The sequence below is a fragment of the Geothrix fermentans DSM 14018 genome (assembly GCF_000428885.1).
GTDB lineage: Bacteria > Acidobacteriota > Holophagae > Holophagales > Holophagaceae > Geothrix > Geothrix fermentans.
Genome location: NZ_AUAU01000025.1, coordinates 1 through 47,323 on the forward strand (window position 1 = coordinate 1; position 47,323 = coordinate 47,323).

A 47,323-nucleotide genomic window follows, 5' to 3' on the forward strand; every position below is an offset into this window, starting at 1 on the left:
CGCGACCCACATGGTCGGGACCCCTTGGCTGGCCCGGGGGGGCGGTTCATGGCACCCTAAGAGGTTCCCGGGGAGCCGACAGTGGCCAGCATTTTCTCCAGCCAGTTCTGGTCCAACATCTTCAATTCGGACCTCGCCATCGACCTTGGCACGGCCTCGACCCTGATCCATACCAAGCAGGCGGGCCGCATCGTCATCTACGAGCCCTCCATCGTGGCGGTGAACACGGTCACCCATGATGTGGAGGCCGTGGGCGACGAGGCCAAGCAGCTGCTGGGCCGGGCCCCCCAGGGCGTCCGGACCATCCGTCCCATGAAGGACGGCATGATCTTCGAGGTGGATGCCGCCGAGAAGATGCTGGCCCAGTTCATCGCCAAGGCCCGCCCCAACCGGGGCATCGCCCGCACCCGCATCGTGGTGAGCGTGCCGCCCCGGGCCCACCAGGTGGCCCGCCGGGCCGTGAAGCAGGTCTGCTACGACGCCAAGGCCGGCGAGGTCTTCATCGTGGACCAGACCATGGTGGCCGCCATCGGCGCCGGCCTGGCCATCAACGAGAAGCGCGGCTGCATGATCGTCGACATCGGTGGCGGCACCACGGACGTGGCCGTCATCAGCTACAACGGCAAGGTGTTCTCGGATTCCATCCTCATCGCCGGCGACGAGATGGACGAGGCGGTCATCAAGTACATCCGCGAGAAGTACAACGTGCTCATCTCCGAGGCCTCGGCCGAGGAGGTGAAGTGGACGCTGGGTTCCGCCTTCCCCTCGGAGCTGACCCGCACCATGGAGGTGAGCGGCCGGGACCAGTTCGAGGGCCTGCCCAAGACGCTCACGCTCAACGACGCGGAGATCCGCGAGGCCCTGGCCGAGCCCATCAACGCCATCATCGACCTGGTCCGCAAGGCCCTCAACGAGACGCCCCCCCAGCTGGCGGCGGACCTCATCGACCGCGGCATCTGCCTCACGGGCGGCGGCTCCCTCATCCAGGGCCTGGACGAGCGGCTGCGCAAGGAGACCCACCTGCCGGTCTTCCGCGCCGAGGATCCCCAGACCGCCGTGGTGCGGGGCACCGCGCTCCTCCTGGAGAACATTCCGCTCCTGCGCCGCATCCAGATCCTCGACTAGCCTAGCGGGAGGTTCGACAGATGGCCCTCCGCGCAGCCAAGTGGGGATGGAGCCGCGCAGGGTGGCAGCGCCTCCTTCTCGTCCTCCTCTGGCTGGGGCACGGCATCTGGGCCCTGCTCGGCCCGGCCCCGGGACGCCACTGGACGAACGTGGCCGGCACCCTGTCCCGGCCTTCCCAGGGCCTGGCCGCGCGCTGGACCCAGTGGCGGACCCAGCGCCGGGAGGCCGCCCGCAGCTTCGCGGAGACCCGGGCCGAGAACCAGCGGTTGGCGGCGGAGCTCTCCCAGTTCAGGACCCAGGCCGCCCAGGAGGCGCCCCGGCTGGCGGAGGCCGATGAGGCCGTGCGCCTCCTGGGGCTCAAGCGGCAGATCCCCCTGGATCTCAAGGCCGCCCGGGTGATCTTCAGCACGCGGCCCGCGGCCTTCGGTGGCCTGATCCTCGACCGGGGCCGGGACTTGGGCCTGGTGCCGGACCAGGGTGTGCTGGTGCCCGAGGGCATCGTGGGCCGGCTCTGGTCCGTCGGGCCCACCCAGGCCAAGATCCTGCCCGCGGACGCCCCCAACGCCTCCGTGGCCGTCATGCTCATGCGCAGCCGCGCCACGGGCGTGCTCCAGGGGCAGGGCTCCGGGCGGGCCCTCATCCGCTACATCAGTAACCAGGAGGTGGTGCAGGCGGGAGAGGCGGTGCTCACCTCGGGCCTGGACCGCGTGTTCCCCCGGGGCCTCCTGGTGGGCTACGTGGCCGAGGTGGCCCAGGGCGATCTGGAGCTGCGGGTGGTGGTGAACCTGTCGGCGCCCCTGGACCGGATCTCCACCGTGCTCCTGCTGCCGCCCCAGCCGCCGGTGGAGGTCCAGCCGCCCTTCGTGGCCCCGGAGCAGAAGCCGCAGCGCAAGCGGGGGGTGACACCATGAGGATCCCGGCCCCTTCCGCCCTCCGCCAGCACCTCCTCTGTGCCATCGCCCTGGGGCTCGTGTTCCTCTGCGCGCCCTTCCCGCGCCTCCAGGCGGTGGTCCACGTGGCGCTGGTGCTGGCCCTGGCCCCCCGGGCCGGATCACCCCTCGGCAGCGCCCTCTGGGCCGCCGCCGGGGGCTGGGCCCTGGAGGGAACCCTGCGGCTCTACCCCCACCTGGGCGGCACGGCCTGGGCGGACATGACTATGGTCCTGCTGGCGGGCTGGATGGCCGGCCGCTGGCCCCTGGAGGGGTTCAAGGGCTGGCTCTCGCGGCTGGCGGGGCTGGTGGTGGCCCACACCCTCCTGGCGCACCTGGCCGTGCGGCTGGCCGCCGGGCCCCACGCCTGGGGTCCGGGCTGGTTCTGGTCCCTGCTGAGCCTGCCCCTGTGGGGTTGGGCAGCCTGGCGGGCGCTGTACGCCGGGGCCTCCCCGCGGCGGGGCTGATGGATCCCCGGCAGCGCCCCCTCCTCCACCGCCGCCTCGGGGTGTTCAAGGCCCTGGCCTGGAGCCTGGTGGCCGTGTTGATCCTGATCTACGCGTGGCTCCAGCTGGTGCGGCACGGCGAGTTCAAGCAGCTGGCCATGCAGCAGGCCGTGAAGGTGCGCCCCATCGCCGCGCCCCGGGGCCTGGTGCTGGACCGCAACGGCTACCGCCTGGTGGACAACCGCCGGGCCCTGCACCTGGTCATCCAGCGGGAGGACCTGCCCTCCCGGCCCGAGGTGGTGGAGGCCCTGGCACAGGCTCTGGACCTGGATCCGGCCTCCCTCGCGCGGAAGATCCAGAGCTACCGCTTCGCGGGCAAGGGTAGGCCCCTGGTCCTCAAGGAGAACCTGGACGAGTCGGGCATCGCCCTGGCGGAGCGCGTCCGGGCCCGCTTCTCCTTCCTCAGCGTGGATGTGGCTCCGCGCCGCGTCTACCTGGGCGACGAGCTGGCGGGCCATGTGCTCGGCTACGTGGGGGAGGTGGACGACGAGCTGATGAAGGCCAAGCCCGGCGTCTTCCGCCTGGGCGAGACCATCGGCAAGGAGGGCTTCGAGGCCAGCGGCAACGACAAGCTCAAGGGCGTGGACGGCCAGAAGCGCATCCTGGTGGATCAGCTGGGCACCGAAGTGGCCAACTTCGGGCAGACGGATGCGGCGCCGGGCCGCAGCCTCTACCTCACCCTGGACGCGGGTCTCCAGAAGGTGATGCAGGACGCCTACGGCGAGGAGGCCGGGGCCGCGGTCGTGCTGGATCTGCGTGACGGCGGCATCCTGGCCATGTACTCCAGCCCCTCCTACGATCCCAACCTCTTCCTCAACCGCCTCAGCCAGGACATGGTGGACCGCTACCTGAACAACCCCACCCGGCCCATGGTGAACCGGGCCATCCAGGGCATCTACGCGCCGGGCTCCACCTTCAAGCTGCTGGTGGCCCTGGCGGGCCTGGAGAAGGGCGTGATCACGCCGCAGACCGTCATCTACTGCGCGGGGAAGAAGAACTTCTACGGCCGCGACTTCCGTTGCGACAAGCCCACGGGGCACGGGGGCCTGAGCCTGGTGCAGGCCATCGCCCAGAGCTGCGACGTCTACTTCTACGAGGTGGCCTCCCGCCTGGATGTGGACGACATCTACGCCACGGCGGAGAAGTACGGCCTGACGGAGCGCACGGGCATCGACCTGCCCCGGGAGAAGCGGACCCGCATCCCCAGCCGGGCCTGGAAGCGCAAGGCCGTGCCCAAGGATCCCAAGTGGTACGCCGGCGAGACCATCAGCGTGGGCATCGGGCAGGGCGCCGTGGGCGTCACGCCCATCGGCCTGGCCCGCTTCTACGCCACCCTGGCCACCAGGGGGAAGCTGCTCACGCCCCACCTCTTCTACGGGTTCCGCGGCGACCAGACCAATGCCCTGGAGCCCGGGCCAGTTCCGCCCGCCAAGGAGACCCCGCTCGATCCCCGCATGTGGGCGGTCCTGGATGAGGGCCTGCACGAGGTGGTCCAGAGCGGGACGGCCGCGGCCAACCCCTTCATCCGGGAAGTGGCCCGGGAGGCCCCGTTCGTCGGCAAGACCGGCACGGCCCAGGTGGCCACCTTCGTGGACAAGAGCCACTACGCCCGCCAGGCCAAGCACCTGAAGGACCACGCCCTCTTCGCGGGCTACGCGCCCCACGACCGGCCCCAGATCGCCTTCGCGGTGGTGGTGGAGAACGCGGGCTTCGGCTCCACGGCCGCCGCGCCCATCGCGGCCAAGCTCGTGAAGTACTGGTTCGTGGACCGCCTGAAGAATCCCCTGCCGCCGCCCCGCGGCCGCATGGTGGACCCCTTCGCCCCGGCGCCGGAGGTGGCGGAATGAAGGAACGCCTGCGGGCCCTGGATCCGCGTCTGCTGGGGGTCATCCTCGCCCTCATGCTGCTGGGGACGCTGACGCTCTTCTCCGCCGGGCGGAACACGCCCCAGGCCGCCATCTGGCTCAAGCAGACCGTGTGGAACCTCATGGGCCTGGCCCTGATGCTCCTGCTGGCGAACACCCACCCCCGCCGCGTCCTCCGCTACAGCTTCGCCGCCTACCTGCTGGGCCTGGCGGCCCTGCTGGCGGTGCTGGTGGTGGGCAAGAAGATCGGCGGCGCCACCCGCTGGTTCGTGGTGGGGGGCCAGACCTTCCAGCCCTCGGAGCTCATGAAGTGGGTGACGCTCCTCTACGTGTCCCAGCGCCTGGGCTCGCGGCCGGCGGACAGCATCGGCCGCCTGGAGCTGCTGGGCGCCGTGGGCCTGGTGGCCTTCCCCATGCTGCTCGTCCAGCGCCAGCCTGACCTCGGCATGGCCCTCAGCTTCCTGCCCATCCTGCTGATCATCCCCCTCATGAAGGGGCTCCGGATGCGCTGGGTGGTGGCCCTGGTCCTGCTCGTCACCGTGGGCGGCTTCGGCGCCTGGAAGGTCGCCCTCAAGCCCTACCAGAAGCAGCGGGTGATGATCTTCCTGGATCCCTCCAGCGACCTCCAGGGCAAGGGCTACCAGGTGAACCAGAGCCGCATCGCCATCGGCGCCGGGGGCCTCATCGGCAAGGGCTTCACCAGCGGCTCCCAGACCCAGCTGAACTTCCTCCCCGTGAAGACCACGGACTTCGCCTTCAGCGTGTGGGCGGAGGAGCGGGGCTTCCTGGGCGTGCTGCTGGCCCTGGGGCTCTTCGGGCTCCTGCTCAGCCGCATCCTCGACGCAGCCAAGGCCGCCCATACGAATGCCGAGGCCTACTTCTGCGCCGGGGCCGCGGGCATCTTCGCCCTGCACCTCATGGTGAACGTGGGCATGGTGGCCGGCGCCCTGCCGAACAAGGGCATGGTGCTGCCCTTCTTCAGCGCCGGGGGGAGCAGCACCCTCAGCTTCTTCCTCGCGCTGGGCCTCATCATGGGCATCCTGTACCGGTCGAGGGTGAAGTGATGGATCTGCGGGCCCGGATGAAGCAGCTGGCCGAGGCGGTGCGGATGCACCGGCACCGCTACTACGTGCTGGACCAGCCCACGGTCTCGGATGCCGAGTACGACGCCCTGGAGCGGGAGCTGCGCGACCTGGAGGCCGCCCACCCGGATCTGGCCGACCCGAACAGCCCCACCTTGCGCGTGGGCGCGCCGCCCGTGGACGCCTTCGAGAAGCGCCGCCACGCCGTGCCCATGCTGAGCCTGGACAACGCCTACTCCGAGGCCGAGCTGCGGGAGTGGGAGGCCAAGTGGCGCAAGCTGGCACCCGAGGCCGAGCCGCGGTACGCGGCAGAGCTGAAGGTGGACGGACTCTCCCTGTCGCTGCGCTACGAGGGGCGGGAGCTGGTTGAAGCCCTCACCCGCGGCGACGGCGAGACCGGCGAGCTCGTCACGGAGAACGCCCGGACCATCGCCGACATCCCCATGCGGCTGCCCGGCGAGGCGCCGGCCTCGCTCACCGTGCGCGGCGAGGTGTTCCTCTCCCGCAAGCGCTGGGAGGAGCTGAACCGCCAGCGGGATGCGCGGGGCGAGGCCCGCTTCGCCAACCCGCGCAACGCCGCCAGCGGCACCATGAAGCTGCTGGACAGCCGCGAGGTGGCCGCCCGGGGCCTGTCCTTCCTGCCGTGGCAGGTGCTCTGGGGCGAGGGCCAGGAGGAGGACCACGCCCAGTCCATGGCCCACCTGGGCCGGTGGGGCTTCGGGGTCATGCCCGGCCACGCCGCGGGCGATCTGGAGGCGGTGCTGGCCTTCATCGCCACCCAGGCCGAGGCCCGCCTGAAGCTGCCCTTCGACACGGACGGCGTGGTGCTGAAGCTCCTGGATCCCGCGCTCCAAAAGCGCCTGGGCGCCACGGACCGCGTGCCCCGCTGGGCCGTCGCCTTCAAGTACCCGGCCACCCAGGTGACCACCACCGTGCTGGGCATCACCTGGCAGGTGGGCCGCACCGGCAAGCTCACGCCCGTGGCGGAGCTGGAGGCCGTAGAGGTGGCGGGCTCCACCGTGCGCCGGGCCACGCTTCACAATGCCGACGAGCTGGGCCGGCTCGGCCTGAGAATCGGCCACCGCGTCTTCATCGAGAAGGGCGGGGAGGTCATCCCCAAGGTGGTGGCCCTGGTGCCCGGCGAGGAGGCCCGCGACCTGCCGGCGCCGGAGATTCCCGCCGCCTGTCCCGTCTGCGGCGGCGAGGTGGGCAAGGCCGATGATGCCGAGGTGGCCATCCGCTGCCTCAACCCCGAGTGCCCCGCCAAGCTGGTGGCCCGCATGCTCCACTTCGGCGGGCGGTCCGCCCTGGACATCGAGGGACTGGGAGAGGCCCTGGTGGAGCAGCTCGTGGCCTCGGGCCGGTTCCAGCAGCCCTGGGAGATCTTCACGCTCCTGGAGGAGCCCCGGAGTGGCCTGGCCTACCTCGCCAACCTGGAGCGCATGGCCGAGAAGTCGGCCCAGAACCTGATGGACGCCCTGACAGCGGCCCGAACCAAGCCGCTTTGGCGGTGGATCCACGCCCTGGGCATCCCCATGGTGGGCGCCCGCACGGCGGAGCTGCTGGCGGAGGCCCACCCCTCGCTGGAGGCCCTGTGGGCCGAGGAGGAGACGCGCCTGCAGGCCGTGGAGGAAGTGGGTCCCAAGGTGGCCGCGGCCCTCCGGGCCTTCGCGGCGCTGCATCCGGACCTGCCGGCGCGCCTGGCCGCGCTGGGCGTGGCACCCGCACCCCCGGAGGCCCGGAACCTGGGCGGCCTGCCGCTCTCGGGCCAGGTCGCGGTGGTCACCGGCACCCTGCCCACGCTCTCCCGCGAGGAGGCCGAGGCCCTACTCAAGCGCCTCGGCGCGAAAGTCACCGGCAGCGTCAGCGCCAAGACCACACTCCTGGTGGCCGGCGAGAAGGCCGGATCCAAGCTGGCCAAGGCCGAGGCCCTGGGCATCACCGTGCGGGACGAGGCCTGGCTGCGGGGCCTGGGAGACTGATAAAGCCCTGGACGGAACCTTCTGATCGCCACATGATCAGGTCCTTCCGATTGGAAAGTTCCGTGCTCACGCGCCTTGGCAAGTTCGACATCCTCCGGCTGCTGGCCCAGGGAAGCATGGGGGATGTCTATGTGGGCCGCGATCCCATCATCGGCCGCGAGGTGGCCATCAAGGTCATCCAGGCCTCGGCGGCGGCGGGTCAAGAGGCCCGGGAGCGCTTCGCCCGGGAGGCCCGGGCCGCCGGGGCCCTGAACCATCCGAACATCGTCACCGTCCACGAGATGGGCGAGGAGCAGGGCGTGCTCTACCTCGCCATGGAGCTGGTGAAGGGCGAGGACCTGGGCACCCTCATCCGGGCCGGCACCCTGGCGCCCCGGGACATCCTCGAGGTCCTGGCCCAGGTCTGCGACGGCCTGGCCGTGGCCCACCGCCACCAGGTGCTCCACCGGGACATCAAGCCCTCCAACATCCGCGTGGTATGGGACGGGAAGGCCCTCCAGGCCAAGGTGCTGGACTTCGGCGTGGCCAAGATCTTCAACTCGGACACCACGGACGAGGGCAAGGTGTACGGCACCGTCAACTACATGGCGCCGGAGTACCTCCAGAGCGGCCGCGCCGACGCGCGCAGCGACCTCTTCGCGGTGGGTGTGGTCCTCTACGAGGCCCTGTCGGGCATCCCGCCCTTCGACGGGCCCAGCCCCGGCTCCGCCATCTACCGCCTGCTGCACGAGACGCCGCCGCCCCTCCTGCCCACGGCCTTCCAGGGCATCAGCCGCGATGTGCAGGCCCTCGTCTTCTGCGCCCTGGCCAAGGATCCGGTCCGGCGCTTCCAGGTGGCCGAAGATCTGTCCGCCGCGCTGCGGGAGGCCCGGGACCCCGCCTGGCGCTGGGACCCGGAGCGCCACGGCCCGGGGGCCCGGCCCTTCCGGCCGGCCGCGCCTCCTCCGCCGCCGCCTCCCGCCCCCCCGAGGAGCCCCGCGGAAGTGACTCCGATCAAGGTGAGGACGCCGCCGCCCGCGAAGGAGTCCTCCGCTGGGCGATCCGGGCCGCGGGGCTCAGGCCCCATCCAGCTTCCGGATCTGGAGACCCTCCCTCCCCCGGACGCCGAGCCGGCCCCGACCCGGGAAGATCCCGCCAACCTGGCGGAGGTGCGGAGGGATGTCCTGGAGACCACCCGGAAGCAGCTGCTCAAGGCCATCGAGATCGATCCCTTCAATGCCCGGGCCCACGCCCTGCTGCTGGTCACCCTCTACCGCCTGGGCTGGATGGATGCGGTGATGCAGAGCCTGCGCCGGGCCCGGGACGGGGGGATCCCCGCCTCGCACCTGCTGGCCGCGCCCCGCTGCGCCCAGCTCGTGGACGAGGAGGCGCAGACCTGCCGCCTGCCCCTGGACCTGCACCAGGAGTTCATGGCCTACCTGGGGCGCTGAGGCTCAGCGCTCCTGGATCTCCGTGATCCGCCAGTCGCCGCCGGTCTTCCGCCAGCGCAGGCCGAAGGCGCGCCGGGAGGCGTCCCGGGGGAGGAGGCCGCCGCCCCCCGTGAGGAGCAGGTCCACCTCCTGGAAGGCCTCGGCCCCCTGCACGGTGACCTCGTTGCGGAGCACGGTGATGCCCACCTTCTCCCGCCGCAGGAGGCCCGCCAGGAAGAGCCGCGCCCCGGGCTTGTCCAGGCCCTCGGGACCCCGGAAGGCGGCATCCAGGGGGCCAGCGGCCGCCGCCGCGTCGCCGGCCTCCACGGCGGCCACGCATCCCTTGAAGGCCTTGCGCACCTGGTCCTCGGGCTTGTCGGATCGGCAAGCCAGGAGGACCGCCAGCATAGAAACCGACACGATGCTTTTCCTCATGGACGCTCACCTTCACACTGGAGGACCAGGAAGGATGGTCCCATGAATCCCCAAGGCCGCTTCGACACCCTCTGCATCCACGCCGGCCAGACCCCGGATCCCAACAACGGCGCCCTCATGACGCCGGTCTACTTCACCAGCACCTACCTCCAGGACGGCCTGGGCCAGGATCGCGGCTTCGACTACGCCCGCGTGCGCAACCCCACCCGCGACGCGGTGGAGGCCAACCTGGCGGCTCTGGAGGGCGGCCGGCACGGCATGGCCTTCGGCTCCGGCATGGCGGCGGTGCAGGCCATCTTCGAGCAGCTCTCCAGCGGCGACCACGTGGTACTGGGCGACAACGTCTACGGCGGCACCTTCCGCCTGCTGGACAAGGTGATGACCCGCTTCGGCCTCACCTACACCCAGGTGGACACGGGCGACCTGGCGGCCTTCAAGGCCTCACTGCGGCCCAACACCAAGCTCGTGATGCTGGAGACGCCCACCAATCCCATGCTGGGCATCACGGACATCCCCGGCGCGCGGCGCGTGATGACGGAAGCCGGCTGCACGGCCGTGCTGGCCGTGGACAACACCTTCGCCACGCCCTTCAACCAGCGGCCCCTGGAGCTGGGCGCCGACCTGGTCTTCCACTCCACCACCAAGTACCTGAACGGCCACAGCGACTCCATCGGCGGCATCGCCATCACCAACCGTGACGACCTGGCCGAGGCCCTGCGCTTCCACCAGAAGGCCGCCGGCGGCATCCTCTCGCCCATGGAGTCCTGGCTCATCCTGCGGGGCACCAAGACCCTCCACCTGCGCATGGAGCGCCACAACCAGAGCGCGCTGACCATCGCCCGCTGGCTGGAGGCCCGGAAGGACCTGAAGGCCGTCTACTACCCCGGCCTGGAGTCCCACCCCCAGCACGCCCTCGCGAAGCAGCAGATGAAGGGCTTCTCCGGCATCGTGAGCTTCGATACGGGCGACGCGGAGCGCACGCGGCGCATGGCGTCCTCGTTCAAGGTCTTCTCCCTGGCCGAGAGCCTGGGCGGCGTGGAGAGCCTCGTCTGCCACCCCGCCAGCATGACCCACGGCAGCGTCCCCGAGGCCGACCGCCAGCGCCTCGGCATCAACGACAACCTCCTTCGCCTCAGCGTGGGCGTGGAGGACGTGCAGGACCTCATCGAGGACCTGGAGCGGGTGCTGAAGGTCTAAAGACAATAGCGGAACGCAGAGGGCACGGAGATCGCACAGAGGACGCAGAGAAGAACCGGGAAAGCCTTTCTCTGTGTCTTCTGTGGCCCTCTGCGACTTCTGTGTTCCAGCTTTCTGGTTCCTCAGCCCAGCCCGTGCGCCTGGTACAGCTCCGGGTAGCTGCGGGGCTCGGCGCGGTCGGGGGCGAGGCCCAGGCCCTCCATGGCGGCGCGGATGGCCTGAGGATCGCCCTCCAGCTCCAGGTAGCAGCCGAAGGGGGTCTCGTCGAGGCAGGCCTCCAGCTCCGCCCGCTCCCAGACGGCGCGGACCTTCTCCATGCGCAGGACGGGGGCGAAGCCCAGGGCGCGGAGGATGGCTTCCAGGGCCTCACCGTCCCCGATGCCGGTTTCGTGCTCGGGGCGGATCTTGAGGATGGCGTCGGGCACCTTGGGGCCCTTCCAGGTCAGGCGGAAGGCGCCCGCGTAGCGCCGGGTACGCAGGGCCGAGCCCGCAGCGCGCAGTTCGCCATTCCGGTCCCAGAGCACGCTCACCTCCGCCTGGGCGCGGACCGTCTCGCGGAAGCCCAGGGCCTCCAGCAGGGGACGGAAGGGCCCCGTGGCGGGGATGCGCAGCTTGAGCTCGGTTTCCACGGCGGGTTTGTGCTTCATCGTGGCGCGTCCTGATTCGGTCATGATGGGGCATCGTCCGGCGCCCCTCGTGATCCCCCAACGGTACATCATCGCCACCCTCTTCATCGCCGCCATGCTGCTGCTCTTCGCGGTGGTGCAGGCGCCGCGTCCGGTGACCTCCGGGGGGGTGTCCGCCGTGGAGGTCCCGGCGGTCATGAACCTGGGGAGCTATGAATCCCTGGCGGAGCTGCGGCTGGAGGACGGCTGGGCCCCCCGCTTCCAGGGCGCCCTGGACCCGGACCAGTCCGAGCCCTGGCCCTTCGAAGGCGGCTTCGGCACGCCCTGGGAGCCGGCTTCGCCCTACCTGGGCGACCAGGGCCTGGCCCTGAACGGCCCCCAGGGGCGCAGCGAGGTCGTGCTGTGGCGGGGGCTCGAGTGGCGGCGCTACCGCTTCGACGCCCCCCTCGCCTCGGCGCGGCTGGATCCGGCCCGGGGGAACCGCCTGCTGGTCACCCTCCAGATGGGCGACGGCCGCTTCGAAACCCGGCTGCTGGAGGTGCCCGAGGGCCGCGTGATCTGGTCCACGGAGTCCGGCCCCTGGAGCCGCTTCAGCTGGGATGGGAAGGCGGTCCTGCTGGGCTTCTTCGAGAAGGCCGAGCCCCGGGGCGAATCCCGCCTGCTGTTGACGGCCCTGTCCCTCGAGGCGGACACCGGCGAGCCCACCCTCGCCGCCTGGGATGAGCCGGGCCTCCCGCCGCCGCCCCGGGGCCTGGCCACGAAGCCCGAGGCGCTGTCCGACGACGGCCGGGACCTGCCGGGCGCCCGCCTGGAGCTGCCTTGGCATGCGGGAGACCGCTTCTGGTTCCCCCGGGGGGATCGCCTGTGGCACGGGGGCGTGCTGGGCTGGTCGGCCTGGAGCCTCCTGGGCGGCCGGTGGCGCCGCGCCGCCGCGGGTCCGGGGCTCCTGACGGCCCAGCCCCCCCAGCGCATGGCCCTGGCGGCGCCCCTGCCGGAGGAGGGCATGGCGAGGCGCACCAGCCCCGTGGATGCGGTGGCATGGGCCCCGGTGGCCGCGGGCGCGCTGCCCTGGCCCGCCTGGGATCCGGCCTGGGCGTGGCGGGAGAATGGCGCTTTCGATGCGTGGGACCAGCGCTGGAACGAAAGCGCCCTGCCGCCGGAGCGCCAGCGTCAGGCGCTCATCGAGGCCTACCGTCCGGAGTGGCGCGCCGCCACGAACCTGCGGGCCTCCGTGAAGGGGTGGCTGCCGGGCGGACCCGAGGTGGCCCTTCGCGAGCCGCTGGGTGCCGCATGGATCTGGGTGGGGGATCGCGTGCTGCTGGTCCGCCTGGTGGAGGCCGAACGGGTACGGCTCTTGAAGAAGCTGCTGCGGTAGGTCGGATTCACGACACCGGCCGGCCCATTCCCTTAGGCTGGAAATGCACATTTCTGGTAGCGTTGTGCCCAGCCACTCTTTCTTCCTCCCGGCCTCCCGAGGTACCCAGATGCCCCGCCTCCTCCTCGTGGACGACAACCCCAGCATCCACCGCATCGCCGAATCCCTCCTCGCCCCCACGGATGTGGACTTGGTGTGCGTGGATTCCGCGGCCGAGGCCCTGGACCGCTTCGGGCGGGGGGAGCACTTCGACGTGGCCCTGGTGGACACGGCCATGCCGGGCATGGATGGCTGGACCCTGCTGGCCCGCCTGCGGGAGATGGAAGCCACGGCCCGCCTGCCCATCGCCCTGATGGCCGGCGTGCTGGACCCTGTGGATCCCACCCGGCTCGCCCAGGCGCCCATCCAGGGCTTCCTGAAAAAGCCCATCGAGCTCCGCGAGCTGGGGGACCGCGTGCGGGCACTCCTTGCCTCCGCGCCACCGGCCCCCGAACCCCTGGCCGCACCGGCCGTGTTCGAGATCCCCCCCGCCCCCCTGGCCTCACCGGCCGTGTTTGAGATCCCCGCCCCGCCCGCTGCTCCGCCGGTCTTCGCCTTCCCGCCTCCGGCCCCGGAGCTCGAGGCCCCGCGGACCTTCGAAGCGCCCTTCGCCCCCCTGGACCTGGCACCTCCCCCCGCGCCCGCGGCCCTGGAGGACGACCTGCTGGTACTCACGGCCGAGGATGTCTGGCCCGAGGAGGCCCCGGAAGCCGTCGCCGCCCCTGCGGAAATCCAGGTCCCGGGCCTTCCCCCGCTGGCCACGGCCGAGGTCCACCTGGAGCTGGAGGAGCTGGACCTGGAGGGCCTGCAGGATCTCGCGCCCCAGGCCCCGGCCGCAGTACCGACCGCCATCCCGGCCGCCAATCCGGCCTTGGACCTGTTGCCCCCGGCCCCCCTCGACGTCCCCCCTGCCTACACCCTCACCCACGAGCTGCCCCCCCTGCCGCCCCCGGCGGCGGAGGCCCTGGCCGAGGAGAGCCTCTCCTTCAGCGGCCTCGAGTCCCTCGACGAGCTGGGCGGGGCCCTCGAGCTGCCGCCGCTGCCGGAGCCGCCCGCCGCGGCGGAGGGGCACCCGGTCCTCCCGGCGGCCCTGCCTGCCGCCTTCGCGGAACCCCTCGAGGCGGCCCATGCGACGCCACCCCCGGTGATCGCTCCGGCGATCTCCATTCCCGAGCCCATCGCCCCCGCGCCTGTCCCGCCGGAACCCATCCCCATGGTCGCGCTGGCTGCGCCCATCGCGGCGGCCATCCCTGCCGTCCTCGGTCAGCCCCCTGCCGCGCCCGGTCAGGCAGCCGAGATGGATCCTGCGCAGATCCAGGCACTTCTGGCCGACTCCCAGCTGATGGATGCCCTGGTGAAGGCCGTGGTGGCCCGCATGGGCGATCAGGTGGTCCGCGAAATCGCGTGGGAAATCATGCCGGAGTTGGCGGGGAAATTGCAAAAATAAGCCCATGACCCGCCCCGCATCCCCGTCCTCCAGGCCCCTCCCATGATCACCGGCTACAACACCGATGTCCGCCACGGGAACCGGGTCTACCACGTGCAGACCGAGGACAAGGGCGTCTCGAACCCCAAGATCGAGACCCTCATCTACGTGGGCGGCGAGATCCTCGACAGCTACCGCTCCTCCTACGAGGACCTGACCGCCGCGCCCCCGGTGTCCGACGGGGCCATCCAGGGCCGCATGGACGAGCAGCACCGGGCGGTCATCCGCGACATCAAGAACGGGAAGTACGACCAGACGCCGCCGGACCTGCTGGAGCAGCAGGCCTTCAACGACCGGCCCCTGGACCAGGCCATCCTGGAGTTCCTCCAGCTGGAGGGCGATGTGGACACCCTGGAGCTGGTGCTGGACCAGCCCCTGAAGCCCGCCTTCGGCGAGCCCTTCCGGGTGCACGTGCGGGCTCGCCTCTGCCAGAGCCAGAGCCCCGTGGCCGATGCCGAGGTCACGGTGAAGCTCGTGTCCAGCCTGAAGAAGGCCACCAGCCTCCTGACGGGGCGCACAGGGAGCGACGGCAACTTCGCCGGTGAGGTGCGGCTGCCGCCCAGCCAGCCCGGCCAGTGCGCCGTGGTGGTGAGCTGCGCCAGCGACCAGGGCTTCGATGAGGTGAAGGCCACCGTGGTGGCCCTGTAGGGCGGTCCTGCCTCAGGCCGGATGGTCGGGATCCCACTGCCGGCGCAGGCGGTGCAGCAGGAGCCGGATCTCCAGGAACAGGGGGCGGGCGGCCAGGAAGCACAGGAAGCCCGCCAGGGGCACCGTGACCTTGAAGCCGATGTGGCGGAACCCGAGCGCCCCGGACACGCCGCCGACGATGAAGGAGGCCAGGATCAGCAGCAGCAGCGTGAGCTTCTGGCGGTTGGCGACGATGCGCTCCCGGCCGTGGCGGTGGTGGACGTTCACGTAGGTGAGGCGGCTCAGCTCGATGCCGATGTCCGTGACCGTGCCCGTGAGGTGCGTGGTGCGCACGGCGGCGCCGGAGATGATGGATGTGACCGTGTTGTGCATGCCCATGATGAAGCAGAGCAGCATGACGGTGCTGGGCAGCGTGAAGCGGATCTCCTGCTGCAGGCGGTTCCCCATGAGCCCGAAGACCATCATCAGCACGGCCTCGATCACGAGGGTCAGCGCGTAGCGGCTGCGCATGCGCCGGCGCTGGCCGAAGCTGATCAGGGTGGTGCAGATGAAGGCCCCCGCCAGGAAGCTGAGCATCATGGCCAGGGCCGCCAAGGCCGTGGTGAGGTCGCCGTCGGCCAGCTCGTCGGCCATGGAGGAGACCACGCCGGTGACATGCGACGTATAGTGGCTCACGGCCAGGAAGCCGCCGGCGTTCACGGCCCCGGCCACGAAGGCCATGGCCCAGGCCAGCTGGCGGTTCAGGCTTTCGGAGCGGAGGCCCCCCTCGCGCACCAGGAGCTTCTCCTGGATGGGCAGGGTGGCCAGGGCCGTCTCCACGGCCGTCTGCAGCTGGTGGCCGGACAGACGGGTCCTCAGCAGCCGCCGGAGATAGCGGCCCGCGATCAGCTGGAGGTAGCGGGGAATGCGGCGCATGGAGGGCGAAGTCCCATCCCAGTTAACCATCCGGAGGCCCCGGCGGGCCAGCGGCGCCGATGGAGATGGAGGGCCCGTTTCGATTAGGGTGGAAGCATGCGGACGATCCTCCTCCTCCACACGGGCGGCACCCTCGGCATGATGCCCAGCGGCGAGCCCGCCTCCCTGGCCCCGGGGCGCTTCCTGGACCACCTGCTGGAGCAGGTGCCCGAGCTGGGCCAGATGGCGCGCCTCTCCGTGGAGGTGCCCTTCAACCAGGATTCCTCCTGCCTGGAGCCCGGGCACATCCTCCTCCTGGCCTCGCGGGTGCGCGCGGCGGCCCAGGCCTTCGACGGCTTCGTCATCATCCACGGCACGGACACCATGGCCTTCACGGCCTCCTGCCTGGGCTTCCTCCTGGCGGACCTGGGCAAGCCCGTGGTGCTCACGGGCAGCCAGAGGCCCCTCGCCTTCGTCCGCAGCGACGCCCGCAGCAACCTCGTCAACGCCGTGGACCTGGCCTGCCGCGGCATCCCCGAGGTGGGCATCTGCTTCGGCACCCACTGGATCCGCGGCGTGGCCGCGGACAAGCTGAGCGTCCACCAGTTCGAGGCCTTCCAGAGCCCCAACCTGCCGCCCCTGGCGGAGATCGGCGCGGAGATCCTCCTCCATCCCGAGGTGGGCCAGTTCGTCCGCCAGGTGCCGCCGGGCCTCGGCGACCGGCTGGACCTGGCCATCCACACCCAGACGCCCCACCCCGGCATGGCCTGGAGCCCGGCTCCGGCCCAGGCGCGGGCCATGCTGATCCAGGCCTTCGGCGCCGGCAACCTGCCCATGGACCGGGAGGACCTCCGGGGCGCACTGGAGGATGCGCGGCGGCGGCGCCTGCCCGTGGTGGTCATCTCCCAGTGCCCCTACGGCGGCGTGGACCTCTCCGCCTACGAGCTGGGCCGCCGCATCGAGTCCATGGGCGCCATCTCCGGCGGCCTGCACACCCGCTGGGCGGCCCTGGCGAAGCTCGGCCTCGTGCTGGGCGCCGGCGGCGGCATCGACGAGGTGCGGGAGGCCTTCCGGGTACGGTGGGCGGGGGAGCCCATGCAAGAGGGGGCGTGGTCGCAGGTCTGAGGGCGCGTGATTCCCTCCTCGCCGGGGGCCGACTCTGGACGCGCCACTGGCGTGTCCTCCGTCACCCGGCGGTCGGGAGGGCCGGGGAGCCGATGCCGGACGGGGCGTGGTCGCAGGCTTGACGGGCTTTTTGGCCGCAGGCCTTCTCCAAACGCGCCACAGGCGCGTTTGGAGCTAGGTAAACTGATGGTTTATTGGGAAATCAAACCATGCTGGACGCCAACCTCCTGCGCAACGACCTCGACGCCGTGGCGGCCCGCCTGGCCGATCGGGGCTACACGCTGGACCGGGCGCGCTATCAGGAGCTGGACCAGCGGCGCCGGGCGGCGCTCCAGGAGGCGGAGGCCCTCAAGGCCGAGCGCAACCGCGTGAGCGACGAGGTGGGCCGCCTCAAGCGGGCCAAGGAGAACGCCGACCACCTCATCGCCCAGCAGCGGGAGGTGGGCGACCAGCTCAAGGCCCTGGAGGCCGCAGAGCGCGAGCTCGAGGCTGCCTTCAAGGACTTCCTGGCGGGCATCCCCAACCCGCCCCACGCCAGCGTGCCCGCCGGAAAGGATGAGCATGCCAACGTGGAGATCAAGCGCTGGGGCCAGATTCCGGCGATCGAGGCGCCCAAGGACCACGTGGAGCTGGGTACCGCGCTCGGCATCCTGGACCTGGACCGGGCCGCCAAGCTCAGCGGCGCGCGCTTCGCCGTGCTGAAGGGCCTGGGCGCCAAGCTGGAGCGGGCCCTCATCGCCTTCATGCTCGACCGCCAGACCGCCGCGGGCTACACCGAAGTGATCCCGCCCTACCTGGTGAACGCCGACAGCATGTACGGCACGGGCCAACTTCCCAAGTTCGAGCAGGACCTCTTCAAGACCTCCCGCGGGGACGGCGGGGCGCTCTACCTCATCCCCACGGCCGAGGTCCCCGTCACCAACCTCTACCGCGACGAGATCCTGGCTGCGGATGCGCTCCCCCTGCGCCACTGCGCCTTCACGCCCTGCTTCCGCAGCGAGGCCGGCAGCTACGGCAAGGACACCAAGGGCATCATCCGCCAGCACCAGTTCCACAAAGTGGAGCTGGTGACCTTCGCCGCCGCCGATGAGGCCGAGGCCGAACTGGAGCGGCTCACGGCCAACGCCGAGGCCATCCTCGAGGCCCTGGGCCTGCCCTACCGCCGCGTGCTGCTCTGCACGGGCGACATGGGCTTCAGCAGCCAGAAGACCTACGACCTGGAGGTCTGGCTGCCCTCCCAGAACACCTACCGGGAGATCAGCTCCTGCAGCTGGTTCGGCGACTTCCAGGCCCGCCGTGCCAACATCCGCATGAAGGGCAGAGAGGGCAAGCCCGCCTTCGTGAACACCCTGAACGGCAGCGGCCTCGCCGTGGGCCGCACCTGGGTGGCCCTCCTGGAGAACTACCAGCAGCCGGACGGCAGCATCGTCGTGCCCGAGGCCCTGCGGCCCTACCTCGGCGCCGAGGTGATCCGCTGAGGGGCGTTCCCGTCCTTAGCGCTGAAGGCTTGCGCCTTCAGCGCATGGGAAGGGATGTGATCAGGGATGCGTCCTTTTCCATCGCTCCGGGCGAAGCCCTGGGCCTGGTTGGCGCGAGCGGGGCGGGGAAGACCACGCTGCTGCACCTGGTGCTGGGGCTGCTGGAGCCCACGGAAGGACGGATCCTCCTGGAGGGCGAGCCCTGGTCGCCCCTGCCGGAGCGGGAGCGTCGCCAGCGCCGGCCGCGCATCCAGGCCGTGTTCCAGGATCCCCTCGCCAGCCTGCCGCCCCACCGCACGGGTTGGGAGATCCTCCAGGAGCCGCTGGAGGTCTGGGGGCGCGGGGCCCCGGCCACCCGCCGCGAGGCGGCTGCCCACATGGCGGCGCGCGTGAAGTTCCCCGAGCCGGCCCTGGACCAGCGGCCCGCCGCGTGGTCCGGCGGCCTGGCCCAGCGGCTCTGCCTGGCCCGGGCCCTCATGCTGGAACCGGCCCTGCTGGTGTTGGACGAGCCCTTCTCGGCCCTGGACCCCACCCTGGCCGGCCACCTGCTGGCCCTGCTGCTGGACCTCAAGGCCGAAGGCACGGCCCTGCTGATGGCCAGCCACGACGGGGCGGCCGTGGAGACCCTGTGCGATCGGGTGGTGGAGCTGTCAGCTGTCAGTAACTGATAGCCGATAGCCGATAGCCAGGAGCTACTCCTCCACCGGCACCTGGACGGCGCTGGCGTTCACGTAGATGCCGCCGAAGTGGCCCCAGAAGCTGCTGAGGCCGGGGCGCAGGCGGCCCTCCTGGTCGAGGGACTGGAGTTCCGCGGAGAGGAGCTTCTGGGCCTCGGTGGTCTGGACCTCCTGGATGAGGGTCCGGCGGGTCTCGAAGGTCAGGGCCGGGGCGGGCTCCCGGGAGGTGATGCGGGCGGCCCAGAGCTTGCCGTCCTGGGCCCAGAGCAGGGGCGTGGTCTGGCCCACGGGCGTGTCCAACAGGGCCTTGCGGATGCCGGGGTGGGCCACCAGGTCGCGGAGGCCGCTGAGGGGGGCCGCGGCCTGGTCGGTGACGGGACCCACGGCCTGGAGGCCGCCGGTCTTCAGGGCCTGCTCCGCCTTGGCCAGGGCCTGCTTGCGGGACTCCTCGAGGCGGTAGGCGGCCAGGACCTTGGCGCGGACCTCCTTGAAGGGCGGCACGGCCTCCGGCAGCTCCTCCTGCACCCGGAAGAGGATGTGGCGATCGGCGAAGCGCATGGGCTTGGAGACTTCCCCCACCTTCAGGCGGAAGGTCTCGCCAGCAAGCTGGGCCAGCTCAGGCAGGCCCTCGGACTGGGCGCCGGGCTCGTTGCTGAAGGGCTGGCTGAGCTGGGCCTGGCTGCCCAGGCTCTTGGCGGCAGAGGCCAGGTCGCCGCCGTTGGCGCGCTTGCGGATCTGCTCCAGGCGCTCCTGGGCCCGGGCGTTGAAGCGGTCGTCGGAGATCTCCTTGGCGAGCTGCTCCTTGACGTCCTCGAAGCGCTTCTCGCGGCGGCCCTCCAGCTTGATGAGGTGGATGCCGTACACGGTGCGGACGGGCTGGCTGATCTCGCCGGGCTTGAGGGTCGCGGCGGCCTCGGAGAAGGGCTTCTGCATCTGGGGGAAGCGGAACCAGCCCAGGTCGCCGCCGTTGCCCTTGGCGCTGGGATCCTCGCTGAGCTCCTCGGCGGCCTTGGCGAAGTCCTGTCCTTTCACGAGGCGCTCGCGCAGCAGCTGGGCCTTGGCCTTGGCCTCCTGGGCCTGGGTGTCGCCTTCGGCCTTGAAGAGGATGTGGCGGGCCTTGAACTCGATGAAGTCGTTCTTGCGGGCCTCGAAGGCGGCCTTGAGGGTGGCGTCGTCCACCTGGAGGTCCTTGCCCAGGGCGGCGCGGTCCACGGCCACGTACTGGATGACGCGGCGGGGGGGCTGGAGGAAGCGGTCGCCGCCGGCCTTGTAGAAGGGCTTCAGGGTCCCGTCGCCGGGATCGGCCACGGTGGCGGGATCCACGGCCAGGGCGACCTGCTGGAAGGCCACCTTCTCATTGCGCAGGCGGTCCTCCACCGCCAGCCAGGCGCCGTCCACGGGCACCTGCACGGCCGCCTGCTGGATGAGCTTGGAGCGCAGCAGCTCGCTGCGCAGGTTCCGCTCCTGGAGGGCCGGGTTGAAGCCGGTCTCCTGGAAGATCTGCTTCAGCTCCGCCGTGGACTTCAGGTTGCCCTGGGCGTCCAGGAGGATGGGGTACTGCTTCAGGAAGGCCCGCAGGCGGGCGCCGACTTCTTCATCCGTCACCACCACGTGGTGCCGCTCCGCCAGCTCCTCCATGAGCTTCTGGTTGATGAGGTCGCGCAGGGCCTGGGACTGGACGAAGGGCTTGAGGGCCTCGGGGCTGGCCTGCTTGCCATAGCGCTGGTAGAGCTCCTGCATGTGCTCCGCCAGGTCGCGAAGCAGCACGTCGCGGCCGTAGACCCGCGCCACCACCGTATCCGGCGTGTCCACCCGGCCTGAGGGGGCCAGATAGGCCACCAGTCCCAGGAGGACGACGATCATGACCGCCGCCATGGGCGTGCGGTTGGATTTGAAGACCTGACGGAAGGAACGCAGCATGCGGGGGCTCCGGGGCACGGACCTCCCAGATTACCGCGGGGGCGCTTTATATGACAGGCTCCCCTGTTGGATTACACTGGAATGCTGGAGTGTTTGCATGGCCGTCCTGCCCGTACTGACCTGGGGCGATCCCCGATTGAAGAAGAACAGCGAGGATGTGGGGGCGTGGACCCCGGAGCTGGAGCAACTGGTGGCGGACATGTTCGAGACCGCCCTCGACGAGGAGGGTGTGGGCCTCGCCGCGCCTCAGATCGGCGTGAACCTGAACCTGGCGGTGATCGACTGCTCCTGCGGCGAAGACCCGGCCCAGAAGCTCATCCTCATCAACCCCGAGGTCACCCATGAAGAGGGCAGCCAGGTGGGCCCCGAGGGCTGCCTGTCCATCCCCGGCATCCGGGAAGTGCTGGAGCGCCCCCAGAAGGTGGCCATCCGCAACCGGACCAAGGACGGGAGCTGGCACGAGCTGGTGGGCGAGGACCTGCTGGCCCGGGCCTTCTGCCATGAGATCGACCATCTGCGCGGGCGCCTCTTCGTGGAGTATTTCGGCCCCGTGAAGCGCCAGGTCATCCAGCGCAAATACCAGAAACAGGCCCGCGGATGACCCGCATCGCGTTCCTCGGCACCCCCCGCGCGGCCGTTCCGGCCCTCCGGGCTCTGGCCGAGGAGGGCGTGGCGGCGGTGTTCTCCAACCCGGACCGGCCCGCGGGCCGGGGGCGCCACCTGGAGTCGCCGCCGGTGAAGCTGGCGGCCCTGGAGCTGGGCCTGCCGGTCCACCAACCCCTGACCTGGAAGGCGCCGGAGACCCGGGCCCTGTGGGAATCCCTGGAGATCGACCTGGCGGTGGTGGTGGCCTACGGGCACCTGCTGCCCCGCTGGATGCTGGAGTCCTGCGCCAACGGCGTCTGGAACCTGCACTTCTCCCTGTTGCCCCGCTGGCGCGGCGCCGCCCCGGTCAACCACGCCCTCCTGGCCGGCGACGAGGAGACCGGGGTCAGCCTCATGCGGCTCACGGAGGGGCTGGACGAGGGGCCGGTCCTGGCCCAGTCCCGCCGCCCCATCGGCCAGGGGGACACGGCCGAGAGCCTGCTGGCGGCCCTGTCCACGGACGCGGCGGAGCTCCTCATGGACCAGCTGCCCCTCCTGCTCTGCGGCTGCGGCCGGCCCCTGGAGCAGCGCCACGAGGGGGCCACCTACGCCTCCAAGCTCCGCAAGGACATGGGCCGGCTGGACTGGCACCGCCCCGCGGCGGAGCTGCACCGCCAGGTCCGCGCCCTCTGGCCCTGGCCGGGCACCGAGCTGCAGGTGGAGGGCCAGCCCCTCAAGGTCTGCGGCGTGGGGATCCTGCGCACCTGCTACCGCGAGCCGGGCCAGATCCTGTGGGGCAAGGAGGGCGCCTGGCTCACCACCCCCGACGGCGCCCTGGAACTCACCCAGCTCCAGCGCCCCGGCAAGCCCGTCCAGCCTGCCCTCCAGGCCCTCCAGCCCTGGGGCGCCACCGGCAGCCGGGCACTCAGCTGATCGAAAGACGGGGACAGGATTAACAGGATGAAAAGCTGGATTAACAGGATTAAAACTTTGTTTTGAATCCTGTTACCTGCTTATCGGCCAAGCTCAGCCCCATGTTCGCAAGATGAAAGGCTGGAGCCGGAGATGACGGAGAAACGGCCTCGGGTCCACAGATTTGCACAGATTGAAAACGGGGCTGCGGCTGATTTGGGGGTGCAGCTTCGCAAGCGTGGGCGCCCCCATGACCTCCGGCAACGCCGGAGGCCGCCTTCGGCGGGCCCACGCATGGTGGGTCGAGCCCCCTCCGCGCTCTCCGCGCGCCCGAAGGGCGGTCTCTGCGCCCTCTGCGTTCCGCTTTTCTGGCTGAGGCTCGCCGATAATCAGGTCCTGTTAATCCTTCAAAATCCTGTTAATCCTGTCCCCGTTTTTTTGTCGGCTACGCCAGCCTCGCCGCCACGTCACGGTAGTCGGGATCCATGGTGTGGACGGCCTTGAACTCGGCGGCGGCGAGGGCGGGCTGGCCCTGCTGGAGGAAGATCTCCGCCAGGTCGTAGCGGAGGCCGATGCTGTCCTCGGGCGGGAAACCCGGGGCCTCGATGCCCTGGCGCAGCCAGTCCACGGCGGCCTTGAGGTCGCCCCGGGCCTGCTCGCAGATGCTGAGCATGGAGCAGCACTCCAAGGTGCGCTCGGGGTCGCCCATGGCGATCTTGAACTCCTCGATGGCGGGATCGATGAGCATCATCTCCTTGTAGGCGATGCCCAGGTTGTAGTGGGTGTCGTAGTCGTCGCCCTTGACCTGCTTCTCCACGCCCTCGCGGAAGGCGCTGAACAGCTCGTCCACGCTCTGGATCTTTTCCACGACGTTGGTGGCGTCGTGCATCTCCTCGCCCTCGCCCGTGTCCATGAGCGCGGTGCCCAGCACGTCCGTGAGGTCGAAGAAGGAGTTGGCGAAGTCGCTCTCCGCCAGGGCGCTGGCCTTGGGGACGTGGCCCAGCTTCTGAAGGGCCGTGGAGGCCCGGTCCAGACGGGCTTCCAGCTCCGGATGCCCGGGGAACTGGGCGAGGGCGGCCTGGATCTCGGCCATCGCCTCGTCCGGGCTGCCGTAGTCCAGCTGGAAGTCGATGTCGCCCAGGAGGCCGGCCAGCTCCTCCGGGATGTCCGGTGCGCCGGCCTCCGCGGCCAGGGCCTCGATGGTCTCCGGGGACAGGATGCCCGTGGGCATGGGGGGGAGCGGCGTGGTGGGCGCCGAGAAGGGAACGGCCTTGGCCTCCAGCTCCGTGAGGGTGTCGTCCATCCAGCCCAGGTCCGAGGCGTCCAGGGCCGCGGGCTCCATCGGGGCCGGAGCCGGGGTCGGAATCGGGGCAGGGGGCGCCGGGACGGGCGGGAGGCCGGCCGCCGCGGCGAAGGGGTCCGGCAGGACCGGCAGGCCCTCGCCCAGGGCGATGGCCTCGCGGAGAGGGGTGGGAGGGGCCGCCGCAGGCGGGGGTGGCGGCGGGGGCTGGGGGGCGAAGGCCGCGACATCCAGCTCGATGGGCTCGAGCTTAGCGGGGACGGGCTCGGGCAGCGCGATGGGAGCCGCGGGGGCGGGAGGGGCCACCGGAATGGGCGGGGCGACGGGAACCGGCGGGAGCGCGGCGGGGGGAGGCGGCGCGGGCGGCCTCACCGGCTGGGGTGGGGCGGCGGGGCGCGCGCCCGGTTCGGGCAGGCCCAGGGTCCGGCGGTGGATGCGGGTGGAGCCCGGGAAGAGCTGCTCGGCCATGTCCAGCAGGTGGGTGGCCTCCTGCTTCTTGCCGAGCTGGGCCAGGGCCTGGGCGCTCTGCACGTACTGCATCTGCACCTTGGTGAGATGCCCCGTGGTGCGGTGCACGGCGACGATGGCCTCGATGAGGTTGAGATCCGAGGGATCCAGCTCCAGGGCCTTCTTGTAGGTCTCCACGGCGCGCTCGGGGCTGCCGCTGCGGAGCAGGGCCTCGGCCTCGCGGGCGAACTGCTCCATGCGGAGCCGCCGCACGGGATCCAGCTCGGTCTCCCGGACCTGGAGGGTGCCTTCGGCGGGCGCGGCACCGCCGAAGCCTGGGCTCGGGGCCTCCGGCGCGCGGAAGGTGGCCGCGGGGGCGGCGGAAGCATCCGGAACCGCGCCCAGGGCGCGGAGCTGGCCCGAGAGCTGGCCGATGAGGCCCTGGTCGTTGGCCTGGTGGGCGAGGCCGTAGGCGCTCTGGAGGGCCTGGACCTGCTCGCCGCGGTTGCCGCTCTGATGGGCGATCTCCGCCAGGAGGATCCAGGCCTCGATGCCCATGGCGTTCTGCATGGCGGTCCGGAGGCTCCGGGCCACGGTGTCGCCTGAGCCCCGGCGGGCCAGCTCGCGGGCGATGGGCGCGAAGAGCCGCAGGCCCTCCTCGCCGCGATCGGCGTTCACTAGGTTGCGGAGGGCCTTCTCCGCGAGCGGAAGGGACTTCTCGGGCAGCTGGGCGATCTCCGCCAGGGCCTCCAGGGCGCGGTCGGGGTGGCCGCTGCGGATCTCGATCTCCGCCAGGGCCTCCAGCAGTTCCGTATCCCTGGGATTGCTGGAGAGGCCCTCCCTCAGGTGCTGGGCCGCCGCGGCGTAGTCGCCCTGGATCACCGCCAGCCGGCTCTGGGTGAGGAAGACATGGGGCGTGGAGATCATCGCCTTGGCGCGCTCGAGGATCTGGCTCGCCTCGCCGTGCATCTGCTCCATGGCCAGGGACTCGGCCACCTCCAGGTAGATGCCCGCGGCGCGGTCCTTCATGCCCTCCTTGTTGTAGAGGTCCGCGAGCTTGACCTTCATCTTCAGGTTCTTGGGGTCCAGGTCGACGACCTTGTTGAACTCCTCCAGGGCCCGCTTGATGAGGCCCTTCTTCTGGAAGTGCTCGGCCACCTGCATGTGGACCTTCACCGCATCGGTGACCTTGTTCATCTGGCGGTAGAGGTCCGCCAGGCGCTGGGCCGCGTCGATGTCCTCGGGGGCGTTGCGCACCACCTTCTGATAGATGGCGGCGGCGCGGGCGTGGAAGCCGTCCCGTTCGTAGGCGTTGCCGAGGCGCTTGTGGATCTCCACGCCCTCCCGGGTCCGGCCGATCTGCAGGTAGAGATCGCCGATCTGGTTCAGGGTGGCGTAGTCCTTGGGGTTGTCGTCGACGAGCTTGAGGAACTCGTCGATGGCCCGGTCCACCTTCCCCGCTGTCAGGAGCTTGTCGGCTTCCTTCTTGACTTTGACGCGATCAATGGCCATTCACTGCCTCAGGTTGCCTGACGGGGGTTCGGAAAGTGTAGGCGGGGCGGGCCCGCCTTGGATAGATCCGGCGTGCTAACCGAGGTTGCGGCCCGTGAAGCTGTGGGGCAGCAGGTCCTCCAGCCGGTGGAGCACGCGGTCGCGGCGGTTGGCCAGGAGGATCGGCAGGTGCTCGGCAAACTCTGCCAGGGCCTGCCTGCAGGCGCCGCAGGGCGGCGTCAGCAGGTCCGCGTCCGTCACCACCACGGCGGCCACCAGGCCCCCGGGGCGCAGGCCCGCGGCCACGGCGGCGCTGAGAGCTCCCCGTTCGGCGCAGAGGGTCACGGGGTAGGCGGCATTCTCCACATTGCACCCGGCCACGATGTCGCCCGAGGAGGTCCGCAGCGCCGCTCCGACCTGGAAATGGGAATAGGCCGCATGGGCGTTGGCCCGGGCCCCCCAGGCCGCTTCCAGCAGGGGGGTCCAGGCGGGGGATTGGGGATCGTCGAACACCATCGCCTCCTGCATGTCCCTAGCTTAGCGGAGGCGGGTCCCCGGCGCCTTCGGCCCGGGCCAGGGCAAGGGCCCGCCAGCAGGGGGTGTGGCCCCTCACCTCCCGGGTCTCCAGGGCGCCCTGGAGCTCCAGGCTGACGTCCCGCTTCTGGAGGCGGGCCTGGAGCACGGCGCCCGAGAGCCGCTCCAGCTCCCGCTCGAAGGGCCGGCCCGGGGCCCAGACGCCGAGGTCGAGCCTCAGATGGAGGCCCTGGGGCCGCTCCTCCTGGAAGGTGCGCACCCAGAGCTGGCTGCGCTGGGCCGTGCGCTTCCAGTGGACCCGGCCCGGGGGATCCCCCGCCCGCCAGGGGCGCGCGCCCTCGGGGCTGCTGGTCCCCTCCAGGGCCACAGTGCGGTGCCCCTCGCCCCGCCAGCCCGCCGGCGGGGCGGGGGGGGGGCGGGGGGGGGGCAGGATGAGCAGGTCCTGGTCCAGGTCGAGGAATCGGGCCTTCTCCACCAGGCCGAAGGGGAAGCGGGTGCGCAGCTCCAGCCGGCGCACCTTCGTCCAGCCTCGGCGGCCCGCCCGGGCCTGAAGGACCACCAGCGTGTCCTCGCCCGGAGTGGTCCGGCCCAGGAAGCCCGGCTCCACCTGGCCATCTTCCAGGCTGAGGTGGAGCTCCAGGCCCCGGATCCGGCCCCGGCCCTGGTCCCGCAGGCGGAGCCGGAGACCGCCCCGGACGCGGGCGAAGAGGTTGCCCTCCTCGAGGCCGGCCACCGCCAGGCCCTGGAGGGCCCGGCGGCTGAGAACCCCGGAGACCAGGAAGAGGCCCAACATCAGGGAGAACACCAGGTAGAGCAGGTTGTTCCCGGTGTTCACGGAGAAGGCGCCCACGGCCAGCAGGGCCAGCAGGCACTGCGCGCCCAGCCCGGTGAGGGAGAGGCGTAGGTGGCGGTCGCTCCACAGCTGCATCGCCTCCAGCCTACCTCGCCATGCGATTCCGGATCGCCTGATAGCATGATCCTCCATCCCCACAAGGTCCCCCATGCTGGAACGTGTCCTTCGCACGAAATCCCTGGAGCAGCTCCGCGCCAGCGCCGAGGAGCCCGAGCACCAGCTCAAGAAGAACCTGGGGGCCTTCGACCTCACCATGTTCGGCATCGGGGCCATCATCGGCGCGGGCATCTTCTCCAGCATCGGCACCGCCGCCGCCGGGAACATGGCCGATGGGCGGCTTCCGGCGGGACCCGGCCTGGTCCTCAGCATCCTCATCGTCGCCGTCATCTGCGGCTTCACCGCCCTGGCCTACGCGGAGCTGGCCTCCATGATCCCCGTGTCGGGGAGCGCCTACACCTACGCCTACGCGACGCTGGGCGAGCTGATGGCCTGGATCATCGGCTGGGACCTGCTGCTGGAGTACGCCATCTCCAACGTGGCCGTGGCCATCTCCTGGGGCGACTACGCCCGCAGCTTCCTCTCCACGGTGCTCCACGTGGACATCCCCGGCTGGCTGGGCATGGACCCCCGCAGCGCCCTCAAGCTCGTCCAGGGCGTGCCGGCCATGGACCTCGGCGCCAAGCTCGAGGCCCTGGCCCAGGCCAAGGCGGGACTCGTGAACGGCGGGGCCACCTTCGCCAACTGGGAGGTGCTGAAGGCGGCCCCCACGGTGGGCGGCTTCCCAATCACCATCAACCTGCTCGCCGTGGTCATCACGGCCGTCATCACATGGCTCTGCTACATCGGCATCAAGGAGAGCGCCCGGGTGAACGGCGTCATGGTGGTGATCAAGGTGATCATCCTGCTGGCCGTGGTGGGGCTCGGCGTCAAGTTCATCAGCCCCGACAACTGGCATCCCTTCGTGCCCCACGGGTTCCGGGGCATCCAGGCCGGGGCGGCCATCATCTTCTTCGCCTTCATCGGCTTCGACGCCGTGAGCACCACGGCCGAGGAATGCCGCGATCCCGGCCGCGACCTGCCCCGGGGCATCCTGGGCTCCCTGATCATCTGCACCGTCATCTACGCCGCCGTGGCCCTGGTGGTGACGGGCATGCTGCACTACACGAAGCTGGGCGGCATCGCGGATCCCCTGGCCTACATCTTCACCCAGCACAAGATGGGGGGCATCGCCGCGGTCATCAGCTTCGGAGCCGTCATCGCCACCACCGCCGCGCTGCTGGTCTACCAGGTGGGCCAGCCCCGCATCTTCCTGAGCATGAGCCGCGACGGCCTGCTGGGCTCCTGGTTCGGGAAGGTCCATCCGAAGTTCAAGACCCCCTCCACGGCCACGGTACTCACGGGCTTCCTGGTGGCCATCCCCGCGGCCCTGCTCAACATCGACGAGGTGGTGGAGCTGGCCAACATCGGCACCCTCTTCGCCTTCGTCATCGTCTGCGCGGCCGTGCTCATCCTGCGCAAGCGCCGCCCGGAGGCCCCCCGGAAGTTCGTCATGCCCTACGCCTGGGTGGTGGCGCCAATGGGCATCCTCGGCTGCTTCTGGATCGCCCGGGGCCTGCCCGCCATCACGTGGTACCGCTTCTTCGCCTGGCTGGGCATCGGGCTGGTGATCTACTTCTTCTTCGGATCGCGGAACAGCCGCCTGGAGGCCCCGTCTGCGCGATGATGGACCTGGAGTCCGCGCCATGTTCACAGGACTGATCCGCCACTTGGGCACCCTCGAATCCCGGTCCTCCCGGCCCGGCGGGGCGCGGCTCCGCATCGCCGCCCCGGCGGACCTGCTGGCCCGGGCGGAGCTGGGCGCCAGCATCGCGGTGAACGGCGCCTGCCTCACCAGCGTGGCCGTGGACGGCCGCGCCTGGGAAGCGGACCTCAGCGAGGAGACCCTGGCGAAGACCACCCTCGGCCGCCTGGCCCTGGGCGCCGCGGTGCACCTGGAGCCGGCCCTGCGCGTGGGCGATCCCCTGGACGGCCACCTGGTTTCGGGCCACGTGGACGCCGTGGGCCGGCTGCTGGAGCGGCCGCGGGCCCAGGGTGGCCTCGACGAGGGCATCTGGCGCTTCGCCATGCCCGCCGAGCTCGCGCCCATGACCGCCGCCAAGGGCTCCATCTGCGTGGACGGCATCTCGCTCACGGTGGTGGACTGCGGCACGGACTGGTTCACCGTGGCCCTCATCCCCGAGACCGTCATCCGCACGGCCCTTGCCTCCATGCGCCCCGGCGATCCCGTGAACCTGGAGGCTGACCCCATCGGCCGCTTTGTGGCCCGGGCCCTTGCCCTCCGCGCCAGCGACGAGAAGCTGGCCCGCTTCGCCCGGGACGGGTGGGGTAGCTGAATCCGCTCAAGAGCTGGAACACAGAGGGCACAGAAATCACACAGAGGGCGCAGAGGGAATGACCTGCTCTTGTTTCTTCTCTGTGTGCGCTGCGCCCCTCTGCGTGTTCTGTGTTCCGGCTTTTTTGCGTTTGGGATGGGACCTACTCCCGCGCGCCCTTGCGGATGCGGTCCAGCTCGCGCTTCTGTTCGCGGGCCTTCAGGGCCTCGCGCTTGTCGCCCACGGCCTTGCCCTCGGCCAGGGCCACCTTCACCTTGATCTTCCCCTGCTCGTTCAGGTAGATGGCCAGGGGGATGATGGTGAGGCCCTTGCGGACCACCTTGGCGGTCATCTTCGTGATCTCGGCCTTGTGCAGCAGGAGCTTGCGGGGGCGCAGCGGGTCGTGGTTGGCGTAGGTGCCGAACTCATAGGGCGAGATGTGGGCCTGCTTGAGCCAGAGCTCCCCGGCCACCGCATCCACGTAGGCGTCCTGGAGCTGGCCCAGGCCCGCCCGCAGGGCCTTCACCTCGGTGCCCTGGAGCGCGATCCCCGCCTCCCAGGTCTCTAGGACGTGGTAGTTGTGCAGGGCTTTGCGGTTGCGGACCAGATCCTCGGACATGACGCCATTGTATCCGCCGGTACACTGGACCTTTTGGGATGCGCTCATGCTCCAAAAGATCCTCGCCCCGATCATCGCCTGGATGGTGGCCGTGATGGCCGCCATGGGGCCCCTGGGCGTCATGCTGCTCATGGCCATCGAGAGCGCCTGCATCCCCCTGCCCAGCGAGGTCATCATGCCCTTCGCGGGCTACCTGGCCTTCAAGGGACAGCTCACCTTCTTCGGCCTGGGGGCCGGCAACCCCGTGGCCCAGATCTGGATCGCGGGCATCTTCGGCGCCTTGGGCTGCAACCTGGGCAGCATCCCGGCCTACGAGGTGGGGGCCTGGGGCGGGCGGCGCGCCGTGGAGAAGTACGGCCGCTACATCTGGCTGCACACGGGGCACCTGGACCAGGCCCACCGCTTCTTCGAGCGCTTCGGCACCTGGGCCATCTTTATCGGCCGCCTGCTGCCCGTGGTGCGCACCTTCATCGCCCTGCCCGCCGGCATCGCCCGCATGAACCGCACCCGCTTCCACCTCTACACCTTCGCCGGCAGCCTGCCCTGGTGCCTGGCCCTGGCCTGGATCGGCTACAAGCTCGGCGAGAAGTGGAACACCCTCGGCGCCTACTTCCACAAGCTCGACGCCGTCATCGGCGTCCTGATCGCCGCCGGCGTGGCGTGGTTCATCTACGACCACTTCAAGAACAGAAGCAAAGGCTGAGACAGGATTAACAGGATGAAAAGCTGGATTAACAGGATTAAAGCCCTTGCTTTTGAATCCTGTTAATCCTTTCTAATCCTGTTAAGCCTGTCCCAGCTTTTTCATTTGGCGAACCGGTCCGCCGCCGCCACCAGGGCCCGGGAGATGCCGGGCTCAAAGGCGCTGTGGCCGGCGTCGGGGACGATGACGAGGTCGGCTTCGGGCCAGGCCTTGGACAGGGCCCAGGCGCTCTCGATGGGACAGACCATGTCGTAGCGGCCCTGGATGATGCTTCCGGGGATGCCCTTGAGCCGGTGCGCATCGCGCAGGAGCTGGGCCTCGTCCATCCAGCCCTTGTTCAGGAAGTACTGGCACTCGATGCGGGCAAAGGCCAGGGTGGTGGCCTCGTCGCCGTAGGAGGCGATGAAGTCGGGATCGGGGATGAGCTTGCTGGTGGCGCCCTCCCAGATGCTCCAGGCCTTGGCGGCGGGAAGGTTCACGGCCGGGTCCTCGCTGAGGAGGCGCCTGGCGTAAGCCTGCAGGAAATCGCCGCGCTCGGCTTCCGGGATGGCGTCGCGGTAGGGCTCCCAGGCGTCCGGGAAGATGCGGCTGGCGCCTTCCTGGTAGAGCCAGTCCACCTCGCGCTGGCGCAGCAGGAAGATGCCCCGGAGGATCAGCTCCGTCACCCGCTCGGGGTGCGCCTCCGCGTAGGCCAGGCCCAGGGTGGCGCCCCAGGAGCCGCCGAAGACCATCCAGCGCTCGATGCCGAGCTCCACGCGGATGCGCTCGATGTCGGCCACCAGGTCCCAGGTGGTGTTTTCGCGCACCTCGGCGTAGGGCGCGCTCTGGCCGCATCCGCGCTGGTCGAAGAGGATGATGCGGTACTTCTCCGGATCGAAGTAGCGGCGGTGCTTGGGGCTGGTGCCGCCCCCGGGGCCGCCGTGGAGGAAGATCACCGGCTTGCCGGCCGGATTGCCACTCTCCTCGACGTAGATCTCATGCAGGCCAGAGACCTTCAGGCGGTGCGTGCGGGTGGGCTCGATGGGCGGGTAGAGCCAGCTGACAGGATCCTTGCGAAGCGGCATCGAGGACTCCAAAAGGGGTTCAGCATCAGGAAACCACACTCGCAGAGGTTCAGGAGGGAACAGAGGGTCGCCGAGAAAAGCTGGCTTTCATTTCTCTGCGGAACTCATTCTCCTCCACAATCTCTGCGAGTGTCGTTCCGCGGTGTCCGGGTCACACAAAGAACAGCGCGGCCGCCCCGGCCAGCGCGAGCAGCGTGCCCAGGATCGCATGGCCGCCCACCTTCTCCCTGAAGCCGAAGTGGGAGACGGGCAGGAGGATCACCGGGGAGAGCGACATCAGGGTGGCGGCCACGCCCATGGGCGCCTTGGCGATGGCCACCAGGGACAGCACCACCCCCAGCACAGGGCCTGTGACGGCGCCGAGGCCGATGGCGGCCGTGGCCCAGGTGTCCCGCAGGCCGCCCAGGGTGCCGCGGAGGCGGCCCGAGGCCCCGAAGTAGAGCAGCAGGGCGCCGAGGCCCGCCGAGACGCGGATGAGGTTGGCGGAGATGGGCGGGAATCCCCCCGCCAGGCCCTTCAGGCTGAAGAGGAGGCCCACGGACTGTCCCAGGGCGCCGCCGATGCCCAGCAGGACGCCGCGCCACAGGTGGGGGTGGGCCTCGCGGTCGCCCCCGTCCCAGACCACCCAGGCGATGCCGCCGAGGGTGACGCCCATGGCCAGGAGCTTCGGCGCATTCAGGGTCTGGCCCAGAAAGCCCCAGGCCAGCAGGGCGCTGAAGACCGGCGAGAGGGTCATCAGCAGCATGGCCAGCCGGGCCCCGATGAGCACGAAGGCCTCGAACAGCACCGCGTCCCCCACGGCGAAGCCGATGAGGCCCGAGGCCCCCAGCCAGCCCAGGCGGACGCTGCCCGCCGCCCAGGGAAAGGGCTGGCCGTAGAGGGCGAGGTGCAGCAGGACGAGGAGGCCCCAGGCCATGAGCAGGCGGATCAGGTTCACGCTGGCCGAGCCCACCCGCCGGCCCGCGAGGGTGAAGCAGACCGAATTGAGGGCCCAGCACACGGAAGTGAGCAGAGCGGCGCTTTCGCCGGCGTAGTGCAAGGGGACTCCGCAGCTTTCCCCGGGGCGCGGGGCCTGCCTTCATCCTACCGCTCCCGCCAGGCCCCCGGCTGTCGGCGAGGGATCAGGCCGCGTCGCCCACCGTGCCTTCCGGGACCTGGAGACCCGAGGTCAGACGGGCCAGCGCCATCAGCCCGAGCCCCAGGAGCAGAACGCCGAGCCCCCACATCCAGAAGGGCTGGAACCCATCATCCGCGAGGATGGGAATCCGGAAGGCGTGGGCAAGGGTGACGGCCAGGTTGTTCAGGAAATGGGCGAACACCGCCGGCCAGAGGGATCCCGTGCGTACCGTGAGCCAGCCCAGGAAAGCGCCCAGCACCAGGCCCGCAGGGAACTGCCAGGGGTTCAGGTGGATGAGGGCGAACAGCAGGGCGGAATAGGCGATGGCCCGTCGCGTCCCGTAGCGCAGCACGAAGCCGCCGAGAATCAGGCCGCGGAAGAGGGGCTCTTCGGTGAGGGGCGCGCCGAGTACGATGCTGGGCCAGCCCATGTTCACGAAAGCCTTGTTGAACCAGGCCGGAGGCGGGATCAGATGGTTGAGCCAACCATCCACACCGCCGATGACCAGGATGAACCCCGCCATGGCGATCAGGGTGAGCGGCCAGACGCCAGGAGGTACAGAGGCACTGGGGAAGGCGTCTTTCCACGCCTTCTTGCCGATGGGCAGGCAGACCTTCAAGGCCAGGACGACGCCCCCGAGCTGGCCCAGGAACAAGGCCCAGGCCGCCCAGCCCGGCCGCTTCAGGATCGACAACACGGCTGAGGGAATGGTGAGGAGCGAGGTGAACAGGAAGAACAGAAACACCGGCAGCAGGGACTGGGCGAAGCCGGGATAGGGCGTTTGTGCCGCGGCAGGGGTCGGCTCGGTGGGGTTCATGATCGGTATCCACGAACGGGTCGGCTGCATGCAGGCCGATGGGAGGGTGTTCCCCGATCCCGATCGGTCGCGGGGGGTGAGCTCTGGGTGCGTGGGGCCAGCTTACCTGAGGGGAAGCCTCACACGAACATCTGGAGGATGCCGTTGCTCATGAGCATCCCCCGGGCGGTCAGCCGTACCCAGTCGCCCTCCCAGAGGACGAGTTCCTGCTCCACCAGGGCGCGGAGCCGCGCCTCCCATCCATCCGTCAGGGGTCGCAGGTTGAGGGCATCGGCGCGGGTGCGCAGGGCCGCCCAGTCCACGCCCCGGTGCAGGCGCAGGCCCAGCAGGGGGAGCTCCGCCAGCGCCTCGGCCGGGTCCAACTCCTGGAGCTCCACCTCGCCGCGGCCTCCGGTCCAGGCGGGAATGACGGAAGTCTCCGTCCAGCGGAAGTCGCCCATCTGGGAGGCGGCGCTGGGGCCCAGGCCCAGGTAGGGTCGGCGCTCCCAGTAGCGGGTGTTGTGGATGGACTCGCCGCCGGGAAGGGCGTAGTTGCTGATTTCGTAGGGTGCCAGGCCCAGGCGGGGCAGCTCGGTCTGGAGGGCCTCGAAGACGTCGGCCACCTCATCCTCGGAGGGCAGAGCCAGGCGGCCGGCGTCGATCTCCGCGCGCAGGGGACAGGCCTTGTCCAGGTCCAGCAGGTAGATGCTCAAGTGGTCGAGGCCCGTGGCGGCGAGGGTGCGGGCATCGCCGAGAACCTTGGACAGCGACTGTCCGGGGATGCCCACCATCAGGTCGGCGCTGCGGCGGCGGAAACCGGCCCGCTCGGCCAGGTCCAGGGCCTCCAGGGCCTGGGCCGCGCCGTGGATGCGCCCCAGCCGGGCCAGGAGGACGTCATCCAGGGCCTGCACGCCGAGGCTCACGCGGTCCCAGCCCAGGTCGCGCGCCTGCCGGAGCCAGGGCAGGTCCACGGTGCCGGGGTTGGCCTCGAAGGTGGCCTCCGTGAGGGGCGAGAGGTCGAAGGCTTCACGCAGGGCGGCGGTGAGGTCCGCCAGTTCGGCAGCGGACAGCAGGGAGGGGGTGCCCCCGCCCAGGTACAGCGTGTCCACCGCGGGCCTTTCCAGGGCCGCCCCCCAGGCCCGCACCTGATGGAGGAGCCGGGCCGTGGTCTCCGGCTGGAGGCTCCGGTCCCGGGTGGTGGCGAAGGAGCAGTAGGTGCAGCGGTCCAGGCAGAAGGGGATGTGGAGGTAGAGGCCCAGGGGTTCCGCGTGGGCGGCGCTCCTCAGCACCGGCAGCCGCTCCGCCAGGGGGGGCGGAAGGTCAGGGGTCAACCATCACCTGCTTCACGGCCTCACGGAGGTTGCGGACCTCCCGGGGGAAGCGCCAGGGGACCCGGGTGGGTTCGGCGGCCTGCTCGAGGGCCTGGTAGCGCTTCTCGAGCAGGGCGTGGCGCTCGGGGCGGGGCATCCGCCCGCCCATGTGGCGCTCCAGCAGTTCCATGTTCTGCCGGAGCCGGGTGGCCTGGGGGTGGTAGAGGAACACGTTCAGGAGCAGGTGCCCGAAGGCCAGGCCCAGGAGCAGGAAGCCGCCCAGCACCGGCAGGCGGAGGCCGGAGCCCAGGCCCAGGGCCAGCCACCAGCCCATGAGGCCCATGAGGGCCAGGGCCAGGAGCGGCATCAGGGGCATGGCCCACAGGCCGCTGCCCCAGAGGCAGTCGTGGATGAGCGAATCGGTCACGGCCTCCAGGGTGCGGCGGTCGCTCGCGGCCCGGGCCCTGATCAGGTGCTGGTCCAGGGCCTCCCAGGCCTGCTTCTGGGCGGGATTGAGGGCCGCCTGCCGGAGGCCTCCGGGCGTCTCGGAGGGGCGCACGGGCTGGATGCGCTGGGGTCGGCCGGGCTCCACGGCGGGCGGGGGCGGGGGCTCCAGCAGCTCCGCGCCCGGCGGTGGCGGCGTGTTGGTGACATGGGTCTGCCCGCCGGCATCCCGCCAGTAGTAGGTCCGTGCGGGCTGGCCGAGGAGGGCCAGGACCAGCAGCCCGGCGGCGGCGGTCACCATGCGGCCTCAGAATTGCGCATCGAGGGCCTCGCACCAGAAGTGGTAGATCATCTGGTGGACCTCCTGGATGCGGGCCGTCACCGTGGAGGGCACCACCAGGGCATCGTCCATCAGATCCTTGAGCTTGCCCCCGTCCCGCCCCAAGAGGCCCAGGGTGCGCACGCCCAGCTCCTTCGCGGAGGCCACGGCCCGGACGACGTTGGGGCTGTTGCCGCTGGTGCTGATGCCGATGAGGAGGTCGCCGGGGCGGCCCAGGGCCTCGACCTGGCGGGAGAAGACCTGGTCGAAGCCGTAGTCGTTGCCGATGGCCGTGAGGGCCGAGGTGTCCGTGGTGAGGGCGATACCGGCCAGGGCACGGCGCTCCTTCAGGTAGCGCCCGCTCAGCTCGGCGGCCAGGTGCTGGGCGTCGGCGGCGCTGCCCCCGTTGCCACAGACGAGAATGCGCCCCCCGCGCCGCAGCCGCTCGGCCATGTCGTCCGCCTGGGAGAGGAGGTGGTCCAGCTCCGCGGCGAAGAAGGCCTGCTTCAGCTGGATGGACTCCTGGACGTGCTGGAGGAGGATCTGCTTCATGGACGCGATTGTGACAGGAATTCCCCTCCCAGGATTTGCCTAGCCCTGGCAGACTGCGGGGAGTATTGCCCCTTCCGAGCGTGGGTCCCATGGAATGGATTGCCCTCAAACACGCCCTGCTGGCCCACCTTCCGGTGGCGACCGGACTGCTGCTGCCCTGGGCCCTGTTCGCCTCCCAGCGGGCCGGCCGCGGCATGCGTCCCTGGTGGACCGTGTGCCGCTACCTGGGCTGGGTGGGCCTGCTGGGTCTGCTGGCCGCCCTCGTCAGCGGGCCGGCGTCGGGGCGGCTGCACACCCTGATTCCCGCCGGACGCCTCTTCCCCCTTCCGGCCTCGGGCCTTGGGGCCGATGCCATGGTGTTCCGCCACGCGGTGATCGCCACCGTCTCCGCCCTGCTCGCGGTGCCCGCCCTCTGGTCCATGAACCGGGTCCGCAAGGACCACCAGAGCCTGGGCGTCCTGGCCCTGTTCCTGGGGCTCCTCTGGTCCGCGACGCTCCTGGCCACGGGCTATACCGGCTACGGGCTGGCCCACCCGGGCCGCCCCGTGCCGCCCGCTCCATCGGCGCCCGTGAAGGAGGCGGCGGTTCCCGCGCCCCCGGTAGACGCCGAGGCCCAGGCGCCCCTGCGGGCCCTGGACTACGCGGCCCTGGAGCCCATCCACGCCGAGCCGGTGAAGTCCCCGGCGCACGGAGGCCGCTGGATCCGCGCCTGGGCCAATCCCGCCGCGGCCTCAGCCTATCGGGCGGGCCGGACCCTCCCGCCGGGCTCCCTGGTGGTGCTCAGCACGTTGGAGGACCGCTGGGGCCGCCCCGGCACCGAGGCGGGTCCCCTCTATGCCCTGGAGATGAAGGGCGAGACGCCCGCCCTCACCTTCTACTGGCCCCAGGTGCCCATCGACCGCCGCCAGGAGACCGGCGGCGAGGCCCGGGCCTACTGGCGGAACCAGAACACCCACCTGGAGGTCTGCAAGGCCTGCCACGCCGGGGGCATGGCCGATCCCGCCCAGCGCAGCCGTTGGCGCGTGCCGCGGGCGAAGGCCGCTTCGGAGAACTAGGCCCGTTCCACCAGGGGGAACAGCCGGGCCTCCTCCAGGTCGATGCGCCGGCGGAGGACCTGGAGCAGGTCCCTGGACGTCCCGATGAAGGCTTCCGGCGCCAGCCGGATGGCCTCTGCACTGGGCCAGTGCCGGGCGAACTGGCGCATGCGGGTCCTTAGCTCCTCCAGCCCCGCCTCCAGGCCCCTGGCGGCTGCCAGGACCTCGGTGTCCATGGCCTCCAGCAGGGCGGGGTAGAGGATGGTGTGCTCCATGGACAGGTGGGCCTTGGCCGTGGCGAGGAGGGCCTGCGAGCCGGCCAGGCACTGGTCCGGGTGTTCCCGCACCAGGGCCGGAGCCAGCCGGGCCTCATGCTCCCGCGCCAGGCGCCGCAGTTCCTGGTGGTGATGGTGGTAGGGGGCGAGGCTGGCGTCCATGGCGGATCCCTCTGCCCTTTGTTATCGGAACGGCCCGTCCGGACTTGAGGCCTGTCTGGTTCCCACTGGCATAAAAAAGGCCGGCTCTAGGGCCGGCCTTTTCGCGCTTACGGAGCCCTCAGTCGATGGTGAACTCGCCGCTGTCGATGATGGTGATCTCCGTGGGCAGGAACCGGGCCTCGAAGCCCTTCTCCTTCAGCAGGTGGTAGGCCAGCTCGGCGCGGAGGCCCGTGGAGCAGTGGCAGATCACCGGCTGGCCCTTGGGCAGCTCGGAGAGGCGCGCCAGGAGCTGGGGCTCGGGAATCGTAAGGGCGCCCTTGATCACGCCGTTCTTCGTTTCGTCAGGGTTCCGCACGTCGAGGATCACGGCGCCGCGCTGGGCGGGGGCCAGCTCGGCGACCTTGGTGAACTCGGAGGGGGAGATGGAGCCCGGGCGGGGCTTGGGCACGAAGGTGGCCTTGGCGGCCAGGGTGCCGGTCTCCACGGGCAGGGCCGCGGCCTGCCAGGCCTGGAAGCCGCCGGTGAGGACGTTCACGCCCACGTACCCGGCCTTGACGAGGTCCATGGCCACGGCCTTCGCGGCCTCACCGCCGGTGCGGTCCACCACCACGACGGGCGGCTTGAGCTTGGCGGAAGGGAAGGCCTTGAGCAGGTCGGCCATCTTCGCGGGATCCGCGGCCACGGACCCCTTGATGAAGCCCTTGGCGGCCTCAGCGGCGGGACGGGCGTCGAGGATCACGAGGGGCGTCTGGGTGTCGAGGTAGGCGGCCTTCATGGAGGCCGGGCTCAGCACGCCGTGGGCCTTCTTCGTCCAGGCGGGCATGCCCTCCACGAACACCTTGGCGTTCGTGTAGCCCAGCTTCTTCGCCTTGGCCAGCGACCCGGGGCTCATGTTGCAGGTCTTCCCGCTGCAGTAGAAGATCACCAGCGCGCCCTTGTCCGCGGGCAGCTTGTCCACGTTCTTGTCGAAGGCGGGGAAGGGCAGGTTCACAGCCGTGGGGATGGCGCCCTCCATGAAGCGCGGCGACGGGCGCGAGTCGAAGAGGAAGTACTTCCCCTTCTCGGGGCCCATGGCCACCAGCTTCTGGAGTTCATCGACGGCGATGGTTTCGTTCGCGGCCAGCTTGACGGGGGGCTTGGCGAACACGGCCACGGCGGTCTTCACGCCATCCTTCTCGACGTACTGCACCCGCACCTCGTGGCCCTTGGCGATGGACTTCAGCCCGGCCTCGGCGTTGGCCGCCGGCTCGGGCGTGACGACCTTCAGGGTGGCCGCGTCGTAGCGGAGGATCTCGACCCGCTCGTCGATCTTCAGCTGGAAGCTGTGGGCCTTCGGGGCCAGGTTGTCGAAGTGGCCGCGGAAGTTGTCGGCAGCCGTAGTGTGGCAGGTGGTGCAGAGCTTCGCGGACGCCGCCTTGGGCGCCGGGGCGTCGGCGGCCAGGGGGGCTGCGAGGAGGGCCGCGCAGGCGAGGGGAAGAAGGGGTCGCATAGATGCTCCGTGGGTCGTTAACGATTGGAGTCTATGGTTGATTGCTCATGAAGCCAGGGGGAATGTGACCAAGGTCTATGGACACCCATGTGGAAGCTTCAGCCCACGCGAAGGGAATTTGAAAAAACATGCCAAGTCCCGACTCAGGGGAGGCCGGGCGCCCGCGCGGGTCTAGTCGGCCTCTACCAGCACTTCCCTCGGCTTGCCCGCGCCCCGGTCCGGTCCCACGATGCCCTCTTCCTCCATGCGGTCGATGAGGCGCGCCGCGCGGCCGTAGCCGAGGTTGAGCTTGCGCTGGAGGAGGCTGGTGCTGGCCTTGCGCTCGCGCTTCACCACGGCGAGGGCGCGCACGTAGATGTCGTCGCCGCCGGCCATCTCCGCCTCGTCGAAGAGGGCCGTCTCCTCCTCGGTCTCCATGGCGCTGATGAGGGCCTGGTTGTAGTCGGGCCTTCCCCGTTCCCGCAGCCAGGTGACGAGGCGCAGGGTCTCCTCCTCCGTGAGGAAGGGGGCGTGGATCCGCTTCGGATGGCTGGCGCCGTTGGGCAGGAAGAGGGCGTCACCGGCCCCCAGCAGCTGCTCGCCGCCGCCGGAGTCCAGGATGGTGCGGCTGTCGATCTTGGTGCGCACGCGGTAGCTGAGGCGGCTGGGGAGGTTGGCCTTGATGACGCCCGTCACCACGTCCACCGAGGGCCGCTGGGTGGCGAGGATGAGGTGGATGCCCACGGCGCGGGCCTTCTGGGCGATGCGCGCGATGCTGTCCTCCACCTCGCTGCGGGCCACCATCATCAGGTCGGCCAGCTCGTCGATGACCACCACGACGTGGGGCATGGGTTCGAGCACGGCGGGCCGGTCCGGCCAGCGCGGGTTGGGCGTGCGCTCGGAGATGTCCAGCGAGCCGCCCGCATCGGCGATCTTCGTGTTGAAGCCCTTGAGGTCGCGCACGCTCAGCAGGGCCAGCCGGCGGTAGCGGTCCTCCATCTGGGCCACCACCCACTTGAGCACGCGGCCCGCCTCCTTCATGTCCGTCACCACCGGCGCCCACAGGTGGGGGATGTCCTCGTAGACGCCCAGCTCCACCATCTTGGGGTCGACCAGGATGAGCTTCACCTCGTCGGGCTGGGCGCGCACGAGGCAGGAGCAGATCATGGCGTTGACGCCCACGCTCTTGCCGCTGCCGGTGCTGCCGCCGATGAGCAGGTGGGGCATCTTGTTGAGGTCCGCCACCACGGGCTTGCCGGCGATGTCCTTGCCCAGGGCCAGCTGGAGCAGGCCGGGCGCGTCGCGGAAGGCGGGGCTGTCGATGACCTCGCGGAAGGTGATGATCTCGCGTTTCGGGTTGGGCACCTCGATGCCCACCAGGTTCTTGCCGGGGATGCGGTCCATGCGCACGGCCTCGGCCTGGAGGGCCAGGGCCAGATCCTCCTCCATGCCCAGGATGCGGGAGAGCGGGATGCCAGGATCGGGCTGGAACTCGAAGACGGTGACGACGGGGCCGGGCTGCATGCCGGCGACGGCGCCCTTGATCTTGAATTCCGACAGTTTCTGTCCAATCACTTCCTTGATGCCCTCCAGGGCCGCCAGGTCGGCCTTGGCGTGCTGGCCTGGCGGGTCGAAGAGGCGGCGGGGCGGCAGGGTCTCGCGGGCGGCGGGGCCCGGCTCGGGCTCGGGCAGCGGCGGCAGGGGCTTGGCGGGCGTGGGCTCCGTGAGGGGCAGGGGCGGCTGGACAATCTCCCGCCCGAAGCGGTCCTTGGCCACCTGGGGCCTGGCCACCGTGGGCTTGGCTTTGGGGGCCGCGGGGGCCTCCGCCAGCAGCTTGGCCCGGAAGGGGGCCTCGCCCGTCGGCGCCGGGGCCGCCCCCGACGTCACGGCCGAAGTCGAAGGCAGCGGCTGGGCTTCGATGAGGGTCTGGGCGGCGTCGAGGTTGATGGAATGGATGGGGGGGAGCAGGTCCTCGGCCCGGATGAGGGGCTGCTTCCGGCGGGCCTCGGCCGTCTCCAACTCGGCTTTGAGCAGGGCCTCGCGCTGGGCCTCCAGGGCGTCCTGGCGCTGGGCCAGGGCCAGCAGGGCCGCGCCGTCCGAGGCGTCGAGGTCCGGCTGCTGGGGGTTGCGGCCGCGGAGGAAGGGCCGCTTCACCATGCTGAGGAAGCCCTGGAAGCCCTTGGCGGGCATGGGCTTCACCCAGGGCCAGGCGGTCTCGCCCAGCCAGCGGTGGAGCAGCCGGCCGATGGCCCGCGTCACCGAGGGGGCCAGCACCAGAGCGCAGGTGAGCACCACGAGGGCCAGCAGCAGGGGGAGGCCGATGGGGCCCAGGAAGCGGCGCTGGGCGGGCCAGAGGGTGCTGCCCAGCCAGCCGCCCCAGCGCAGCTCCACGGTGCCGATGCCTTCAAGCCCGGTCCAGGTGCGGCTGCCGAAGGCGCCCAGGGCGGTCCAGGAGGCCAGGGCCAGGCCCAGCCAGGCCAGGCGGCCCGGCCAGCGGACGCCCTCCCGGGGCCAGGCCTCCCAGAGCAGGTAGGGCGGGAGGATCCAGGCGCCCATGCCCATGAGGGTCTGGAACAGGCCGGCCACGGTGGCGCCCACGGTGCCGCAGAGGTTCTGCACGGCGGGCAGGGCCGTGCCCTGGGTGAAGGGATGCGGATCCAGCGGATGGAAGCTGGCCAGCGAGAGCAGCAGCACCAGGGCCGCGAAGCCCAGTCCAGCCCTCAGCATCCAACGGCCGATCCCCTGCAATGCGCCTCCACGGTGTCTGCGCACCAGTGTAGCCCAGCGGGAGCGGCCTCAGCGGGCCGGCGGCGCGGATCCCGGAGGCTGCAGGAGCGCCAGGCGCAGCTGGGGATCCCAGGCGGGCTTGCCAAGATCCCGGAGGAAGGCGCCCGCGGCCACGAAGGTCCAGCCCTCCCGCGCCGCGCGGTCCATGAAGGCGCCGAGGCCCGCGGAGGGACGGTCCTTCTCCACCCGCTCCGAGCCCAGGTGCATGAGCACGATGATGCCGTCGCCGTCGCGGTCCAGCCGCTTCTGGAGGCGCTGGAGGATGGCGTCGCCGCTGCGGTAGAGGCGGCGCTCCTTGGGCGTGGCCCAGTCGAGGGTGTCGGCCCCCTCGCTCCAGCCCACGTGCCGGTAGCCCAGCTCCTCGGCCCAGCGGCGGATCTCTGTGGTGTGCTCGCCGTAGGGGGCCCGCCAGTAGGGATCCATGGGCCGGCCCAGGAGGCGCACCAGGGCGGCGTCCGCCTCCAGCAGCTCCCGCTGCACCCGCTCGCGGGTCCACTTGGGATCGCGCTTCATGCCCGGGGCGAAGTGCGGGTGGTTCATGGTGTGGTTGCCCAGCTCGTGGCCCTCGGCGGCCATGCGCTTCACCAGGTCCGGGTAGCGCTGGATGAAGGCGCCCGTGAGGAAGATGGTGGTGCGCACGCCCCGGGCCTTGAGGGTGTCCAGTACCTCGGCCGCCACCTCGGAGGTGGAGCCGCCGTCGAAGCTCAGCAGCAGGCGCCGGTGGCCGCCGGGGCCCCGGGTGAGGTTGAGGGCCTCGCCCACACCGGGCCAGGACGTGGATCCAGATGCCGGGAGGACGGGCTGGAACGCTGCCACCGCCGGGAGCGGCGTCCGGTCGGCGCCCGCGGCGCCTTCCGGAAGGGGCCGCCGCCGCGTGGGCAGGGGGGACACGAAGGATGCGGGGAGTCGGGCCTCGGTCCGGGCCAGGTCGGGAAGGGCGGCGCGGGGGGCAGGCTGGAGAGGCAGGGACGGGGGCGGCTGCAGGGCGCGGCGGGCCGCCTTGGGCGCGGAGGGCGGCGGCGGAAGGGTGAACTCGAAGCGGGCGAGGATGCGGCCGGCGGGGGTGCGAAGCACGGCCACTTCGCCGACCGGGGGACGGAAGAGCTCCCATCGCACGGGCCCCGTCTCGGCGAATCGCGCCTCCCGGATGGACCGTCCCTCCAGCACCAGCTCCGTGGGCTCGGCCACCTCGCCTTCCAGCACCGCCAGGCCCCCCAGGGGGCGCCAGGACCAGGCGCAGGAGGCCTCTGCGGACCGGGCGGCGGCCGGGGGCTTCGAAGCGTCCCGGGGGGCGCAGCCGACCACCGCTAAAGAAAGGGCCAGGGCGAGGCCGAGGGCCAGGCCGGGGTGCAGGGCGGCGGGCCCCGGGCGCCTCACGGAGTGGATCCGCCGCGGCAGAGGGCCCAGTAGTTGGCCTTCTCGCGGATCCGCACGGCCGTGGGCCGGAGGGCCGCGCGCTCCAGGTGGCGGAAGGCCTGCTCCGCCAGGACCTCGGCGGTGGGGTTGCGTCCCGCCAGGGCGGGCAGGTGGTTCAGCACCCGGTAGTCGATGGTCTCCACCCAGGCGTCCAGGGCCCGCGCGAAGGCGGCCTCCCCGGCCTCCGAAGCCAGCTCCACGGTGGCCTCCACCTCCCAGTTGTGCCCGTGGCGATCCTCCTGGAATCCAGGAAGGTCATGGAAATGATCGGCCACGAAGGGGCGGCGGAGGGAGAGGGTGAAGGACATGGCTGAGTATAGCTATCGGCCATGGCGGCGGAGATGTGAGATATGGCTCGCGGGTGTCAGCTATCGGCTGTCAGCTATCAGCTATCAGCGGTCGGCTGTCAGCGGTCAGCGGTCAGCTGTCAGCGGCCGGGGTCGAGTTCCTGGCGGAGGGCGGCGAGGTAGGCGGTCATGGTGGCCTGGCGGGCCTGGGCGCGGCGCCGGCCGGCGGAGGTGGTCATGGCGGCGGCGAGTTTGAGGAGCTTCCGCTCGAAGTGGTCGAGGCTCCAGGCTTTGTCGTCCAACTCGCGGCCCTCCGCCCAGGGGTCCTCCGGGTGCCAGAGGCCCGCGCCGAAGCTGGCGCCCGTGGCGAAGACCCGGGCGATGCCGATGGCGCCCAGGGCCTCCAGGCGGTCCGCGTCCTGCACCACGGCGGCCTCCAGGCTGCCGGGGGCCTGGCCCCCGCTCCAGCTGTGCGTGGCCACGGCGGCGGCCACCGCTTCCGCCTTGTCCTCCAGGCCCGGGATCTCCCGGCACCAGCAGGGCACCAGCTCCGCGGCCAGGCGCGCGGTGAGGGAGGACTCCGGGTGGTTCTTGGGCAGGTAGACGAGGTCGTGGAGCAGGGCGGCGGCCACGCAGACCTCCGCGTCGGCCCCCTCCTCGGCGGCCAGGTCCGCCGCCAGCCGCGCCACCCGCAGGATGTGGCCCAGGTCGTGGGCCGCGTCCCGGGGGAAGGCCTCGGCGGCCAGGTGGGCGCGGAGCCGCGCCAGGAGTGGGTCGAACCACGGGAGGGAGGGGGATTGCGCCATGGGTCCAGGGTATCGGTTGTGCCGGAAATCACGATTTTCAATATTGAGACTCTTTCTCTTTTGTTACACTGGTCCCGAGGTCGGGCATGTTCCTCTGCGTCTGCAACGCCATCACCGAAGACCAGGTCGTCTGGGCCGTGCGGGAGCGCGGGGCGGAATCCGTGGAGGCGGTCTTCGAGGCGCTGGAGGCCAAGCCGGACTGCGGGCGCTGCCTGGGGGCCATGGCCGAGGCGGTCCTGGCCATCCGGGCCGGGGAGCCGGTGGCGGTGGCCCTGGATCCCGCCATGGATCCCTGGGCCACGCCCTGGGGCTGCCGCGGCCGCTGCCGCCCGGTCTGGGGCCGGCCCGCCGAAGTCGCCAAGGCCAGCTGAATCCAGTTGTGAGGAACCGGCAAAGGTGGCTATGGTGAGGACCTTTCCCGGGAGGTCCCATGCAAGGCGACGGCACCGTCATCCAGCACCTGAACCGGATCCTCCGCAACGAGCTGACGGCCATCAACCAGTACTTCCTGCACGCCCGCATGTGCCGCAACTGGGGCCTCAAGGAGCTGGGCGAGCACGAGTACCGGGAATCCATCGACGAGATGAAGCACGCCGACCTGCTGGTGGAGCGGATCCTCTTCCTGGAGGGCCTGCCGTCCATGCAGGACCTGAACAAGCTCCGCATCGGCCAGAACCCCAAGGAGATCCTCGAGGGCGACCTGGCCCTGGAGATGGACGCCATGAAGGACCTGCGCGAGGCCATCGCCTACGCCGAGGGCATCCGCGACTACGTGAGCCGCGACCTCTGCCAGGACATCCTCGAAAGCGAGGAGGAGCACGTGGACTGGCTGGAGACCCAGCTGGACCTCATCGGCCAGATGGGCCTCCAGAACTTCGTCCAGCGGGCGGCGGGCGGGATCTCATAGCAGGCCGTCTGGGGCGGATTCCAGCGTGGTGGCCGGTAGAGCCTCAGCGTTTCCGCGGCGGTGGGGCGGATCGAGGCAGGTAAGATGGGCCTTCCCGGAGGACCCATGCGGAGCCTGACCACGCTGCTGATGAGCCTGTTGCTGGCGACGGTCGCCTGGGCCCAGAAGGCGGACCCCACCTTCGACGCGGTCAAGAGCGTGGGCCTGGCCTTCCAGAAGGGCGCCGTGGTGCTCACGGTACCCGCGGGCGCCCACCTCAAGGCCTCCTTCATGGAGGTGGTGAAGAAGGGCGGCCCCGGCACCCTCAAGGCCGGGCCCCTGCCCGCCACGGACGCCAAGGACGAGATCGGCGACGGCATCTGGCACGGCACCGTGCGCATCCCCCTGCGGGGCGAGGGCCTCACGGGCACCGTGAAGCTGGAGGTGACCTACCAGCCCTGCACCGAGGGGGAGGGCGGCGTCTGCTTCCCGCCCACGTCGCGGGTGCTGGAGGTGAAGGCGAGTGAAATTCCGGGCGGGGCTTCGGCGGCCGCGGCGCCGGAGAAACCTGCGATTTCTCCGGTAGAAAAAACAGAACCGCAGGTGGCGGTAGCGGCCGCGCCTGTGCCTGTTCCCGCGCCCGCCCCGGCTCCGGCCCCGAAGCATGAGGGCCTGCTCTGGTCGCTGCTGCTGGTCTTCCTGGCGGGCATGGGGGCTTCGTTGACCCCCTGCGTCTATCCGATGATCCCCATCACCATGGCCATCGTGGGCGCCAAGGGCAGCGGCAAGGCCCGGGGCTTCGCCCTGTCGGCGGTGCTGGTGCTCGGCATGGCCGTCACCTACACGACCCTGGGCGTGCTGGCGGCCCGGAGCGGCGCAGCCTTCGGGGCCTTCGCGCAGAAGCCGGCCTTCCTCATCCCCGTGTCCCTGCTCTTTGCCGCCTTCGCGCTCTCCCTCTTCGGGGCCTTCGAGATCGCCCTGCCCCAGGGTCTCGCCCTGAAGCTGCAGGGCGACGGCTCCCGCAAGGGCTTCGGCGGGGCCTTCCTCATGGGTCTGGTGCTGGGGCCGCTCTCCGCCCCCTGCGTGGGTCCCGTCATCGGCGCCGTGCTGGTGGGCATCGCCCAGCAGGGGGACGTGTTCATGGGCGGCCTCCAGCTCTTCGTCTTCGCCCTGGGCATGGGCGTGCTGTTCCTCGCCGTGGGCACCTTCTCGGCGGCGCTGCCCAAGAGCGGCGACTGGCTTACGCGCTTCAAGCAGGGCATGGGGCTGGTGGTGCTGGGCTTCGCGGCCTGGAACGTGCGGCTCGTGGTGCCGGACTGGGCGAACTTCGCCATGTGGACCGTGGTGATGCTCGCGGGTGCGGCGGTCTTCGGCGCCTTTGAAGCCGCCTCGGGTCTGGTGGGCCAGCTCCGCAAGGGCTTCGCCCTGTTGCTGCTGTCGCTGGCCCTGCTGCTGGGCGTGCGCACCGTGGAGGCCTACCTCAAGGTGGACCTGCTGCCCAAGGGTGGCGCAGCCGTGGCGGCCCAGGATGAACACGCCGGCTGGATGGAGCAGGACCTCGAAGGCGCGCTCGCCAAGGCCAAGGCCGAGAAGAAAGTCGTGCTGGTGGACATCTACGCCGACTGGTGCGCCCAGTGCAAGGAACTGGACGAGAAGACCTGGCCCGACGCCGCGCTGAAGCAGTGGATCGCCGCGAACGCCGTGCCCATCCGCATCGACACCGACGCCAGGCGCAAGGACCTGGCCACGAAGCTGCAGATCCGCAGCTATCCCACCGTGCTGCTGCTGGACGCCGATGGCCGGGAGCTGCGCCGCATCCTGGGCTTCCAGAAGCCCGAGACCATGAGGGCCTGGCTCGAGGGGAAAAGCTGAGACAGGATTAACAGGATGAAAAGCAGGATTAACAGGACCTGCTTATCGGCCAAGCTCAGCCCCATGTTCGCAAGATGAAAGGCTGGAGCCGGAGATGACGGAGAAACGGCCTCG

Annotated in this window: 43 protein-coding genes; 23 read left to right on the forward strand and 20 right to left on the reverse strand. The window is 70.8% G+C overall.

Annotated features, from left to right (window positions below; translation table 11 throughout):
• Positions 1-81 precede the first annotated feature (81 nt).
• The 7 genes from mreB to G398_RS19600 all read left to right on the forward strand — a co-directional run bounded on the left by mreB (position 82) and on the right by G398_RS19600 (position 8,919).
• Positions 82-1,125, forward strand: coding sequence for a rod shape-determining protein (gene mreB / locus G398_RS0108905; protein ID WP_026853349.1), 1,044 nt, complete (start codon positions 82-84; stop codon positions 1,123-1,125).
• Between the two features lie 20 nt (positions 1,126-1,145).
• The gene (mreC, locus tag G398_RS0108910; protein ID WP_026853350.1) at positions 1,146-2,036 is read left to right on the forward strand and encodes a rod shape-determining protein MreC; all 891 of its coding nucleotides are present in this window, start codon (positions 1,146-1,148) and stop codon (positions 2,034-2,036) included.
• Positions 2,033-2,521, forward strand: coding sequence for a hypothetical protein (locus tag G398_RS0108915; protein ID WP_026853351.1), 489 nt, complete (start codon positions 2,033-2,035; stop codon positions 2,519-2,521). Before mreC ends, G398_RS0108915 begins: the two co-directional genes overlap by 4 nt.
• The gene (mrdA, locus tag G398_RS0108920) at positions 2,521-4,407 is read left to right on the forward strand and encodes a penicillin-binding protein 2 (protein ID WP_157492350.1); all 1,887 of its coding nucleotides are present in this window, start codon (positions 2,521-2,523) and stop codon (positions 4,405-4,407) included. Before G398_RS0108915 ends, mrdA begins: the two co-directional genes overlap by 1 nt.
• Positions 4,404-5,489 (forward strand): rod shape-determining protein RodA, encoded by a 1,086-nt coding sequence (gene rodA / locus G398_RS0108925; protein ID WP_026853353.1) that lies wholly within the window; start codon positions 4,404-4,406, stop codon positions 5,487-5,489. The genes mrdA and rodA overlap by 4 nt, the downstream gene beginning before the upstream one ends.
• Complete coding sequence (gene ligA / locus G398_RS17320; protein ID WP_043484507.1) at positions 5,489-7,489, forward strand: NAD-dependent DNA ligase LigA; 2,001 nt, start codon at positions 5,489-5,491, stop codon at positions 7,487-7,489. Before rodA ends, ligA begins: the two co-directional genes overlap by 1 nt.
• A gap of 62 nt (positions 7,490-7,551) precedes the next feature.
• Entirely contained in the window at positions 7,552-8,919 is a 1,368-nt protein-coding gene (locus G398_RS19600; RefSeq protein WP_052571716.1) for a serine/threonine-protein kinase, read from the forward strand.
• Between the two features lie 3 nt (positions 8,920-8,922).
• Here the strand turns inward: G398_RS19600 and G398_RS0108945 are convergent, their stop codons facing one another.
• Positions 8,923-9,333 (reverse strand): hypothetical protein, encoded by a 411-nt coding sequence (locus G398_RS0108945; RefSeq protein ID WP_157492351.1) that lies wholly within the window; start codon positions 9,331-9,333, stop codon positions 8,923-8,925.
• A gap of 42 nt (positions 9,334-9,375) precedes the next feature.
• On the opposite strand from G398_RS0108945, the gene G398_RS0108950 reads away from it, so the two are divergent.
• Positions 9,376-10,530, forward strand: a complete 1,155-nt coding sequence (locus G398_RS0108950; RefSeq protein ID WP_026853355.1) for a trans-sulfuration enzyme family protein — start codon at positions 9,376-9,378, stop codon at positions 10,528-10,530.
• A gap of 122 nt (positions 10,531-10,652) precedes the next feature.
• On the opposite strand, the gene G398_RS17330 is transcribed toward G398_RS0108950, so the two are convergent.
• Positions 10,653-11,177, reverse strand: a complete 525-nt coding sequence (locus G398_RS17330) for a class IV adenylate cyclase (protein ID WP_052571717.1) — start codon at positions 11,175-11,177, stop codon at positions 10,653-10,655.
• Positions 11,178-11,226: 49 nt separating this feature from the next.
• Here G398_RS17330 and G398_RS0108960 point away from each other — a divergent pair, with 49 nt between their 5' ends.
• The 3 genes from G398_RS0108960 (at position 11,227) to G398_RS19605 (ending at position 14,704) form a co-directional block, all read left to right on the forward strand.
• Positions 11,227-12,531 carry a hypothetical protein gene (locus tag G398_RS0108960; RefSeq protein ID WP_169720638.1) on the forward strand — a complete coding sequence of 435 codons (1,305 nt, stop codon included), beginning with the start codon at positions 11,227-11,229 and terminating at the stop codon, positions 12,529-12,531.
• 109 nt (positions 12,532-12,640) lie between these two features.
• The gene (locus tag G398_RS21940) at positions 12,641-14,017 is read left to right on the forward strand and encodes a response regulator (protein WP_026853357.1); all 1,377 of its coding nucleotides are present in this window, start codon (positions 12,641-12,643) and stop codon (positions 14,015-14,017) included.
• Positions 14,018-14,059: 42 nt separating this feature from the next.
• A complete protein-coding gene (locus G398_RS19605) occupies positions 14,060-14,704 on the forward strand; it encodes a RomY N-terminal domain-containing regulatory protein (RefSeq protein ID WP_052571718.1) in 645 nt (214 codons plus the stop codon).
• A gap of 12 nt (positions 14,705-14,716) precedes the next feature.
• Here G398_RS19605 and G398_RS0108975 read toward each other — a convergent pair whose 3' ends face one another.
• The gene (locus tag G398_RS0108975; RefSeq protein WP_157492353.1) at positions 14,717-15,619 is read right to left on the reverse strand and encodes a YoaK family protein; all 903 of its coding nucleotides are present in this window, start codon (positions 15,617-15,619) and stop codon (positions 14,717-14,719) included.
• Between the two features lie 96 nt (positions 15,620-15,715).
• Here G398_RS0108975 and G398_RS17340 point away from each other — a divergent pair, with 96 nt between their 5' ends.
• From G398_RS17340 to G398_RS17345, 3 genes are all read left to right on the forward strand, one after another.
• Entirely contained in the window at positions 15,716-16,723 is a 1,008-nt protein-coding gene (locus G398_RS17340) for an asparaginase (RefSeq protein ID WP_052571719.1), read from the forward strand.
• A 209-nt stretch (positions 16,724-16,932) separates the two neighbouring features.
• Entirely contained in the window at positions 16,933-18,201 is a 1,269-nt protein-coding gene (serS, locus tag G398_RS0108985) for a serine--tRNA ligase (protein WP_026853359.1), read from the forward strand.
• 56 nt (positions 18,202-18,257) lie between these two features.
• Positions 18,258-18,869 carry an ATP-binding cassette domain-containing protein gene (locus G398_RS17345; RefSeq protein WP_052571720.1) on the forward strand — a complete coding sequence of 204 codons (612 nt, stop codon included), beginning with the start codon at positions 18,258-18,260 and terminating at the stop codon, positions 18,867-18,869.
• Positions 18,870-18,893: 24 nt separating this feature from the next.
• Here G398_RS17345 and G398_RS0108995 read toward each other — a convergent pair whose 3' ends face one another.
• Entirely contained in the window at positions 18,894-20,798 is a 1,905-nt protein-coding gene (locus tag G398_RS0108995; protein ID WP_026853360.1) for a peptidylprolyl isomerase, read from the reverse strand.
• Between the two features lie 97 nt (positions 20,799-20,895).
• Here G398_RS0108995 and def point away from each other — a divergent pair, with 97 nt between their 5' ends.
• Together def and fmt are read left to right on the forward strand one after the other, a co-directional pair.
• On the forward strand, positions 20,896-21,399 hold the full coding sequence (gene def / locus G398_RS0109000; RefSeq protein WP_026853361.1) for a peptide deformylase: 504 nt from the start codon (positions 20,896-20,898) through the stop codon (positions 21,397-21,399).
• Positions 21,396-22,316, forward strand: coding sequence for a methionyl-tRNA formyltransferase (gene fmt, locus G398_RS17350; protein ID WP_043484509.1), 921 nt, complete (start codon positions 21,396-21,398; stop codon positions 22,314-22,316). Before def ends, fmt begins: the two co-directional genes overlap by 4 nt.
• A 424-nt stretch (positions 22,317-22,740) precedes the next feature.
• Here the strand turns inward: fmt and G398_RS0109010 are convergent, their stop codons facing one another.
• The 3 genes from G398_RS0109010 to G398_RS0109020 all read right to left on the reverse strand — a co-directional run bounded on the left by G398_RS0109010 (position 22,741) and on the right by G398_RS0109020 (position 26,995).
• On the reverse strand, positions 22,741-25,554 hold the full coding sequence (locus G398_RS0109010) for a tetratricopeptide repeat protein (protein WP_026853362.1): 2,814 nt from the start codon (positions 25,552-25,554) through the stop codon (positions 22,741-22,743).
• Positions 25,555-25,629: 75 nt separating this feature from the next.
• Entirely contained in the window at positions 25,630-26,046 is a 417-nt protein-coding gene (gene cdd, locus G398_RS0109015; RefSeq protein WP_211229067.1) for a cytidine deaminase, read from the reverse strand.
• A 19-nt stretch (positions 26,047-26,065) separates the two neighbouring features.
• Positions 26,066-26,995, reverse strand: a complete 930-nt coding sequence (locus tag G398_RS0109020; protein WP_026853364.1) for a DUF58 domain-containing protein — start codon at positions 26,993-26,995, stop codon at positions 26,066-26,068.
• 73 nt (positions 26,996-27,068) lie between these two features.
• Here G398_RS0109020 and G398_RS0109025 point away from each other — a divergent pair, with 73 nt between their 5' ends.
• Positions 27,069-28,643, forward strand: a complete 1,575-nt coding sequence (locus tag G398_RS0109025; RefSeq protein WP_026853365.1) for an amino acid permease — start codon at positions 27,069-27,071, stop codon at positions 28,641-28,643.
• A gap of 19 nt (positions 28,644-28,662) precedes the next feature.
• On the forward strand, positions 28,663-29,313 hold the full coding sequence (locus G398_RS17355; protein WP_052571722.1) for a riboflavin synthase: 651 nt from the start codon (positions 28,663-28,665) through the stop codon (positions 29,311-29,313).
• A 142-nt stretch (positions 29,314-29,455) separates the two neighbouring features.
• Here G398_RS17355 and smpB read toward each other — a convergent pair whose 3' ends face one another.
• Positions 29,456-29,911 carry an SsrA-binding protein SmpB gene (gene smpB, locus G398_RS0109035; protein WP_026853366.1) on the reverse strand — a complete coding sequence of 152 codons (456 nt, stop codon included), beginning with the start codon at positions 29,909-29,911 and terminating at the stop codon, positions 29,456-29,458.
• Between the two features lie 46 nt (positions 29,912-29,957).
• Between smpB and G398_RS0109040 the strand changes: the two genes are divergently transcribed.
• Complete coding sequence (locus tag G398_RS0109040) at positions 29,958-30,614, forward strand: DedA family protein (RefSeq protein ID WP_026853367.1); 657 nt, start codon at positions 29,958-29,960, stop codon at positions 30,612-30,614.
• Positions 30,615-30,715: 101 nt separating this feature from the next.
• Here the strand turns inward: G398_RS0109040 and pip are convergent, their stop codons facing one another.
• The 6 genes from pip to gmhA all read right to left on the reverse strand — a co-directional run bounded on the left by pip (position 30,716) and on the right by gmhA (position 36,216).
• Positions 30,716-31,678 (reverse strand): prolyl aminopeptidase, encoded by a 963-nt coding sequence (pip, locus tag G398_RS0109045; RefSeq protein WP_026853368.1) that lies wholly within the window; start codon positions 31,676-31,678, stop codon positions 30,716-30,718.
• A gap of 151 nt (positions 31,679-31,829) precedes the next feature.
• Positions 31,830-32,717 carry a DMT family transporter gene (locus G398_RS0109050; RefSeq protein ID WP_026853369.1) on the reverse strand — a complete coding sequence of 296 codons (888 nt, stop codon included), beginning with the start codon at positions 32,715-32,717 and terminating at the stop codon, positions 31,830-31,832.
• An 82-nt stretch (positions 32,718-32,799) separates the two neighbouring features.
• A complete protein-coding gene (locus G398_RS19610) occupies positions 32,800-33,612 on the reverse strand; it encodes a CPBP family intramembrane glutamic endopeptidase (protein ID WP_052571723.1) in 813 nt (270 codons plus the stop codon).
• A 119-nt stretch (positions 33,613-33,731) separates the two neighbouring features.
• The gene (locus G398_RS17365) at positions 33,732-34,922 is read right to left on the reverse strand and encodes a coproporphyrinogen-III oxidase family protein (RefSeq protein ID WP_052571724.1); all 1,191 of its coding nucleotides are present in this window, start codon (positions 34,920-34,922) and stop codon (positions 33,732-33,734) included.
• Positions 34,912-35,646, reverse strand: a complete 735-nt coding sequence (locus G398_RS21185; protein WP_026853370.1) for a DUF4124 domain-containing protein — start codon at positions 35,644-35,646, stop codon at positions 34,912-34,914. Before G398_RS21185 ends, G398_RS17365 begins: the two co-directional genes overlap by 11 nt.
• 6 nt (positions 35,647-35,652) lie before the next feature.
• Positions 35,653-36,216 (reverse strand): D-sedoheptulose 7-phosphate isomerase, encoded by a 564-nt coding sequence (gene gmhA, locus G398_RS0109070; RefSeq protein ID WP_026853371.1) that lies wholly within the window; start codon positions 36,214-36,216, stop codon positions 35,653-35,655.
• Between the two features lie 89 nt (positions 36,217-36,305).
• Between gmhA and G398_RS0109075 the strand changes: the two genes are divergently transcribed.
• Complete coding sequence (locus G398_RS0109075) at positions 36,306-37,271, forward strand: hypothetical protein (RefSeq protein ID WP_026853372.1); 966 nt, start codon at positions 36,306-36,308, stop codon at positions 37,269-37,271.
• Here the strand turns inward: G398_RS0109075 and G398_RS0109080 are convergent.
• The 6 genes from G398_RS0109080 to G398_RS0109105 all read right to left on the reverse strand — a co-directional run bounded on the left by G398_RS0109080 (position 37,268) and on the right by G398_RS0109105 (position 44,451).
• Positions 37,268-37,687 (reverse strand): hemerythrin domain-containing protein, encoded by a 420-nt coding sequence (locus G398_RS0109080; RefSeq protein WP_026853373.1) that lies wholly within the window; start codon positions 37,685-37,687, stop codon positions 37,268-37,270. The two genes, G398_RS0109075 and G398_RS0109080, sit on opposite strands and share 4 nt — an antisense overlap.
• 118 nt (positions 37,688-37,805) lie before the next feature.
• Positions 37,806-39,176 carry a rhodanese-like domain-containing protein gene (locus G398_RS17370; protein WP_052571725.1) on the reverse strand — a complete coding sequence of 457 codons (1,371 nt, stop codon included), beginning with the start codon at positions 39,174-39,176 and terminating at the stop codon, positions 37,806-37,808.
• A gap of 171 nt (positions 39,177-39,347) precedes the next feature.
• Positions 39,348-41,882, reverse strand: a complete 2,535-nt coding sequence (locus tag G398_RS17375; protein WP_052571726.1) for an FtsK/SpoIIIE family DNA translocase — start codon at positions 41,880-41,882, stop codon at positions 39,348-39,350.
• A 69-nt stretch (positions 41,883-41,951) separates the two neighbouring features.
• On the reverse strand, positions 41,952-43,319 hold the full coding sequence (locus G398_RS19615) for a polysaccharide deacetylase family protein (protein WP_052571727.1): 1,368 nt from the start codon (positions 43,317-43,319) through the stop codon (positions 41,952-41,954).
• Entirely contained in the window at positions 43,316-43,666 is a 351-nt protein-coding gene (locus G398_RS17385; RefSeq protein ID WP_052571728.1) for a 6-pyruvoyl trahydropterin synthase family protein, read from the reverse strand. The genes G398_RS19615 and G398_RS17385 overlap by 4 nt, the downstream gene beginning before the upstream one ends.
• A gap of 119 nt (positions 43,667-43,785) precedes the next feature.
• Complete coding sequence (locus tag G398_RS0109105) at positions 43,786-44,451, reverse strand: HD domain-containing protein (protein WP_052571729.1); 666 nt, start codon at positions 44,449-44,451, stop codon at positions 43,786-43,788.
• Between the two features lie 86 nt (positions 44,452-44,537).
• Here G398_RS0109105 and G398_RS17390 point away from each other — a divergent pair, with 86 nt between their 5' ends.
• The 3 genes from G398_RS17390 to G398_RS17395 all read left to right on the forward strand — a co-directional run bounded on the left by G398_RS17390 (position 44,538) and on the right by G398_RS17395 (position 47,209).
• The gene (locus G398_RS17390; protein WP_043484512.1) at positions 44,538-44,822 is read left to right on the forward strand and encodes a (2Fe-2S)-binding protein; all 285 of its coding nucleotides are present in this window, start codon (positions 44,538-44,540) and stop codon (positions 44,820-44,822) included.
• Positions 44,823-44,881: 59 nt separating this feature from the next.
• Positions 44,882-45,358: a bacterioferritin gene (gene bfr, locus G398_RS0109115; RefSeq protein ID WP_026853375.1), complete on the forward strand. Its 477-nt coding sequence runs from the start codon at positions 44,882-44,884 to the stop codon at positions 45,356-45,358.
• A 105-nt stretch (positions 45,359-45,463) separates the two neighbouring features.
• The gene (locus G398_RS17395) at positions 45,464-47,209 is read left to right on the forward strand and encodes a protein-disulfide reductase DsbD family protein (protein WP_052571730.1); all 1,746 of its coding nucleotides are present in this window, start codon (positions 45,464-45,466) and stop codon (positions 47,207-47,209) included.
• The last annotated feature ends 114 nt before the right edge of the window (positions 47,210-47,323 follow it).

Coding starts and splice junctions, on each gene's coding strand:
- mreC (WP_026853350.1), top strand. CDS start 1,146: ATGGCCCTCCGCGCAGCCAAGTGGGGATGGAGCCGCGCAGGGTGGCAG.
- G398_RS0108915 (WP_026853351.1), top strand. CDS start 2,033: ATGAGGATCCCGGCCCCTTCCGCCCTCCGCCAGCACCTCCTCTGTGCC.
- mrdA (WP_157492350.1), top strand. CDS start 2,521: ATGGATCCCCGGCAGCGCCCCCTCCTCCACCGCCGCCTCGGGGTGTTC.
- rodA (WP_026853353.1), top strand. CDS start 4,404: ATGAAGGAACGCCTGCGGGCCCTGGATCCGCGTCTGCTGGGGGTCATC.
- ligA (WP_043484507.1), top strand. CDS start 5,489: ATGGATCTGCGGGCCCGGATGAAGCAGCTGGCCGAGGCGGTGCGGATG.
- G398_RS0108945 (WP_157492351.1), bottom strand. CDS start 9,333: ATGAGGAAAAGCATCGTGTCGGTTTCTATGCTGGCGGTCCTCCTGGCT.
- G398_RS0108950 (WP_026853355.1), top strand. CDS start 9,376: ATGAATCCCCAAGGCCGCTTCGACACCCTCTGCATCCACGCCGGCCAG.
- G398_RS17330 (WP_052571717.1), bottom strand. CDS start 11,177: ATGAAGCACAAACCCGCCGTGGAAACCGAGCTCAAGCTGCGCATCCCC.
- G398_RS21940 (WP_026853357.1), top strand. CDS start 12,641: ATGCCCCGCCTCCTCCTCGTGGACGACAACCCCAGCATCCACCGCATC.
- G398_RS19605 (WP_052571718.1), top strand. CDS start 14,060: ATGATCACCGGCTACAACACCGATGTCCGCCACGGGAACCGGGTCTAC.
- G398_RS0108975 (WP_157492353.1), bottom strand. CDS start 15,619: ATGCGCCGCATTCCCCGCTACCTCCAGCTGATCGCGGGCCGCTATCTC.
- G398_RS17340 (WP_052571719.1), top strand. CDS start 15,716: ATGCGGACGATCCTCCTCCTCCACACGGGCGGCACCCTCGGCATGATG.
- serS (WP_026853359.1), top strand. CDS start 16,933: ATGCTGGACGCCAACCTCCTGCGCAACGACCTCGACGCCGTGGCGGCC.
- G398_RS0108995 (WP_026853360.1), bottom strand. CDS start 20,798: ATGCTGCGTTCCTTCCGTCAGGTCTTCAAATCCAACCGCACGCCCATG.
- def (WP_026853361.1), top strand. CDS start 20,896: ATGGCCGTCCTGCCCGTACTGACCTGGGGCGATCCCCGATTGAAGAAG.
- fmt (WP_043484509.1), top strand. CDS start 21,396: ATGACCCGCATCGCGTTCCTCGGCACCCCCCGCGCGGCCGTTCCGGCC.
- G398_RS0109010 (WP_026853362.1), bottom strand. CDS start 25,554: ATGGCCATTGATCGCGTCAAAGTCAAGAAGGAAGCCGACAAGCTCCTG.
- G398_RS0109020 (WP_026853364.1), bottom strand. CDS start 26,995: ATGCAGCTGTGGAGCGACCGCCACCTACGCCTCTCCCTCACCGGGCTG.
- G398_RS0109025 (WP_026853365.1), top strand. CDS start 27,069: ATGCTGGAACGTGTCCTTCGCACGAAATCCCTGGAGCAGCTCCGCGCC.
- G398_RS17355 (WP_052571722.1), top strand. CDS start 28,663: ATGTTCACAGGACTGATCCGCCACTTGGGCACCCTCGAATCCCGGTCC.
- smpB (WP_026853366.1), bottom strand. CDS start 29,911: ATGTCCGAGGATCTGGTCCGCAACCGCAAAGCCCTGCACAACTACCAC.
- G398_RS0109040 (WP_026853367.1), top strand. CDS start 29,958: ATGCTCCAAAAGATCCTCGCCCCGATCATCGCCTGGATGGTGGCCGTG.
- pip (WP_026853368.1), bottom strand. CDS start 31,678: ATGCCGCTTCGCAAGGATCCTGTCAGCTGGCTCTACCCGCCCATCGAG.
- G398_RS19610 (WP_052571723.1), bottom strand. CDS start 33,612: ATGAACCCCACCGAGCCGACCCCTGCCGCGGCACAAACGCCCTATCCC.
- G398_RS21185 (WP_026853370.1), bottom strand. CDS start 35,646: ATGGTGACCGCCGCCGCCGGGCTGCTGGTCCTGGCCCTCCTCGGCCAG.
- gmhA (WP_026853371.1), bottom strand. CDS start 36,216: ATGAAGCAGATCCTCCTCCAGCACGTCCAGGAGTCCATCCAGCTGAAG.
- G398_RS0109075 (WP_026853372.1), top strand. CDS start 36,306: ATGGAATGGATTGCCCTCAAACACGCCCTGCTGGCCCACCTTCCGGTG.
- G398_RS0109080 (WP_026853373.1), bottom strand. CDS start 37,687: ATGGACGCCAGCCTCGCCCCCTACCACCATCACCACCAGGAACTGCGG.
- G398_RS17370 (WP_052571725.1), bottom strand. CDS start 39,176: ATGCGACCCCTTCTTCCCCTCGCCTGCGCGGCCCTCCTCGCAGCCCCC.
- G398_RS17375 (WP_052571726.1), bottom strand. CDS start 41,882: ATGCTGAGGGCTGGACTGGGCTTCGCGGCCCTGGTGCTGCTGCTCTCG.
- G398_RS17385 (WP_052571728.1), bottom strand. CDS start 43,666: ATGTCCTTCACCCTCTCCCTCCGCCGCCCCTTCGTGGCCGATCATTTC.
- G398_RS0109105 (WP_052571729.1), bottom strand. CDS start 44,451: ATGGCGCAATCCCCCTCCCTCCCGTGGTTCGACCCACTCCTGGCGCGG.
- G398_RS17390 (WP_043484512.1), top strand. CDS start 44,538: ATGTTCCTCTGCGTCTGCAACGCCATCACCGAAGACCAGGTCGTCTGG.
- bfr (WP_026853375.1), top strand. CDS start 44,882: ATGCAAGGCGACGGCACCGTCATCCAGCACCTGAACCGGATCCTCCGC.
- G398_RS17395 (WP_052571730.1), top strand. CDS start 45,464: ATGCGGAGCCTGACCACGCTGCTGATGAGCCTGTTGCTGGCGACGGTC.